The organism is Lysinibacillus sp. NPDC056220 (assembly GCF_049315265.1).
In the GTDB taxonomy this organism is placed as follows: domain Bacteria; phylum Bacillota; class Bacilli; order Bacillales_A; family Planococcaceae; genus Lysinibacillus; species Lysinibacillus pinottii.
The window spans coordinates 115,343-173,013 of the sequence record NZ_JBMOXD010000003.1 but is presented as its reverse complement, the minus strand read 5'-3'; the positions used below and the strand labels follow the sequence as shown (position 1 = coordinate 173,013).

Sequence of the window (57,671 nt, the reverse complement as noted above, 5' to 3'; positions counted from 1 at the left end):
TTTTACAAAATAGGATTTGAGCAAAAATGTTTGCACGAGGATGGCGATCAGTCCGATTACCTATAGGGTAGTCGGGCTTATTTTTGTTGATTCGAGCCGAGAAAAGTTTGTAGATACAAAAGCACTGAGGAGGAATCGGTAAATAAGAATGCCATAAGTCATGCATTTATAAACAATTCAAACATTGGCTTTTGTCTAAAATGTGCAATGCTGGTTCTGTTTTTGTTAAAAGTGAACAATGTTATTTACGTACTCATCACCTAAAATTAAATTAAGCACTACATAAGTAAAAAAAAAAGAAAAATGGGAGTGTCATATTATGGGACAAACAGTTAAGAATGACCCGAATTATTACAAAAAAATCATTTTTACTCTGTGTTTAGGTTGGGTAGCTATTTGGATTTATCGTACAATACTTACACCAATATATCCACAAATTCAAGAATCGCTTGGTAATATTAGCGATACTCAAGTAGGACTTATTGCTTCTATTTATTTCTTTGCCTATACGGGTATGCAAATTCCATCAGGAATACTCGTTGATAAATTTGGACAAAAACGAGTATTGATCCCTGCGTTTATCATATTTGCATTAGCAGCATTCGTCATTGGATCAAGCACGACAATCACTCAAGTTTATGTAGGCGCCTTAATGGCAGGTCTTTCGACTGGCTCATACTATGGTGCGGCCTTCTCTTTATCCGCTAAATATATGCCAAAAGATAAGAAAAGCTTTTCTAATGCGATCATCAACAGTGGTTCGGCATTAGGGATGGTTATTGGTCTAGTAGGCTCATCTGTATTAGTAGGTGGCCTTGAAATCCAATGGAATTACATGCTTTATATGATAGCAGTCTTAATTGTAGCTGTAACATTTGTGTTTATCTTATTTGTTAAACAAGACAAAAAAGCTACAAACGAAACATCCGAAGATAAAATAACAGCTCAAGCCACAGTATCTCAAGGCGTAGAATTATTCTCGATAAAAAAATTAGTTATTTACTTCGTCTATTTTGCAACATGTTATGGTTATTACATGATAGTGACATGGTTACCATCATTCCTTGTCGGAGAAAAAGGATTTGAACAAGGTTCAGTAGGATATGTAGCTGCTTTAGTTGCAGTCACAGCAGTACCTGGTGCATTGATATTTTCTAAGTATATTGATAAAAATGCACATATGCGTCAGAAATTAATAATCTTCTTGTTAATTGGGGCAGCCGTAACTATTAGTTTAACCGTATTTGCACCTAACCCTTCTGTCCTCTATGCAGCATTAATTTTATACGGTTTATTAGGTAAACTTGCCATTGATCCAGTTTTAATCACATATGTAACGGATTCAGTACCTTCCAACAGCATGGCCAAAGCACTAGGTATCTTTAACTTCTTTGGAATGACTTCATCAGTTATTGCACCAACTCTTACAGGTTATATTGGTGATATCACTGGTTCAAAAGTATTAGCATTCTATATTGCAGCAATACTTCTTGCAGCAGCAGCGATTTTATTCTTCCTGGTCGTGATGTTGAAAGAGAAGAAAGCAACCCATCCCCTAACTAATGAATAAAGTAAAGCTACCTATTAGCGGAGATTTAATACATCTCCCGCTGATAGGTAGTTTTGTTATTGCTGCCTAAAAGCGACGATGCTCGTGGAACCGTTGTGAAAGCAGCTTCATTTAAATGTGGATTCAATCGAATAAGCGTGTCGGTTTATTGATAATAGCTTGAGTAGGAGCTGCTACATTGAATGGTAAAATAGGTAAAAAGAATCCCGCTAAAAAGCATTCATAACAGCTTTTTAGCGGGATTTTTAAGTTTAAAAATTTACTTTCTCTGAGGCAAATAATGCTAATCGTAGATCCAATGAAATATCAGGCGATTCGATAGACTGACCTAAAATCTCTTCACATTTTTTAATACGATATTTTACTGTATTCCGATGAATAAATATATCTTCAGAGGTCTTTGTCAGATCACAATGATTCGCCAAATAGATTTTCAATGTATGCTTTAGTTCTTTTTCTTTTGTCGATTTTGGATAGGCTAATGAACCTAGTGTATACGTGATAAACGGTTTTAATTTATTGGCTGGAATGAGTTGTAACAATTCTTCTACACTTTTAGATTTATAGAGTTCAATAAATTCCACTTTACTACTTTCAGACTTATGATCAAAAGCTTCATTCGCTTCAAAATAAGAGAGTGGTAACTGTGAGAATTCAGTCACTTCATTACCAATACCGAATGACAGTGTACTATTAAAAAGTTTATGATACTCTTTTTGGATATATTTGCAGTAATCTAAATAATATTGATGTTTAGTTTGTAATAGGATCGTAAATCGATGATTACCTGGAGACCTATAAACACTGATAGAAGGATCAATGTCAGTAAATTTATGTGTTAGCCACTCAAAAGTCATTTGATAACGTTCATTCAAATAGATATTATTTTCCACATCCCTTTCTTGATCAATCGCACAAACGATTACTTGATAGAAATTGGATGGGTGAATATGGTGCTTTTTTAAAAACTCAGGGTGCTGTTTGACTGAAATAAGATTATCAGGATGCTCAGACATCAATGTTTCGAAAAATCGGTTGACATCTTGTTGTTCTGCTTCTTTGATTTTACTGTTTTTATAAATGGCGAGACTGAGTGTATTGACGGCTTGTTCTATGGCAAGCAAACTAAATGGATAGGTGAGCGTATTAACATTTGAAACCATCAAATAATACGGGAAATATTTAAATGCTGGAACTTCAAATATAATATGCTCCTCTTGGAAAGATGCTTTATTATTAGGTGAAATTTGCTTGGAATTAACACATCTTTTGAAGTAACTAAGATTTTTTTGAATTTGCTCTGATTGTTCTTGGAAGTGATGGCTCATCGTTTTAATTTGATGAAAAGGATTTAAGAGCATCACAGGGACTCTAAGAAGTCTGCTCATTCGTTCAATCATCATTTCCAAGCTCAAACCTCTCATCAGCATGGTATTTAATTCTTGTTGGATATCTAATGCAAAATATAACTTTTCAGTTTCTTCATCCAAGATATAGGATGATATATGATGTGTAATGGATCCGAGATTCCAACTATCAGGGATTCTAATAATGGGGAATTTTAACTTGTTTGCAAATTCTATTACTTCATCATCAATTTTTTCTAAAAAACGCGATAATTTAACGCCTATGCCAGCAACTTGTATATCATTTAATTCTAGAATGAGATCCTTTAATCCGGATTGGTCGTGTTGATAACACATACCCGTAGTGACGATAAATGAATGAGGTGCTGTGAAATTTTTAATATCTGGTGTTTCCGTAATATCGACCATTTCTACTTCTCTATCTAAATCTCCCTCTTCATTTAATAATGTTAAATCAGAAAATTGTTGGACAGACATGATTTCTTTTAATGTTGTCATAAGGATCATCTCCTTTATATTTGTTAGAAAAAGACCAAAATAATAAGAAATATATTTGTAAAACGCTACAAGGATAACCTATCACTCTGATTGTATACTATTTTTGAAGGTTAATATACGTATAATTCTTTATTTCGAAATAGTAAAGGAGGAATCTTACAATCGTACTTGTAATGACTTTTGCCAATCTTTCTGACTTCTCTGGGCTTAGCACTTCTCTAGCACCCGACCTGCCAAAACGGATGAATTCTTCCCATTTGTTAGTCCAGTATTTGGATGGATGGGTGTCTTTCTAACGGAATCGGTTGTAAATAATCATGCACTATTCGAAAGCTTACAGGCAGTTACTGGGACGCAGATTGGCATCTCGCGTTCATGCTAATAGCAGCTAACACTGCTGGGGGAAGCAAAGCAAAAGTGATTTCTACACAATCTATCCCGATTGCAGCAGCAGCCTTTCATCAAACCGGGGATGAGTCAGAAACCTTTCAATAGCCAATACGATATAACTGGCTTGCTCCTATTTGTAAGGTTCATGATTTATCCTTTAATCATTTTAATAGGGACTATACCACATAGATTTACTATATGGTTTTTGTTTTTTAGTAAGGATAGAATGGATGATTTACTCCACTCATACCCCGTCTTAAAGCCTTTCCATAATCGATAGCAAAAAGCGTTCTTTTTTACTCCGAGCTACTTGCTCCTTATCCATATCTATTTGTCTAAAGTGCATAAAAAGACTATCCATTATTGTTCATTGTGTCAATGAATGGTTATGGGGGAGGACCTATAATAAAAGTGTAGAAGGAAGGAGTGAAAGAGGTATGGATATTCAATCAACTTTTGAAATGTTAGATAAGAAATTTACAGGTTTTGGTGGCTTAGAACAAGGTGGAATTACACGCCTTTTATATTCTCAAGAATGGAATGATGCAGTTCGTGAACTGGAAAAAACATTCAAAGAAGAAGGATTAGAAGCAAGCTTTGACGATATCGGGAACTTAACTGGGCGTCTGGTTGGCAGTAAATATCCGGAAGAAACCATTTTAACAGGATCACATATCGACACAGTAGTTGAAGGCGGTCATCTAGATGGCCAATTCGGTATCTTAGCTGCACTAGTGGCTGTGAAATATTTAAAAGCTAAACACGGCCAACCACTACGCTCATTAGAAGTATTATCTCTTGCAGAAGAAGAAGGCAGTCGATTCCCTTACACATTCTGGGGTAGCAAAAACTTCTTTAACTTAGCTAAAAAATCGGATGTTGACACAATTGCAGATGCTGAGGGCATTAAGTTCGAAGACGCGATGCGTAAATCAGGCTTTGATTATCGTAAAACTACTGACGTTCGTAATGACATCAAAGCATTTGTTGAAATTCATATTGAACAAGGCAAAGTGCTAGAGACAGAAAACAAAACAATCGGTGTTGTTAATGGCATCGTTGGTCAAAAACGCTTCACGATCAATTTAAAAGGTGAAGCAAACCACGCTGGTACTACGCCAATGTCATTACGTCGCGATACAGTTGTTGCCTATAGTGAAATTGTCTCAAATTTAACAAAACGTGCTAGAGAAATTGGGGAACCACTTGTATTAACGTTTGGTCATATCACACTTGTACCAAACACAGTAAATGTAGTTCCTGGTGAAATTACGTTCTCAGTAGACTGTCGTCATATTGATCAGCAAATATTAAATGATTTTGCAGTAGAAATCGAAGACAAAATTAAATTAGTCGCTGAAGCAAATAGCATGACTTATGACATTAATTTATGGATGGATGAAGCACCAACATTGATGGACAAAAAAATTGTTCAAATCATTGAACAAGCAGCAAAGAACAATGTAGGGAATCAATATAAAGTGATGCCATCTGGTGCAGGACATGACTCACAAATCTTTGCACAATATGTTCCAACGGCAATGTTATTTGTACCTTCTATTGGTGGAATTAGTCACAACATTAGTGAAGAGACGAAGATAGAAGACCTTGTTAAAGGTATTGAAGTATTAAGTGATGTACTTTATGAACTAGCATACAAAGAATAAAAATAATGAAAAAGGAGCCAGATACTTATGGGTTACTTAAATCAAGTTCAAGGATACAGAGAAGGTTTATTAGAAACACGTTCTGTCATTAAAAAAGACAATTATGCGGTAATCACACCAGATGGCCTAGTTAATAATGTTGTACCTGGCTTCAAAGATTGTGACGTCACAATTTTAGGGTCCCCGCGTTTAGGTGCAAGATTTGTAGATTACTTAGTAACAGTAAAAAACCAAGGTGGAAACAAAGCGGGCTTCGCTGGTGATGGTATTCAATCTTTTGTATACGTTGTTTATGGCAAAATCAATGCTTTTGCAGATGGTAAAAAATACGAATTAACTGAAGGTGGGTATTTATATGTGCCTCCTCACTTACAGTTAACTTTTGAAAATAATAATAACGGTGAAGATAGCCGTTTATTCTTATACAAAAAACGTTATCAACCTCTTAAAGGACAACCTCTTAAAGGGTTTACGCCAGAAGTCGTTACAGGTAATGTGCACGACATCGAACAAGAGGCATATGAAGGTATGAAAGAAGTATTAATTCAAGACTTATTACCAAAAGAAATTGGCTATGATATGAACATTCATATTCTTTCATTCAAACCAGGTGCTTCACATGGTTACATTGAAACACACGTTCAAGAACACGGCGCTTATGTTTTAAGCGGGCGAGGCATGTACAACTTAGACAATGAATGGATGCCGGTTGATAAAGGTGATTATATCTTTATGGGCGCTTATGTACCACAAGCAACCTATGCAATTGGTTTAGATGAACCATTCTCATACATTTATTCTAAAGATGCAAATAGAGATATTGATTTATAAAAAGGGAGTCTATTATCTCCGATAGTGAACCAAAGATAAATTAGGCATCTTAGTTACAAAAAAATTTCTAAAATAAAATTCTGATTATTCAGAATGTGAAACAAAATATTAATTAAATGAGGAGTAAACAAGATGCGTGTATCTAAAGAAGAACTATTTAATTTAATGAAGCAAAAGTTTATAAAAGCTGGATTAAATGAAGGAGCGGCACATGATGTTGCAGACGTATTAACATACGCTGATCATAGAGGTATTCATTCACATGGTGCTGTACGTGTTGAATACTATTCTGAACGAATTGCAAAAGGCGGGATTACAAACAATCCCAACTACACATTTGAACAAACAGGACCAGCATCTGCGATCTTTAATGGGGATAATGGTCCAGGTCACCAAATAGCAAAACAAGCGATGGAAAAAGCGATTGAAATGGCTAAAAAATCAGGTGTTGCCGTTGTTGGTATGAAAAATATCTCACATAGTGGTGCTTTAGGTTACTTTGTTGAAATGGCAGCAGAACAAGATATGGTTGCTCTAAGTATGTGTCAATCAGATCCAATGGTCGTACCGTTTGGCGGAACTGAACCTTATTTTGGGACAAACCCAATTGCTTATAGTGCACCATCTGCTGATGACCGCATCATTACATTTGATATGGCGACTACTGTCCAAGCATGGGGCAAAATCTTAGATGCAAGAAGTAAAAATGCATCGATTCCAGACACATGGGCTGTGGATGCTACTGGTGCACCTACAACGAATGCAAGAGATGTTCATGCACTCCTACCAATTGCAGGTCCAAAAGGATACGGCTTGATGATGATGGTAGATATTTTATCAGGTAGTCTTCTAGGAGTCCCACATGGTATCCATGTATCTTCTATGTATCAAGACTTAACTAAAGGACGCGATTTAGGTCAAATTCATATCGTCATTAACCCTGCCTATTTCACAGATTTGGATGCTTTCAAGCTACAAATTACAACTATGCTCAATGAATTAAAAGCACAGCCTGCGGCAGAGGGCTATGGAGAAATTTATTATCCAGGTGAACGCGGTATATTAAGAAGTAAGGAATATGATAAGGAAGGTATTGAAATCGTAGACGACATTTACAACTATCTTGTGTCAGACGACGTTCATTACGATCGTTATCATGGAAAAAATAGATTTGCAGAATAATAAAATTGGAGGTTCATCATGTTATACACAATTATAAAAGAAAACACTTATAAAGACTCCATCGTGTTAATGCTTTTATCCAACAAGTTGTCTGCAATTGATGGTGTAAACAAAGTATCGATCATGATGGGAACACCAGCGAATAAGGACATTTTTAAATCTTCTGGCTTAGGCACGGATGAATTAGAAAAAGCAAAGCCAAATGATATCGTCATCGTTGTAGATACAGAGCAGGAAGAAAAAGTAGACGAAGTGAAAGAAGAAGTAGAAATCGCTTTAAAAGGTGATTCAGATTCACAAAATACGTCTAAAGGTCAAGAAGCTCATAACTGGAAACGTGCAATGGAGCTTGCGAACAATCCAAATTTAGCGTTAATTTCAATTCCTGGTCAATATGCCGCAATGGAAGCGGAAAACGCATTGAACGAAGGTTTACATGTGTTCATGTTTAGTGACAATGTTTCGAAAGAAGACGAAGTGAAACTAAAACAAAAAGCGCATGAAAAAGGGTTATTAGTGATGGGTCCAGACTGTGGTACTGCCCTTATTCACGGTGTCCCCATTGCTTTTACAAATAACGTCAACGAAGGCGATATCGGTATTGTTGGGGCATCAGGTACAGGGATTCAAGAAGTCACTACAATTATTGACCGTTATGGTAAAGGTGTTACAAATGCTCTTGGAACAGGTGGACGTGATTTATCGACGGAGGTTGGTGCTATCACGATGTTAGATAGCATCAAAGCGTTAAATCAAGATCCAAAAGTAAAAGTCATTACAGTGATCTCCAAACCACCTGCAGAGGAAGTACAACGCAAAGTATTAAACTTATTAAGAAATATTGATAAACCAGTGGTTACGCTATTTTTAGGTGACAAACCTTCCTATCAAGAAGAGAACATCTATCATGCTTATACACTTGAAGAAGCAGCAGTTGTAGCTGTCCAATTATCAAATGGTGATAAACCGAATTTTGAACCGACAACAGCTGATGTTAACGTTGTATTAAAAGAATCACAAGTTGGTATTAAAGGTTATTATTCAGGTGGTACATTAGCATCTGAAGCGGCTATGCTAGTGAGAGATGCTTTTAAAGATACAATGACTGAAGAGAAAAGCGAAAGCTATGTTTTAAAAACAAACACTCATGAAATCATTGATTTAGGTGATGATGTTTATACAAAAGGTAAACCACATCCGATGATTGACCCTGAAAAACGTATCGAAATGCTTGAAAAATCTATGAATGACCCTGATACTGCAGTCATTATGATTGATAACGTAATCGGTAACGGTGGTCATGAAGATATGGCTAGTGAGCTAGCACCAACCATCAAACGTATTTTGGATAATGCACGTCAAGAAGGTCGTCAGCTTGCAGTGCTTGCAACGGTTGTAGGTACAGCACAGGATATTCAAGGTTACGATAAACAAATTACCATTTTAAAAGAGAGTGGTGCAATTATTTGTAAAACCAATGATCAAATGGTCCGCACAGCTATCCAACTTGTAGGTGGTAAAGTGGAACAACCAATTACTGATGTACAAAAATTTGACTATACAGAAGAAAGCTTAGTAGTGGATGAGAAAATCATGTCCTTCATCAATATGAAACCTAGCGTTATCAATATTGGGCTAAAAAGCTTTACGGAAGCTGTTCAAAACAGTGGCTCAGAGTGTGTTCAATTTAACTGGCGCCCAATTGCTGGTGGCGATGAGAAGTTAATGAAAGTACTTCAATTCTTAAACTATTATGAAGGAGGCACAATCTAATGGGATACAAAACAATAAATGAAGCGAACGAAGCCGTTATCCAAAAGATCATAGCAGCAGCACCATTTTTAACGGATGTTGTACCTGCTAAATCTGTGATTCCTGAATTAGAAGAGTACGTGTTATTACATGCTGGACCTCCAATTAAATATGAAAACATGACAGACCCAATGCAAGGTTCCTGTGTTGGCGCAATCCTTTTTGAAGGATGGGCAGAAGACGAAAAGAATGCACGTGAATTACTTGAAAACGATAAAATCAAATTCATTCCATGTCATCATGTGAATGCGGTTGGACCAATGGGTGGTATTACTTCACCTAACATGCCAGTCCTTGTTGTTATTAACAAGGAGAGTGGTAACGAAGCGTATTGTCAAATGAACGAAGGGATTGGCGCAGTATTACGTTTCGGCGCTTATAATGAGCAAGTCATCAATCGTTTACACTGGATGAAAGATGTATTAGGTCCCGTATTAAGTAAAGCCTTAAAAAGAATTGATGGAGGCTTGAACGTCAACGTATTGATTGCTAAAGCTATTGCTATGGGAGATGAGTTCCACCAGCGAAATATTGCAGCTTCACTTGCATTTTTAAAAGAACTATCTCCAGTAATTGCTTCATTAGATGACGTTGAAAAAGATCAACGTACAGAAGTAATCCAATTCTTAGCTGACACAGACCAATTTTTCTTAAATATTGCTATGGCGACTGGCAAAGCGATGATGGATGCAGCACGGACAATCGAACACGGTACAGTTGTTACCGCAATGTGCCGAAACGGTGAAAACTTTGGTATTCGTATTGCTGGTATGGGAGACGAATGGTTTACTGGTCCTGTTAATACCCCGCAAGGATTATATTTCACTGGTTACTCAGCAGAAGATGCCAACACAGATATCGGTGATTCAGCGATTACAGAAACAATTGGTGTCGGAGGTATGGCGATGATTGCAGCACCTGCCGTAACACGCTTTGTTGGTTCGGGTGGATTTAATGATGCGCTTGAAACAAGTAATCAAATGACTGAAATCTGTATTAGCGAAAATCCAAACTTTGTTATCCCAACTTGGGACTTTAAAGGCGCATGCTTAGGTATCGATGCACGGAAAGTTGTTGAAACAGGGATCACACCAGTTATCAACACTGGTATTGCCCATAAAATTGCGGGGTACGGACAAATTGGTGCCGGTACAGTACATCCGCCAATCGAATGTTTTGAGAAAGCTATCACAGCATATGCTGAAAAGCTAGGATTTAAAGGATGATTTTACAAGCAAGTGCGGTTGGTTCAATCGCACTTCAATTATTGAATGAAGGAAAAACCTTTACCGTGCACAGTATGTTTGAAAAAGGTTTAAATATGGTTGATCAAGATGGAGAATTGATATTTGTTGGTACCGATGAAAATGGGACATTTCCGTTCGGGATCTTGCTTGATCCTCAAACGAGACAAACAGTAAAAACCAATATTAAGGTAGGCGATACATTAATATTTCGGAATAATCGTCTTTTTCATAACCGCTTCGAAATGGTGTTTAATATAAAAATACTACCGTTATATATGGATTTTGAACATGCAAATATAAATAAATTGAAAGAAAATTTTAAATACATTTCATTTACATCCTATGAATCATCAAATTTTGAACGAGCACGTGTATTATCCTTAATTAATCAATTACAAGATCCAACCCAAAATCTTGACGAGACATTCCGTTACTTTATTGGGCGTGGACAAGGTTTAACACCAACTGGTGATGATATACTAGTCGGCATATTGTACGGACATTTTATTAAAAATTTTATCGAACCTAAACATCTAGAAACACTAAAAGCTCTAATCAAGGAACCTTTAACAACCATTGTCAGTAAGCGTTTCTTAACCTGTGCTATAGACGGTGTATTTAGTTCGAAGATTACAGCATTGCAACATGATCCATCTTTAGAAAGCATGAACAGGCTTATAAAAGTAGGGTCATCATCTGGAATGGATACGTTATATGGCATTTACTTGTCATTAACTAAGGAGTGAAAGAAATGGGGAAAAGTGTAGTTATTGCTTTAGGTGGTAATGCTATTTTACAGCCGAAACAAGAAGCAACTTATGATAATCAATTCAAAAATGTAGTGTCGGCAACAGGCCATATGGTAGAAATTCGAGAAGCGGGTCATAACATCGTCATTACACATGGTAATGGTCCGCAAGTGGGGAATATCATTGCCCAAAATGAAGCTGCGAAAAATGTAGTCGAACCACTACCAATTCATGTTTGCAACGCAGAATCACAAGGTTTCATTGGTTATATGATGGAAACAGCTTTAAAAAACCATATGAAAGAACGTGGCATAGCTACAAATGTAGTGACATTGCTAACGATGGTTGAAGTCGACAAGGATGATCAAGCTTTTAAAAATCCGACTAAACCAATCGGTGTATTTTTTTCAGAAGAAGAAGCGCATCGTTTAGAAGAACAAGGCTTTACTATGGCAGAAGATGCTGGGCGAGGATATAGACGAGTTGTCCCTTCACCAGAACCAAAAGTGATTCATGGTATCGATGAAATTAAACGTTTACTTGATGAAACGATTGTTATTTCATCTGGTGGTGGCGGTATACCTGTATATCGTGAAGACAGTGGTCAATTACATGGTATTGAAGCAGTCATTGACAAAGACCGTTCAGGATTAAAGCTAGCACAACAAGTGAATGCAGAAGTTTTCATGATGCTAACAGATGTACCAAATGTCTATATTAATTTCGGTAAAGAAAATGAGCAAAAGCTAAGCCACATTACTGTAGCAGAAGCTGAACAGTATGTTAAAGAAGGACAATTCCCGGCAGGCAGTATGTTACCAAAAATGCAAGCAGCTATAGAATTCGCAAAATTAGGGAAAGAGTCAATCATTTGTTCAATCGATCAAGCAGTAGCTGCATTAGATGGAAAAGCAGGTACACGTATTACAAAATAAGTTTAAAGAATGGTTCAATAACCATCATCCATTAAGTTTGCAACGTCATGAAGTGAGGAATCACGGACTATTGACGTTGCAAACTTTTTTTCATTTGTGGAATTAGTGTGAAAAAGGAGTTTGAGACATTAACTGTTTAGCAAGAGGCTTAAGTAGTACAGGTACATTTTATGTCCATTACTCTAATATCTTTGCTGCCATTGAAGTGGAGGACCTGTCTTACTAAATTTTTATTAATTATTGGTTTAGTTGGTAGCCAGGAGCCATTTTTCCCCTTTCGTACTCGTCAATAACAGGAGGAAGGTAAATTCCGGAGTATCATCACATACTTTTAGGTAGTGCTGGAAAACGAGAAGGCGAAACAAGTAGTTTTGTTGAGGAAAAGATGAGGAAATTATGGCTGTTATATAGATTTTAGAATAAGACTTTAAGAGATATAGTAAATCAGTAATTTTTCGCACATTCCTTTATAAAACGAAATGGTTTTAACAGAGTTAAACTTTGAGGTCTTATTTATATACCGAAAAAAATTAACTTTTCTTAAGCTATCGTTATTTAACGATTAATCATTATTGATGAGATGGACTAGGAGTAACAACTTTCACAGAACATCTATTGTACTGTTGATTTTTTATTAAACAAAATGATTGAATCTTTTCTCCAATTTACCCCTGAATATTCTTACTTTTGTTTGGGTAATATATTTTTGAACATTAAACGTGATTATATAACTTTCAATTCTTTTTTGATTTAAAAGTAGGAGTGACGGACAAGTCCAGTTTGTTTTACTTGGTGGAGGTCTTAGAAATAAAATGGCCATTTGAAAATTTTAAAAAAGTTTTGGTAAGTAAAAATCTCGAAGCGCCAGGTACAATTTAAATTTCAGGAGGAAAAAATGATGACAAAAGATTTCTACACTACACTTAAAGAAAGACGTTCTTACTACGGAATTAGTAAAGAGGTAAAAATATCGGATGAAAGAATTAAAGAAATTGTAGAATTTGCTGTGAAATATACTCCGTCAGCATTTAATTCCCAAACAGCGCGTATTGTTGTATTATCTGGTGACGCACATAATAAATTATGGGACATCACTACTGAAACATTAAGAAAAGTAGTAGGCGATCAAGATTTTTCAGGAACTCAACAAAAAATGGATTCCTTTAAGGCAGGTTATGGCACAGTATTATTCTTTGAAGATCAGGCTGTAGTTAGATCGCTTCAGGAGCAATTTGCACCCTATGCTGAGAACTTTCCAATTTGGTCAAATCAAGCATCAGGTATGCATCAATTGGTCGTATGGGCAGGTTTGGAAGCAGAAGGATTAGGAGCTTCTTTACAACATTATAATCCACTAATTGATGATGAAGTGAAAAAAGAATGGAATATACCTGAAAATTGGAAACTTATTGCACAAATGCCCTTCGGTAACCCAACGGTAACACCAGGTGAAAAAGATTTCCGACCGCTTGAAGAGCGAATGAAATTTATCAAATAATTAATTACAATATACCCCAAATGTTTCAAACCCGTACCGTCATTCATGGTAAGGGCTATGTTGTGAAAACGAGTATGGTAAAATTACAACATCTACAATCAAATATATAAACGAATGGGAGAGCCTGTTTTGGGTTCTCCTTTTTAAGAATCTGGTGTTAAAAAAGAACGAAAGTCCCCCTGTAGGTATCTATTGGAAAGGGGAGCTTTAAAGTTCTTAATCCTTGATATAGCCGGCGGGATACTTTGCGGAAATGAAACGATATGTATACATCAACTAATCAGGTTCCATTTTTTATTTTCTCCATATAATTAATTGGAGAAGGAGAGGATGTTAAAATGTTGGAGAGTGAAAGATTAGTTTAGTTAATTAGACAGAAGATGATATTAGTGTTTCAGAGAGCTTGCTAAATAATCCTATATGGTAAGGCACATAGTAAATGGAGAAGTTCGTGATAAAGAACAAATTCATAAATTAGCATCAAAGTAAAAACGGTCCTCCACAGATAAGTTTGTGGAGGACCGCCTTTTTATTATAAACAAAGTCACCATTTATAGTCGGTTACATGTGATTCATTTAACCGACTATAAATAAAACTAAACGAAGTAATTTAGCGTACTACGCTTGACGCAATGATTTCATTATTAAGCTTACAATGAACACTAGTATAATGGCTCCAATGAGAGCAGGGAAGATGTAGAAATCAGAAATTTTAGGACCCCAACTTCCTAGAAGCATCCCACCAATCCAAGCACCGATAATCCCTGCAATAATATTACCAATAATGCCACCTGGAATATCTTTTCCTAAAATTATTCCTGCAAGCCAACCGATAATCCCGCCGATTATTAAAAACCAAATAAAACTCATACTATCCATCTCCTATTTTGTATTTTAAGTATTTCGCTACAGTGTTATATAACCCTTATGAACACCTTTCAAACTATAAGGAGAAAAAAATTAAAATTGGTCTTATGTTTAAAGAAGAACTTATGTTCAACAATCGGGCGCAATTGATGAACAACATAGATATTGCTTAATAAGACTCTCTTTTGGTGAACTTATTTTCAGAAGAGAGTCTTTTCATTTATCATGGAATATGGATTTATGAGATTTTCTAATCAAACTTTCTCCTAAAGCCACAAATTATTCTGGTGGATATTAATACGTTTTTAGGAGAGTGTGATATTTTTTACCTCAGGCCCATAAGATATTTCATTGGTCATTCGTTCCTTCTCTAGTGACGAGGGGGTACAACCAGTTTCTGCAAGTGTAATTGCTACGGAACACCTGAATGCAGAAATTCCAAGAGAGTTAACAGAAGTGAAATCTATCCACTTTAGGTGTTGTTTTGCATTTTACATATAAAAAAGCTATCCAAGGGGGATAGCTTTTTTATATGTAATTCCGAGAAGTCTAAAGCTTCCTCCTTTAATCTTAATCATACTGGTAATTGCCTCGTAATCAGAAAAATTTTCAAGCTTTATAGAAATGCCTAACAGTGAGACAGGTAGTTAGTTCCTTGAATTAGTTGTGGTAAGAGATGTACGAATCCAATCGCCTCTGCAGATGTATACTCTATTCCTGCCACACGCTCATAGGGTCCCATGGCTTAATTCGATTGCCATATTTCTCGGATAAAAAAGCTTTCATGTCTTCCAGTTTTGTAGGAACCTCGTTCCAATTTGGAAGAGATGGCAACCCGCGTTTGCTTTTTAAGAGAATATCTACCGTAACATATAAACGTTCTGGCTGAATCCAATGAAGGAAGCGAGAAATATCGATTTCCTTAGTTAGGGACAAGGAATCAATCTCGTCATTGTAATGCTTGTTGAACTCGCTTATCACGTTCAAGAGGTAGTCTCTCTGTTCCTTCACGAAATCCAGGCCGCATATGGCGCCATGCCCTGGAACAACGATTTCAGGTTGAATGTCATCAATAATGCGATCAAGTACTTTAATCCAGTTGAGGGTTCCTTCTTCACTGTATGCCGTACAACCGTTAAACACGACATCGCCGGCGAACAGCACTTTTTCTTTTGGCATCCACAACAGCAAGTCACTGTCAGAGTGGGCCGGAGCTACATTGTAAATCATAACTTCAGTATCGCCAAGCCGTATGTTAATATCGTCCTTTAACTCTATATTCGGGTGCACCCATTCTACGCCCTCCAGGTCGAATCCTTCAAATTCCGCTGCAAAAAACTGCTCTCCCTGAGTCGATTCTGGAGAATGTTTCCCTCTTTTGATGACGCTATCCATCCAGGCTATATTTTCAGAAAGACGCTCCCTGGCCGCTTCCTTGTGCATAATAATGCAGGCTTCTTCAAACACTTTGTTCCCCCAAGTATGGTCGCTGTTATAGTGCGAGTTCACCACGTAGGCGGGAGAGCCGCCATTGCTTACTTCCTTAAAAGCCTCTCGCATTTCTTGCGCATGGAACAGATCAAAGAACGTGTCATACACCAGACCTTCGCCTTTGTTGATAAACCCAGCATTGGCCCAACTGATACCACGATACGGCGAAATACCGGCAAAGACGCCATCTGCGACTTCAAAAAATTTAACCCGAGGTTTTTGGATAATACTTTTATACTGCATAACAATTCCCCTTTACATATATGTTTATTGAGGTTAGTCACCCTATATCTTTATTATAGAGAATGGAAAACAAAAAGCAAGCGAGCACTTGCGTGCATTCATTCTATTATGTAATATGATAATAACTGAACAACACCACACTACATGGATGGAGGCGCTACAAACATGAAACTGGTAACCTTTCAAATCGAAACTTCGAAAGGAGATTTTTTGGGCTTGTCATTAATGAGAAATTTGTCGTGTCTTTTGCCGCAATCATGAAAAAGCAAGGGACATTCGTTGACAGTCTGAAAAGTATGGACAGCTATCCACAACATTTGCTACTGCCGCTAAGGAGCTCATGCAATACGCTGTTAGACAGCCGCATCAATTCAATGAAAATGAAATCTGTCCAATTACAGGGGTAAAACTGCTGCCGCCGATTCCGAACCCGGCTGCACTTATTGATTTCGGGATGACGCCAAGACATCTGAGAAATGCTGGCGTAAATCTGCTGAAAAGAGAACACACATGAGCGAAAAGAGAGGAGTTTAAATAAACGTTTACGAAGATGATGAACCCCGACCCTATTGTCTATGTATAACTTGTTGTATAATGGGTTTAACATATGCAAAAGGAGTAATACAATGCATACTTCAGACAGAATCATTGAGGCCGCGACACGGCTCATAAAAAAGAATGGCTATCGGGGAGTAAGCACTAAAGCCATAGCAGCGGAAGCTACAGTCAATGAATCTACAATTTTCCGGCACTTTGGAAGCAAGCAAGGCATACTGGAAGCCATCATTGAAAGGCATTCGGATATCCCACAATTTGAGAAGCTGTTAATGGAGGAAGCGACCGATAATCCGGAAGTTGATCTGCTGAATGTAAGCCAGCAGTACCGCTTGTTTTTCCATAAAAATAAGGATATTATTTTGATTGGCATCCGCGAAAAAGGCATATTTCCTGAATTAGACAGAGTGCTGGCAGAACCACCAGTGAAGCTGCACTCTTTGCTCGTTGAATATTTTGAACGACTGCAGAAGAAAAAAATCATAGCCAGTCATGATGCGCGTCTTGCCGCCATGTCTTTTCTCTCGACGTGCTACGGCTTTCAGATGAGCGAGCTGATTCACCAGCAATATCAGTCTCACTTCGTCACCGAGGAAGAGTTCTACAAGTACATTGTCTTATCGTTCGTTAAAGCAATATTGTCTTAGTCATAAAAAGGCTGTAGCCGTTTATACGAAATCTTATGGGTATGCTTCACTTGATGAAATAAAAGAAGGTATATTCCAAAGTGTAATTAATAAAATTCAATAGATATCAAATTTTAATTATCTAGTGTATTAAAGAATTTTCTGAAGTCGAAATAAAATTACATTATAAAAACATGAGACAAATAATAACATCTTTGGTTGAAATACAGGGTAATGCATCTTATCAATTCAACGTCTATAGGTAGTTGCATTGTAGAAATAAGTTAATGTATTAAGGAACAATAAAGTCATAAAAATTATTAAAGAAAGCTGCTGTCTGTATTTTACAGTCGGCAGCTTTTTCAAAATCTGTTTTTTGAAGAAATTAAGGCGACAGTCACCAATAATAAATCTATTAAATAAAACTCCACAACAAGCTTCCCCCAAAAAAATGAAATTATTAGCAGTAAAATCAATTAAAGTATAGCTTTTTTAATCAATTTTTTTATTAAACTAACAAAAATACTTGCAATACGCATTGTAGTACTGTACAGTACTAATTATGACAAAGGTAAAATTAATGAATCAAAAACGTGTGATTGAAGTCGCTGCAACATTATTTTTAGAAAAAGGGTTTGCTTATACTAGCATGGATGAATTAGTTCGTGTAAGCAAAGTTTCAAAGTCTAATGTGTATTATCACTTTTCTAATAAGGAAGAATTGTTGGAAGGGGTCGTGGATTATTGGATTGAAATGTATCAATCTGCAATTGATGACTTACTATCTCAAAACCAATTATTAGTTGAAGATCGTATCCAACTGTTTTTAAAGCAATTATCACAAGGAGTTCAGACGAGGGAATATAAGGGGAGCTGTCCGTTTATTACGCTCTATATTCAAAGTCCAACAAATGCCACTAAAGTAAAAGAGAAAATAGGTCTTTTTTTTCAAGGATTACAAACGAAAGTTTCTCTATTACTTAAACAAGGGGTAGAGAATGGTGAATTTAGAAAGACAATTAATATTGACGAGGTTGCATCTCTTTTTATTACAAATCTTGAAGGAGCGCTATTTATTTCAGAAACACTGGAGGATGCAACTGTAATTATGAAAACAGCAGATCATTTTTTTAACTTGCTTCGATAAAAGAAGCATTTTTTTTACATCAAATTAGTACTGATTAGTACTACAAGGAGGATTTTTATGAAAACAGTATTTTTAACGGGTGGAACAGGTTTTATAGGAAAGCAATTAGTGAAGGAATTAGTCAAAGAGCATGTTAAAATTCTTCTATTAGTGAGATCGAAAAGTAAAGCAACACGCATTTATCAAGAAAGAGGCATCTTAAAAGAGGCAGTTATGCACTTTATTGAAGGTGATTTGACAAAAATAGACTTAGGTCTAAGTGCTGAAGATAAGGAGTTGGTATTGAAAACGGATGTAATTATTCACGCAGGAGGCCCTATGGATATTCAATCGACAAGCAAAGAGGCATCTTCCGTCTTTTTAAATGGCGCCAAACATATTAGTGAATTCGCTAAAAACATTCATCAATTGAAGGGCTTGCAACAATTTATTCATGTTGTAGGCTATATGAGTCCCTTTGATGATAAAAATAGCAAGATTGCAATTGATGTGTTTAAAGAAGGAAACAATTATTTAAAAATAAAAAATCCATATGAGAAAACAAAATTTTTAGCAGATCTTTATATCCGTCAGCAGGCATCAGCAGTAGGTTACCCGCTGTCTGTCATTAATCCGCCAACTGTGGTCGGTAGTAGTAAAACAGGGAGTACAGAGCAGATAGCAGGATTAGGTTTGCTTGTGACAAGTATGCGAAGAGGGCTCATGCCAGTGATTCCTGGTGGTAAGGGATATAGGTTGCCACTGATTTCAAACGATGAGTTTGCGAAGTTTATTGTGCAGGTTTTCAAATTGGAGCAGCCGGCTATTCAAACATATACACTTGTTGAAGACAAAGAGAACGATCCGAACATTGCTGAATTATTAAGTGTTATGTCGGAAAGTATGAATATGAGGGCACCAAAAATCTCTGTTCCCATGCCGCTTATGAAAACAATAATGAATAGTGGCGTAAGCAAAATAACCCAAATTCCTGCTGATGGGCTGAACTTTATTACAAATCGAACATTTTCAAATGGTTCAGCGAAAAAGATTATGGGAGAAGATTGGTTTAAGGAGACTAATGTAATGAAATTTTTCCCAGCCGTAGTAGCTGATCTGGATTATCGATTGATGTATCAAAATGGTGAGCATCATCATTTATTTGAGCGAACATTATGCGACAACAATACCCTTTACCAATTACAAGGAGAGGGTAAACCGTTTATTTTATTACATGGTTTATTAAGTGATGGAGAGGATTTATTTCCTTTAGGGAAAGAGCTTCATGAAAAAACGGGTCGACCTGTATGGATTATGGACCTTCCAGGTTTGGGACGTTCTCCTTTTAAACGAGAGAAAAATCTTTTAAATATCTATTTGAATGTATTGAGAAAGTTATTGGAGAAAGCTACTAGTGGTGCCCATCTAATTGGCCATTCGTTTGGTGCGTATATGCTGCTGAAAGCATTAGAACAAAAGTACATAGATAAGAAGTATACAATTACTTTACTTCAGCCACCTGTTGCTAAAAAAAATACTAAATCGATAAATGTTCCTCAATTTATGAACAAATGGACATTGAAATTGGCAACTACTAATTTGATAGAGCGTTATTTATTAAGTAATGGTTTATTTGAAAGTACGGAGAGCATCCCTGAACATTATATTGAGAAACTAAGTAACAGTTTTACTTCTCCTAGAATATTAAATACTACGGTTCAGCTTAATAGTTTACTATTGAAAAACGTTCAAGGTGATTTCAATGAAGTAACAAAGGTTAATCTTCACATTATTTGGGGGGATTATGACAGAGGCTATTCGGCTCCTTCACATCTTGGTAAGATTGATTTTGTTCCATATGGTCATCATTTTCCTCTTAACCATCCAAGTGAAACGGCTAATCTGATAATAAAATAGGAATACTAGTAGATGAACGAGTGGGATTAATGAAATAAAGTCGTCCTGTTGAAAACTAATGTTTAGTATCCTTTACAGGTAGAAGTGAAAATTGCTGATAGAATACAGTCGAAAAGTATACACCTAACCAGTTGTCGGAATTTATTTGACGACTGGTTATTTAGTATTGTTCTGCAGAAGAATTGTACTTTTTCTTTTTGGGGGATTTTATAGTGTATGAAGTCTATCATTTATCAGTGTATATTTTGGAAAAATCTGATAAAATAATGTTCATAAGAAGGAGGCGGTATATTATGAAAATCGCGAACAAATTTAACGGGGTGCATCTTTTTTAAGGGATGAGCGTATAAATCATCTTTAAACACTGAAGGGAAATTAGTGATTATTAGAGACTATGAGTTAATGATAAGACTGGTTGGGTTAGATGCCGAACACTTGCGTTTTTACGATAATTGGTACTAATCAATAGATTAATTAATGGAAAAATATTCAATAGAAAAAAATTTAATACATATAGGAGGGTCGCTCATGGATAAAAATGAATTAATATCACTATTCCACAAAGAACTTCGACAAGAGGCTCACGTACAAGGTTACATAAGAGAGGAAACAGAGCATGTCGTGCGCCACATTTCACAGTTTGGTGAAAAAGGGTTCATTATCTCATCTAATGTAACCGAAGGCAATGTAAGAGAAATTATTAAGAACGAGTTAAACTATTTTAGTAACTTTGAGCAGGATTTTGAGTGGAAAGTGTATAGCTACGACAAGCCTGATAGTTTAAAAGATATTCTTAAACAAGAAGGATTCACAATAGAGGATCCTGAAGCACTAATGGTCCTGAAGTTAGATAATCAGCATCCCTTGCTTATTCATGACCAACACATCGACATTAAGGAAATAACGGATGAACAAGGTATTCAAGACATTATTGTTCTAGAAGATACCATCTGGAATGCATCGCACGCTGAGCTGGGAGAAAGACTTTGGAGAGATAAACAGAATAATCCTGACTCCCTATACCTTTATGGAATTTATGAAGATGGTCTGCTTGTAAGTGCTGCTTGGATGTACTTAGAGAAAAACTCCTCCTTTGCTAGCTTATGGGGAGGTTCAACGCTACCGTTGTCCCGAGGAAAAGGTTATTATACAGCACTTTTAGCTACTCGAGCAAAAAAGGCTTATGAAAATGGGCATCCTTTCCTTACTGTTGACGCCAGTCCAATGAGTAGACCTATCCTAGAAAAGTGCGGTTTTCTATGTCTTGCATACTCTTATGGCTGCCAATCACCTTCTACTAAGTAGTAGAGCCAAATAGAAGCCCATGTTTTATTCCGTTAAAGGGCGCTATTATTGAACAACATAGCTGGAAAATAATCAAACTTTTTTATAAAAATCTTATACTTATATAAAAGGAGTAACTCCATTTTGAACAAACTTTATTCAAAATGGAGTTTTTGAAGTTGCTATTAGATAAGGATTGAGGGATATTTTTAATCAATCTTTATTCCAAAACTACAGTAATATCGATAAAAGGATAAACAAATCCTCATTCCGATGGATTGTTTATCGGAGTTGAAAAAAGAAATTTTCAAATATTGTCACGATAAAGACGGGCGCAGAACTTACACGCTTATAAATTATGCTACGTTCGTGGAGCTCGCTGGAGAAATCAAATAGATAGCTAATCGACAGCTTGTTGATATGAAAAGAAATCACTAAAATGGTTTCTTTTTTCTATAGCGAGATAATCCTTATGCTTCTTCACTAAACATGAAGATAAAAAACCAAATGGCTTTCATAATCCTGATTATTGACATTTATCCAAATAAATTATTGCGTTTTTTTCATTGTTTCGCCCTTTCATAACATCTATAATAACCCTGTAAATGATAATCACTTTCAATTAAGGGTAAATCGGAAAGGGGTAACAAATATGAAGCAGTATATAGAAAAACGAATTATGCTATGGGGGAGTTTCCTCCTGTTGCTAGTGGTATTAGTGGCATGTAGTTCTAGTAGCAAAACATCTGATGCGAAGGAAAAGGAAAACGAGAAAACAGCTCAATCTGATGTGCAAGCAGAGAAAAGTGAGACAACTGTTCCATATACAACGATTACAGGTGAACAGATTGAAATACCTGCAGATCCAAAACGAGTTGTTTATATTGGTCAGACAGTTGGTGATTTCTTGGCGATGGATATTCCGGTTGTTGGTAATAATCTTCCCAAAGATTCTCCAAGTTACTATGAAGGCAAACTTGAAGGAATCATTGATATTGGAAACCCTGCTGACTTAGAGACGATTCTGACTTTAAAACCTGATCTTATTATTAATGGCTATTACAAGGCGGATCCAAATCTTAACGAAGAATTGTCAAAAATTGCTACTACGATTCCCTTTAACCCTGCTCTTCCTTATACAGAACGAGTAAAAGAGATGGGGAATATCCTAGGTAAGCAGGAAGAAGTAGCTCAATTGCTTGCTACGTATGAAACAAAATCTAATGAAATGTTTGATAAGTTTCATTTAACAAAAAGAGAGACCGCAACAGTTTTCTATCAGCTAGGTAAGACGCTTTATGTTATGGGGGATCGTAGCCTAGGTGCTATTATTTATGGAAAAAATGGCTTTGCCGTCCCATCAGCAGTACAAAAAAATATTATTGATGTAGAAGGGGTATCTTTCCTTGAGGTTTCCGAAGAGGTGCTTCCTGAGTTTGCTGGTGATCATTTGTTTGTAATTGTACAAGAGGATAGTGAAAGTGAAGCAGAAGCTGATCGGCTGCTACAAAGCCCGATATGGGGAACTTTGCCTGCGGTCAAAAAGGGAACAGTTTATGTTGTTCCTAATGAATGGAATACAGATAATTTATTAGCTTTGGAGCAATTATTCCAAAAGCTACCAGAGTGGATACGCAAACAGTAAAAATTGTATCCGTCCAATCAATTTTTAAACGGCTAGTATGCTAAATAGCACATATTCGAACAATAGTTGATAGTGGGTCATTCTATGTTACAATAACGATAATGATAATCATTTTCAATAGTTGGAGAGTTGCTTATGAATCTGGCATCCTTATATATTAGACTACAACACTTTGACCGATTTCAAGTTGATCGAATCATGTCAGCTAATAGCCATAAAGAGGGAATAAATAATTATGAAACAAATGTATGCACATTATTGATAGCTCTCAGTCATGACATACGACTGTATGTAGACAAAATGGCAATCGATCTACGACAAGGAAGCTGCGCTCTCATTTTACCTGTACAAAGCTACACGGTAGAGTCAAGTAATAAAGAGGCACAGCTTGCTCGCTTTACCTTTGAAACCTTTGAAGTAGAAGGAATCACTTTGAACCGAATTGCTCATCCACCCTTGCTTTATGGTTATCCCTATCATCTGTTATTTTCTCAAGTCAAGCAGGTATTAGGAAATGAAGCAATGATAAATAATCGATTTAGTTCCATGGCCATGCTGCAAGGTAAACTTCAGCAATTACTAGCTATGATGGTTCAGTTAGATGAACAAGCTAACCAGCTACAGAACGAAGAAAAGACACAATTGGTTCAACAAACTGTACAGTACATAGAACAGCATTATGATGAGGATTTGACAGTTGAACAATTAGCTACCATGGCTGGAATGGTAAGATGGCAATATAGTCAAAAGTTTAAAATATTGACCGGTAAAAAACCGACTGACTATTTGACTCAGGTACGTATAAATCAGGCAAAAAAACTTCTAAGTAATTCCACAGAGCCATTGAGAAAAATAGCTCGACAAATTGGGTTTAAGGATGAATATTATTTTAGTCGATGCTTTCATAAATTAACTGGAAACACCCCACGTGAATATACAAACAGTCATCTTTATACTCCAGAAAGAACAGTTATTGATTCATTTGGTAGAAAGATTCATGTTCCTAAAGATGTAACACGTATTGTGACTGATGGCAAATTTACACTTGGGGAATTGCTTGTTCTAGGTATACCCCCTATAGGAGCGGCCATCTCAATAATGAAAGATAACGTGGTTTATCACAATCAATTAAGGAACATTCATAGTATCGGGCATTGGGTAGATCCGGATAAAATAGCACAGCTGCAGCCAGAGTTATTATTGCTTAGCTATTTTCATCCTGAACATGACTTGCAGAAACTAGATGCGATTGCTCCTACTATTATACTGAATAGCAAGTTTAGTCTATTTGAGCGGTTACGATATATCGCTAAACTATTTGGACGGTGTAAAGCGGCGGAGAAGTGGATTACAACATATGAGAACAAAGTAAGATTAGTACGTAGGCAATTAGCGGATGTTTATGTTGCTGGGGAGACGGCTACTGTTTATCTCAAGTTAGAAACTAAATATTATGTTATGTGTCAGACTGGATTGGCTGCCAGCTTGTATGAATCTCTTGGCTTTCGTCCTACTCTCAAGGTAATGCAGCTAATCGAGCAAGGTCAAGCATGGATAGAAATTCAGCAGCATCAAATAAATCACTATGCTGGAGAGCGTAATTTTATCTTGGCTTCCCCCCAAGAATTACTAACCATTACTCACTGTCCACAAATCGCCACGTTAATCGAGCTAGCCCCTGGTAAGACTCATTTTATAGATTTTACATGGAATCATTGTGATCCCATTACACGTGAACGGTTGTTAGAGGTAATACCGTCTATTTTTAAGAAGAAAGTTATTCAATAATCAAAAAGTAAAACTCGATCCATTAGCTGGATCGAGTTATTACCATTAATCGTATTTCTGTTGAGACTGTTAGGGTGACGTCCAAGCTCTCCTCCTCGTATAAATACCTTGGTCACTACTTTCTTATTATTAAAAGCTTCCTATAATTTATCGTTCAAAAGGGAATTATTCGTTCAAATAATACTAATTATCGTTTAAGCTGGATTCTCCTTAAGACGAATAAAATATTCATCGTCACAATTAATTGCACTTCCAATTGTCAGACAATAATCTAATCTAAGCCAACAGATGTAGCAGAGAAGCGCTAGAAGAGTTAGGTGTAAAGGTAATAAGGGTCAAGGATTGTAACGCAGAAGTTAAATTTAATGGCAATCAGTATTTTTTCATATCGGAAATAATTGAAGTGGATTTTGGAACTGGGTCTTTATTCTTTATCTGAGAATAGAAATTATAAAAGGGGTCACTGAGTTAAACTGACCCTGAATGAGGGAAGATATGACGGTCAACCAAAATCTGATTGACGAGATTTCTAATAGGGAGCTTGCTACTAAGGATTTGTGCTTGCCTTTTTTTGAATTAAAAAATAATAAGTTAGATTTTTTTTGTGACATTCGTGTAACAAACCGATATTACACTAGGTATGGAGGTGTGTTACATGAAAAAAATTCTATCAATCATGTTAATTGCTGCACTATTAACAAGCGTTCTTACGGGATGTAAGAAAGAAAAAATGAATACAGGTATAGAGAGTAAGCCACAAATAAATAATTTAGACTTTAACTTTAGTGTGAATCCTGAGACATTTGCGCTTGAGGTGGAATCCAATGGAATTACTGAGAAATTATCTGAACCATTGGAGAAAATGAAAGTGTCAAATTTAAAAGACAGTGGAGATAACATTAGCTGGACCTATTCAGAACAGGGAATTAAGGTTGATATCGAAAAAAAAGATAAGTATGTTGATGTAACCATAAAATCCAGCAAGGATGAAGACAACATGTTTGCATGGCCAAAAGTGAAAGGTGACGGATATATGCTCCCATTAAATCAAGGGAAGTATATTCCAAGCGATGATTCAATTTGGAAAAATTACTTAAGTGAAGAAAAAATGAAGGTAATTGAGGCTTTATCTATGCAATTTTTTGCAGTTGATAAAAGTGGGTATTCACTAGTATATATAATTAAAAACCCTTATAATAGTGAAATTGTTTATCATACAGAAAACGATATTGAGTTTACTTTTAATCATGAGTTTCCAACTATAAATAAAGAGAAGGAATATGGTTTCAGAATATATTTAACGAAAAAAAATCCAGTAGATGTTGCAAAAACCTATAAAAATTATTTGATTGAACAGGGGGACTTCAAAAGCTTGGCGGATAAGGCTAAAGAAAATAGTAATATTGAAAAGCTTTATGGAGCACCTCATGCTTATTTTTGGGACAGAACTGTGATTTCAGAAGAAAATATTAAATGGGCAAAGCTGAGAGACATTTTTCCCGAAAAACTGAAATTATGGATTCAGAGGCTATTAACTACTAATGTTGAGGATGGATCAGAGCTTTCATCAGCTTTTGAAGAGTTAAAAAGCTTAGATTATGTAGATAAATACAATAAGAAAAGAATAATAAAATCCTTAAGTGCAGTAATGCAACTAAATGAATTCTATAATCCGGAAGTATTTACTGAAATAGATAAAGATACTCAGAGGCTGTTAAACAAAGGAATAGAAAAATTAAATCCCGTTGAATTAATTGACCTAAATAAGAGATTATTAAAAAGCATACTTGGAGATGTAGTTGACCCAATAAAGAAGTGGGCAGATGCTAATACTGTAGATGTGATAAAGGACATGAAGGATTCTGGGCTAGAACATATGTGGATCGGCTTGGATGATTGGCAGGAAGGCTTCATTAAACCTGAGTTAGTAAAAGATGCAGAAGAATTCGGCTATCTATTTGGTACCTATGATTCATATCATTCAATCCATGAACCAGGTAAAGAGAAGTGGGAAACTGCTAAGTTTAAGAATGCTTTACTTTACGAGAATGCAACTGTAACAAATAAAAATGGAGAAAAGATTGAAGGATTCCAAGGTGCAGGTAGAAAGTTGAATCCAACGCTTGCAATGCCTAGTGTAAAAGAAAGAGTAACTTCGATTTTAAATACCGGCTTAGCATTTAACTCATGGTTTTTAGACACAGATGGCACTGGAGAAATCTTCGATGACTATTCTCCAGAACATATTACTACTGAAAAGGAAGATATCCAGGCTAGGATTAAGAGAATGGAGTATCTGCAAAAAGAATGGGATATGGTAGTAGGAACTGAGGGCGGAAATGATTTTGCTAGCAAATCGATTGCCTTTGCACATGGAATAGAAACGCCATCATTTTCTTGGATGGACGAGGATATGGCAAAAAACAAACTAAGTGAGTATTACGTAGGGAGATACTATTCGAGCAATGGTGGAGTTCCCGAAATGTTTTCTAAACATATACCACTAAAGGATAAGTACAAGAAGTTATTTTTGGATTCAAACTACACGATCCCATTGTATAAGTTGGTTTACAACGATTCAGTGATCACAACCCATTGGTGGGGGTGGGGAACCTTAAAATTTAAAGACGAAATAACAAATAGAATGTTGTATGAGATACTTTATAATGTTCCTCCTTTATATCATATAGATAAACACGAGTGGGAAAAACATAAAGAAACAATTGTAAGGCATTCAAAGGTATGGTCAAATTTTAGCAAAAAAGCAATAACGAAAGAAATGACAGATTTTAAAATTATATCAGATGATAGACTCGTTCAAATGACTGAATATGGTGAAGCATTAAGAGTAGTCGCAAATTTTTCAGAAGATGAATTTAACTATCAAGGCAAGACAATACCAGGAAAATCGGTGTTAATTATTGATGGAAATAGTAATACTATCTATTCACCGGAAAAATAAGCGTGAAATTCGCAATAGTATAACTGCTAATAATTTTCCTTGAGATAATCTTCATAGAGGCTAAATCTGAACGCTAAGGAATAAGTTTACAAGAAGAATAGAAGTAGCTTATCCATTGTGGGGGTTCATTGAAAAAAGGATTAAAAAAGTAATTATTACGTATGCTGCAGTTAGCGTAAAAATATTAGAGAAAACGTGAAGTTTACGTTTTAAAATGTACTCTATAAGATAGACACTTTCAAAGAGGTCATCTTATAGGGTACATTTTGTTTATGTTGTAGAAGAAACGCTGAAGTATGAACTTTCTCACAGCAAGAGCTTCGTTGGCTATTTGAACGACTATCGATTCATCAGCCAAAGGCAATTGTGAAATCTGCATAAGGTGTCTTTAAACAGGTCTATTATTAATGATGCCATTATCCATATATGAAACTGAAAGGAATTGTGGTAATCGATTTGACGAATGTTAATCCGAAGTAAGAAGAGGTGGAGTCAGATTTATGCGGATACAACGATAAGGACAACATATCCAAACCACGCTTTTTGATGTATTTTTACTTCACTTACGTGGCAGAATAATGAAAAATTAGTTAATATTAAAAATAAATATTTTTGTAAAGAAAAGGGGAAAAATTTATGTTTTCTAATGAAGAAAGAGAGTCTATTTATAAAGTTATTTATAATAGGAGAGATATTCGAAGTTTTTTATCAACTCCTATCCCTGAAAACATTATACATAGAATATTAAATGCAGCTCATCATGCACCTTCAGTAGGATTTATGCAACCTTGGAACTTTATTTTGATTTCCACTGACGAAATTAAAGAAAAATTGGCCTGGGCAGCAGAAAAAGAAAGCAGAGCATTAGCTGTTCATTATGATGGGGAGAAAAAAATGAAATTCCTTGATTTAAAAATTGAGGGTTTAAAAGAAGCTCCTATAACTATTTGTGTTACATGTGACCCTACAAGAGGAGGTTCCCATGTATTAGGACGAAATTCAATTCCTGAAACAGATATATTATCAACAGCTTGTGCTATTCAAAATATGTGGTTAGCTGCTTGTGCTGAAGGACTTGGAATGGGGTGGGTAAGTTTTTATAAAAAAAATGATATTAGAGACATTTTAGAAATACCACCACACATCGATCCCATTGCTCTTATATCAATCGGTTATACTGAAAATTACCCAGAAAAGCCCATTTTAGAGTTAGCTAATTGGGAAAAAAGGCGTTCTTTAGAACATCTTATTTTTGAAAATAAATGGGGACAAAACTAAAAACTTCTTAATCTATCAGGGTGCGTTATGGGTAGTTTTGAAACACAAGGAAAGCTAAAGCTTCCTTAAAGATTGTAAAGCAATGTACTTAAAGTAACGGAGGCTTTATTGAAACAAGGATTTATAACTTATACATAAATAACCCTAATAACGTTTATCGAATTTTTATTAATTGAAAATAATTATTGTTTACATAATATAAATACCTGAGTCACAACTTTAAAATTATCGGATGTTTCTCATAATTTATCGTTCAAAAGGGGATTACTCGTTTAAATAATGTTAATGATCGTTTAATGTAGATTTGGCCAATATTCATAAAAATGATTCTAAGAGAGATGAACTTAGCTTGTTGTTAAAGAATCACGATTAAAGTTCATAAGAAAATATATATTGAGATTCTAAAGCGGAGTCGAACATACAAATTTGTATGTTCGACTCTTTTTACACATTATATAAAACCTATGGATAATTTTTTTTATATTGTTGAATTGCCTGATCAAAGATTACTAAAGGATTGAAAGTAGCGACAAGTAATAAATTTGATACTCTGAATTTTTAAAAAGTATTTAAAAAAGGTGTTGATTATGATCTTGCAAAATCTAATAAAAGACAAAAGTGAAGCAGCCTAGATTCATGTAAATAAATTTAAACAAGTGTTAATGAACACTTTAAAGAAAAAATAAAAAGGTCACTTGGGATAGGAGTGACCCTAAGTAACAAAATTCTGAGGTGTAAGGCTAAAATAGCTATACTTTACTATCAATATGCGGTGATAGCGTAGTTTGTATAGTTCATAGCCTGATAGAAGTGGCAGTGGTGAAAGTACGATATTGAGGATTTAGCAGGGTTAGAATATGCTAGAAAAGGCTCTTTCTGTATAAATGAGTGATATTCGACAGTAAAACATTTGTTAAACCAGAAAACCGTGATATCGGGATGGTGTTTCAAAACTATGCATTGTTTTCGCATATGACAGTCGATAAGAATATATTATTCGGTTTTACAGATCTAACAGAAGAAGATTGCCGTAAAAGATTAAAGGAAGTGTTAGAGCTGGTGAAATGAAGGAATATGAAAATAGATGCCTCATCAGTTAAGTGGCGGTCAGCAACAACATATCGCAATTGCAAGAGCGCCTGCCACTAACCCTCGTTTACTATTATTAGACGAGCCTTTAGTAAGTTAGATACCGAGCTTCAAGTGAAAATTAGAAATAGGTGGGCAAAATGAAGCTGATTGGACCTGTAGCACGAGAACTGATAATGGACCGATTGAAGCGTTTTGGGGCACATTAAAAATAGAGAAGTATTATTTACATAAATTCGATTCATTAGAAGCGTTAAAACATGCCATCGATACGTACATCTTGTTCTATAATAACGAACGTTACCAAGAAATATTAAACGGTTTGAGCCCCTTAGGGTACAGGGTTCAAACCGCTTAAATCATTTTTCTTATTTCCACTTTCTACTTGACAGGGAGCAGTTCAAATGTTGAAAAATTGGATTTTTTTATTTAGAATAACATCTAAAACAATGTTCCTAATAAAGCCTTTGCTAATCTTAATTATTATTTTCTAAGTAAATCTTTTAAAAGCTGTATCATTTCAGCCTGTTGTTCTATTTTTTTACGACCATTTCGATTAATTGCAACAAGCTCTAAGCCAATTGCAGCAGCAAAGAAGAATAATAAACTTTCATACATATAAAAACCTCCAAACATTTAAATCAAACAACTCTACTCAACTGTTCCTTTAATAAATTCTTTTGATGCTCGCTTTGTTCTTTACGTTGATACATATTGTTTCGTATGAGGGCGAGAATAACAAGTAGTGTCCCTGCAACATCAAAAATTGTTATTTCATATCCTTGGATCATCATAATGACTAATGTTGTAATTGGGACGAAGTTAATGAATAAAATTGCATTTACGGACGATAAAATTTTTACGCCATAATTCCAACTAAGTAATGCCACAAGACCTGGTAAAACTATCATGAATAATAAATCATACTTAACTGCAGAAATTGTTCCTATGTGTGGCATAGACACATACCCATTGATTGTAAATAACACTGTTAAAATACCTGTTACAATCGTTCCGAAAACACATGTCAATGTTGAATAGCGAAGTGTAGACCAATCACTAAAAGATGATCCCCCCATCGTATAAATCACCCATCCAACAACACCAATTAGGATAAATGAGAGTGATAACAGATTATACTTAAGTGTAAGAAAGAAGTTTATATCACCTTTTGTAATGACAAAAATGGCCCCAATAAACGCCATAACCATACTGATCAACATATATTTTTTCGGTTTCACATGCTTAAATCCCCATAAAACGCCAATTGTAATCATGGGCATGAGCGCCTCCATAATAGAAGCTACCATAACTCCTGATTTTCCCATTAACATTTGGCCAAAGAAAATTAGAACATTATATACAGTAAACGCCATCGTCCCATAGAACACGAGCAGCTTTCCTTTTCCTTCAAAACGAAATGCTTGCCTTCCTTCTTTTAGCCATAAGAAAATGACAAGTATAATAGCTACTGCTCCATATCGTATAGTTGAGAAATAGAATGGATCTATATAAGCCAAAGCATGATCTGCGACTGGAAACATTGCTCCCCATGACATACTTGCTATTAAACACGCCACCGCGCCTTTTAATAATTGAATATTTTTCATATTTATCACTCCATGTATCTCTATTCTTTTTTAATTCCGCAATTGCCATTATAAAAAAGAATATTCATCACGTATAATGATTGAAAATGAATACTAACATCATTTAAAATGATACTTTATAGGAGGAACACTTAATGGAACTACGAGACTTGTTGATTTTTAAAAGCGTTGCAAATCATGGAAGTGTGAGTCATGCAGCAAAGGAATTAAATTATGTTCAATCTAATGTAACAGCGCGTATAAAGCTATTAGAAAAGGAGCTTAAAACATCGCTTTTTTACCGACATAAAAAGGGGATGACATTAAATGCAGAAGGAAGAAAAATGCTTGTGTATGTCAATAAAATTTTGCAGGATGTCGAAGAATTGAAACAAGTATTTTTAGATAGTGATTCACCAGCGGGTACTTTAAAAATTGGCACAGTTGAAACGGTGAATATATTACCAGATATTCTTGCTTCTTATTATAAAGAGTGTCCCAATGTCGATTTAATACTGCAAGCTGGTTTAACGGAAGAACTCATTAAAGAAGTAACAGAACACCATTTAGACGGGGCTTTTATCACCGGGCCAATTAAACACCCTCTTTTAGAACAATATGATGTATGTAATGAAGAACTCGTTCTGATAACCCCCAAAAAAACTTTTCATATAGAGGAGTTTATGACTACACCAATTCTTATGTCTAATCAAGGATGCGGTTATCGAGCGAAGCTAGAGCAATGGCTCAAAGATGAGGGATTACTCCCTAAAAGGATTATTGAATTTAACATATTAGAAACGATTTTAAAAAGTGTTGCAATTGGTTTAGGAGCTACGATTGTTCCGCGATCAGCTGTTGAACATCTTACTACTACTGGCAAGGTATATTGTCATCCAATTCCTGATAAATACGGCATTATTTCAACCGTCTTTATACGCCGAAAAGATGCATATATGACTAAATCGATGGACTATTTTTTGAAAATTGTTGAGCATCAATAACTTTCTCGGTTTGTTTTGACGTTCCGAATGAGTTATAAAGCACTTAATAAAAAGATAACACAATTCACACAATCGACTACTGGGAAAGAAAATTAACTAGTGTTACTCCCTACTGTCCCGTGTGCAATGAAGGAACAGAAAAATTAACAGTATTACTAGCGTTATTAACTGCATCTATTTCGTTTGGATTAGATAAAAGGAGAAAAGGAAACTTTGTGAATAGTTAATTTATAAATACCTATAATAGTGTTAATTAACAATAACCTTTTCTGATTCAACAACGAGTGCGAGAGTTAAATAAGTACAATCCAGCTTCAACATCTGGAGGAATTTCAGCAGGAATTAATATGTCGTTTCATCTGATATCTCGACTGCATGGAAAAGATGTAGCTGTAGAGACAGTAAAACGAATGGAGTATGAAATTAAGTTGTAATTTTCCACTAACTAATAAAAAAAGGATGATACTAATGATATTAGTGAGTTCTTGTTTAGCAGGATTACAGGTAAGATATAACGGTACGCATAGTTTAGATCTTAAGATCAGTAAACTAATAGTAGAGAATAAGGCAATACCTGTATGCCCGGAATTGCTTGGTGGATTTTCAACCCCCAGAGAACCTGCTGAAATAATAGGTGGTAACGGGGATGATGTATTGGATGGGAAACCAAATGAGTCATTCATTTTGGCATTTAAAGGAGGAGTTTTTTAGTATGTTGGTTGAACGCTTTTTATTATTAAAAGTGTCCGGAAGTTCTTGTCTAAAATGAAAATAAATCAAGATAATTGAGAGGGTGTCCGGAAGTTCTTGTCCAAAGTGTATGTAAGTTCTTGTCCATGTACATGTACAGATATTATGGGTAGTTGACGAATCCAAGCCCTCCTCCACGCCAAATAATTTTAGTTTACATAATATAAATTATAGGAAGTTATGTATCAATTAAGAGTATACTAATAATAGTGAGATGAAATTTGTACATAGACATCAAAGTCTAAACTTAACGATTATTTTAATATCGAATTATTATAATTAACTTTTGTATATTTTAGGCTTTCATTCACGATTTTCTAATTGGAATAAAGTTTGGTTAAAAGTTTGTTGCAAACGTTGATTTTATAAAAATAGAAGAAACCCATTCATTTTGATCAAACTTTTATCAAAATGAATGGGTTTTATTTAAATGCGAAATCCATCATTGGGATATTAATTTATTTAAGAAACAATTTTTCTCTCTTTACGAACAAATTCACATGTCCAAAAACCTAAAAATGAATTTAAGCTTCTGTATATTGTCCAATCTTTCTGAATTTCTCATAGCGATCTTCAATTAATTGTTCGCCATTTAGGGAATTCAATGCTTTTAGTGTGACGCTTATACATTCTTTTATATAAAATGCTTGCTTCACAACATTGTGGTGTGCTCCACCCGTTATTTCAGGGATTATTCCATCAATAACGTCAAGCTCTTTTAAGTCAGGTGCTGTTATCCGCATTGCTTCTGCAGCTTGCTTCCCTAGGCTACCATCTCGCCATAAGATCGATGCAGCCCCTTCAGGCGAGATAACCGAATACGTTGAGTTCTCTAACATAAAGACGCGATTAGCTACCCCTAATGCAATTGCACCCCCACTTCCGCCTTCCCCAATAACAATGCTAATAACTGGTACTGTTAGAATCGCCATTTCTGAGAGAGTTCTAGCAATGGCTTCACTTGGGCCGCGTTCCTCGGCTGCCTTACCCGGATAGGCTCCTTTTGTATCAATAAAACAAATAATTGGGCGCTTAAATTTCTCAGCTTGCTTCATTAAGCGTAATGCTTTACGATATCCTTCAGGGTGTGGCATACCAAAATTTCGTCGAATATTTTCTTTAGTTGATTTTCCGCGCTGATGTCCAACAATTGTTACGGGCTGTCCTTCAAAGAGAGCAATTCCTCCAAGAATAGCTGCATCATCACCAAATTTACGATCTCCATGTAACTCAATAAAGTTTTCACACATAGCTTCTATATATTGTAAAGTTGTTGGCCGTTCTGGATGTCTAGCAACCTGTACACGATCCCATGGCTTCATATTGGCATAAATAGATTGTTCTAGCTGTGTTAGACGTGTTTCAAGCCTTTCGATTTCGCCTGTCATGTCTACATTTGCCTCTGTAGCAATCGTTTTTAATTCATCAATTTTTTCTCGTAATTTTACTACTGGTTCTTCAAAAGCAAAATTTTTAGACATGTTGCACACCGCCTTTTGTATGCATTTTTACAAGCATTGCTACTTGGTTTCGTAAATCCTTCCTATGGAAAACTGCATCAAGCTGACCATGCGCTAGTAAGAACTCTGACTTTTGGAAATCATTTGGTAATTTTTCTCTTAATGTTTCTTCGATTACACGGCGACCAGCAAAGCCAATTAATGCTTGCGGTTCTGCAATATTAATATCTCCAACAGAAGCAAAGCTTGCTGAAACGCCACCGTATGTAGGGTGCGTCATGATCGAAATAAATAATAGTCCTTCTTCACTATGACGTTTTAATGCCACACTCGTTTTTACCATTTGCATTAATGATAGAATACCTTCTTGCATGCGCGCTCCACCACTAGCAGTAAAGATAATAACAGGTACACGTAATTCAATAGCTTTTTCAACGGCACGTGTGATTTTTTCTCCTACAACGGAGCCCATTGAGCCCATACGGAAATGAGAATCCATAATTGCTACAACAATTTCTTCTCCATCAAGAGTACCTACCCCAGTCAGTACAGCTTCGCTTAATCCCGTTTGTTGTTTAGCCACTGAAATTTTTTCTACATAATCAGGGAAATTAAGTGGATTACTTGTTTGTAAATGATCATCCATTGAAACAAATGAACCTTCATCTATGAAATATGCTACGCGCTCCTGTGCAGTCATTTTGAAATGATGGTCGCATTTTGTACACACTTTATGATTTTTTTCTAATTCCTTTGTTAACTGAATGTGACGGCATTCTGGACATTTTGTCATAAGTCCTTCTGGAAATCCCTTTTCCTGTCCGTCCTCATTCTTTTTACTAAATAAGCTACGTATTGCCATGTTTTACTCCTCCTATGTTTGTCTAAATGCCTTGTTCAGCATTTATGTTCGTAAGCTTTTAATGCTTCTTTTTCATAGCCAAGCTGCATCGATTTCAACATAGTTTGAATGATTAATTTCTCTTCTTCTGTTGAGTTTCGATTTAAACGTCACCGGCATTAACTGCTAATTGAAACCAGACTTTTAGTAAAAAACGATTTCTGACGTGATGACTATTTCTCGTAAAACATGCAGACAATTAATCGTACCTCTATCTCTAGCTTACAAAAAACTGTCCCACATAGGTAGTGTTCGCAGAGTCATTGTACAACTTATAACGCGAATGGCTTCCATTTCATGAATTTGTCGCGTTAATTCGACATCCTTTTTTGATTTTTCATCTTCTAATATAAACATCGACCATTTTTCTACGAGCGGATGCTTTTGTGTAGAAGCTAGAAACGTACCTACCCCATGTCTCGTTTCAATAAGACCTAACAACTCTAAACTTCGCAATGCCTCTCTCACAGAGGATTGCCCGACACCCAGACGTTCTGAAAGGACTCATTCGGAAGGTTCCTTTTCACCAACCTGTGTTTTTTTCATTTTAATAAGTTGTCGTAATTGTTGGACGATATCTAAAAACACTTTCTTTTGTTCGTTTTTTTTATCCATACGATCAACTCCTGGGTCAATCTATTCGCCTTGGAATAATTATCGCTGTCGCTTTCCTTTCGCGCAGGTAAACAATGCATCCTAAGGCTTTATCTTATTTCTACGAGGGGATGCTTTTGTGTAAAAGCTAGATGTCTCGTTTCAATAAGACCTAACAACTCTAAACTTCGCAATGCCTCTCTCACAGAGGATTGCTCGACACCAAGACGTTCTGAAAGGACTCATTCGGAAGGTTACTTTTCACCAACCTGTGTTTTTTTCATTTTAATAAGTTGTCGTAATTGTTGGACGATATCTAAAAACACTTTCTTTTGTTCGTTTTTTTATACACACGATCAACTCCTGGGTCAATCTATTCGCCTTGGAATAATTATCGCTGTCGCTTTCCTTTCGCGCAGATAAACAATACATCCTAAGGCTTTATCTTCATTCAATAGGTGTTTGGATACCTACTATAAAGAAACAAAATCCACCACCTCCAGATGGTGGCGTCTCTTACTGAATGAATTCAAAAGTGGTCTGGCCACTTTTGAATTGGCTTTATCTTACAAAATAATTATTTAAAAGTAAAGAAGAAACTGTATAAAAATTTATGTAATTTCTAAAATTACTTCAATTTCATATTCTTTTCGTCGTTTGTGCATGTACTTTCACTTGAGGTCTACCAAAGCGCTTTTCAAGCGTTCTCTCACTGTAAAGCAATTCATCTTCTAATAACAGCTCTTGAACAAGATGAGAAACTTTCTGGAATAAGGTTGCAGATACTCTTCCAAACTCATCCTGAAGCTAATAAAGGCCATTTGTAAACGGCGACTTACAAGGAAAGCACGTACCTGGCATCGTTCGGACGTGGCCCACTTAGCCAATATCCAGGGTTATTAATCGTAACTTTTTTATAATTGTCGCCACTTTACTAAATCAAGAGTTTCAGTATAGGTGTATATATCGTGAAAAAAACCAATAAATATGCACAAACTATCCGTATTAAAAAACAAGCAGGGTTAAAAACCTAGCTTGTTTGAAAATAATTTTCATATAAAAAATCCATATAATATTTAAACTGTCAGTTTCGTGTTACCATTTTCACTGTTTTACACACTTACCACCTTTATCAAATGAATATCTGGAAGTTCTTTGTCCCTGTAATTCTTGTTAGAACTTCTTCAAAACCATTTGTTCTACTGAAAAATAAAGGTAGAGAAAATTTTAGCGTTTAACTAAATCTCTTAATGTCTTATCGTATAATCGATAAATAAGAGACGTAATTTCCTCGACTATTTCATCAACAAATTCAACTACTTGTTCGTCCTTAATGTTTTCCACATTCTTATCTTCTTCTATCGAAAACACCATCTTTACTTTAAGTGAAAAGGCATAACTCTTGGGTATTACAGCTAAAAATTTTCATCTTTTTTTAGGGTAATCACAAATAAATTTAATTTTTTTCACTGTACCTTCCTTTTCTGTAATAATAAACACACATGGATTAATTAAGATATTATGCTCAGAATAATCATTATAAAGTTCTAGAAAACTTGCAAAAAGATAACTAAATAACAATTTACTAAAAATATTCGTTAATAAACTATAAGAATGCACCTTTCTATAAAAATATTGAAAATCGGATTGAAATTTATCTTCATAGTGGAAATAAGGAGATATTTGAGAATAATAATCGTAACTCTTAAAGTTGAAAGAAGGGTAAGTTCGACCTAATTTAACATTAAACAGCCAATCCCCATAACAATTATTTTCCATTCATAAATTGACCTGTGATGTTCTGAGAAGAATCAAAACCATAATTATTGTATGCTTTTTTGATTTCAACGCGAGTCTTTTTATCTAGCTGTTTCAATATAAATCTTTCAACAGATTTCATAATTGCTTTAGATTGCTTAAATAGTTTTAAATTTAACCTCACTTTTATAAAATGCTCCCTTAGGTATCTAGGTGATCCAAGGTCAAGTTCTTTATCTTTAGCAATTAGCATGCGTAAATAATAGCTATTGTTCCTATGTCCTCTTTGAGGATATTGTAAATGAAAACAGCTTTGATTATTATATATTGTGGCTCATCCTCTTTCACCTCATCCCTCTGTAATTGCTTTTCAATATCCAACTTATATTGTTGTAGAATTGGACTTAGAACAAGAGACTCAATCATTTCATCTTTAGCAAGTGAGAAACCTTGTGATAAAATACCATCATATTTTTATCTTTTAAAGCCTTTACCAGTGTAATTCCGCATAAAAACCTGTTTTAGCAAATGGCTGCATAGTTCCATTTAATTGATTTAGTTGTGAACCATCCAAATAAAAAGGAAAAGGTTCACAACTAGAAACACCAAATAATTGGTCATATTGAATCGCAAATGTCGCATTAGAAAAAAATGTCGAAACTTGTGAATAAACCAAAAGTAATAGCAACTTTCGAACAATTTATATACAAGCATATGCCAGATTTGCTAGCTATTATTGCTGCAAAAAAACAGCCTGATCTCCCTACAGAGAAATCAGGCTGTTTTTATAAACATTTTATTTTACTCAATTTAATTTTGGTACTCAATCTATTTAGATTTAAAGACTTCCTTTGATATTAAATATATTGTAAACAGTAATAAAGTTACTATGCCAATTTCATATACTATTCTCACAATATCAAGCTCATAAATTAGATAATAATCATCAACTTGGTGTTCCTTAGATTGTAATTGCCATAAAGGAACATACCTTTTATCATAAAATTCAAGTTGAGGGCCCCACTTTAATGATACAGGAACGTACAATATGCAAATGCAGGAAATTATTACGAAATAGACAGAGAGCAGAATTTTTTTCATCAATACCAAACCCTTCCTAATAAATGTATTATTTCATATATTACATTAAAAATGTAAATATGTGTGTTATAATATGAGTGAAATACAAAAAGGAGGTAATAAAATGTTTAAAAAAGCTTTTGGCTCATTATTTTTAGCGTCAATTTTTTGTTTTTCGATCGTCCCAACATCTTTTGCGAGTACCTCTTCATCAGATTGTAAGTTAGATGGTATGAAGATTGAAAGTGAAGATACTATGACTTCTAAAGTACCCTCTAGCCTAGTGATGCAAACGCAATTACGATCCCCTGAAGGTGCATCTGTAATCATTACAGATAAGTCAGAATTGGAAAAAATTGCAGTAGAACAAGGTTTAGAAGAAGTTCCTGTTAGAATTGAATATGAATATATACCTTCAGAAACAGATTTTAGTAAACCAGACCAAGTAGTTACTCCGTATGCAAAGGGTGACATATGCTATGTGAACGACTTAGGGTCTGGCTGGTATAACGAAAATTACCCATATAAAACCTTCATGATAGATGGTCCAGATACCTTTAAAATATCAGAAACTAAAAATTTCAAATCAACTTTTGATGGAACTTTTGGTGCCTCTAAAGCTGGTCTCGAAGCTAAAATCGGATTTAAGTTGGAGGAAAATTACACTGTTAATTTCACAAGTAACACACCAGTCGCATCAAACGAAAGAGTTTACTTTGAACTTTTCACAACTCACCACAAAGTTCAGTATGCTGTAGATACTGGTCCTACATGTAATTTCGGACATGCTTATAAACCAAATGGTACTTACATTAAAAAAACTATTTATAAAAAATAAGTCGTACAACTCAGAATCCCACGAAAAGCAGAAAATTTGCTTTTTCGTGGGATTCTTTATCGTTGTTTGACCAAACTTACTAATATATAGGTTAACGTATATAGGTTAACGCTCTCTTTTCATATTCGGTATGGAATTTACGATATCTACTTTCAGCTGCATACCTGAATCAAAAAAGCTTAGGAGTTGACCAGAAAAATAATAGTAGATATTTGTGGAAAATCAACCTATTTTTAGACCCAATATTGAAACTTTTCTATTTGTTAATTCGTACAAGCTATTAAGTAATATTTAGTACCTAAATGAACATTCAAAGGAGATGTTTTGATTTTAAAGCTACAAAAATCCGAATGAAGGCTGGGAAAGAGCGATCTAATTCTGTATAAGAAATCGATTCAATTTTTCTATCAGGAGTTAAAGATGAACGTTTTTATTCAAAAGAAGTTCTCCATGGCTATGTTAAAAATGAACAAAACTCAGCAATTCACGTTGATATTTCCCCTTATCCAAAGTTAATTGCTGCAACAAATGGAAATCAAAAATATGTTCGTTCAGCTCCTAACGATACACCTGCAGATAATCTAATAAAATTACCACAGGAAAAATAGCAAGAGACAATTTGCGCTTCTAAAAAAACGACTACTTAAATGCAGTCGTTTTTTTATTTTATTTTGAGAATAACTTCTTCCAAAAACTTTTCTTCCTTTCTTCTAATTGTTGGCTTTTTTGTTCCTATAATTCATTGTGGGGCAGTATGAGTTGGTTCTTCACCATTACGACAACCTCGTGTTGTAAACGTTGTATCGTTACTCGATAAAGTTGTAACAGTGGGATTTGTAACGTTATCCATAATTTTAGTGAAATCAAAGTCTGATGATAAAACTAAGCTTGCAGCGTCTTCTAAGCTCACTAACTTTTCTTTGTTTAGGAAAATTAGAGCTTTTATAATTTTTATATTTTCTTCTGAATACTCTCGATGGCCGCGTTTGTTCCTGGATATATTCATGCCATTCTTTTCAAAAGTAATGAGTATTTTTAAAGTCTCAGCGCTTAATTCCAATTGCTCAACAATTTTTATTTTGGTGAATATATATTTATAGGATTAAGTTTATTTAATCTTACAAATATAGTTGAATTTTTACACCTATATAATGACCTGAGCTAAAATTGCTTCTATTAAAAATTTTTAAGTTGATTTAAAACAATGAAAACAAAAAAAGCAAGGTATGTATCCCTGCTAGTTGTATTTTTATTTTTCTTATAATCACCTATTACGTGTGATACGTTTGAATGACTTTTCTATACTCCATTCAAAAAATGCAGTCTTATTAGGGCACAAACCCAGCCTGGCTCACATAAACTTGATTTTCGGGAAAGACTTCAATAAATCTTTTATATACTTTTCTAAGAACATCCGATCCGTACCATTCCTCTAAACCAAGCTGGGCGTATTTGCTGTCAATACCGAGTTTTCGTGTGCGTTTACCACCACTACCATCGCCCATGAAGTAGTCATCTATACATATCCGATCGACATAAGACTTTAGCTTTAACGGAAAATCATCCCCACTTGGCAATATGGGAGCTATAGCCACTTGGATGGGTATGCCCGCGGCTGCTAATTTTTCCAATGTTTTAAAGCGTGCCTGAATGGGAGGGGCCTTCGGAGTAAAGTGTTTTCGTATCGTTTCCGAATCGGTCTCAATCGTCATACTTACTCGAACTTTGTCCTTCAATTGTTGCAGCAAATCGATATCTCGACTTACAAGTGGACTTCTAGTCTGTACTAATAGAAAATCAGGTGGATCTTCTACCATTACTTCTAGTAAAGATCGCGTGACCTTTTCCTTTTGCTCTATAGGTTGATATGGGTCTGTACTTGATGACATAAAAATAGTTACATTCCCTTTAGCTTTGGCTCGATAAAGTTCTTTTTTTAATAAATTTGCAGCTCCATTTTTAACATCCACCCAATTTCCCCATTCACCCTCCCGAAACAGAGATACAGGCATTTCACGGACATAACAATAGGAGCACCCAAAAGAACAGCCTGTATAGGGATTAAGTGAATGCGTATAGCCAGAGAGGAAGCCTGTCCCTTTATTCAGAATGGTTTTCGGATTTTTATAGAATAATTCACTACTCATGACGGTACCTCCATTTGTTGTACAGCAATAACTAGATTACATAATGCTTGATAAAGCTCGCTTTTCCAGATCAAGGAGCAATGTCTTCATTTCTAATCCACCTCGATAGCCAGTTAATGAGCCGTTCTTTCCTATTACGCGATGGCATGGCACAGTAATCAATACCGGATTAGCCCCGATCGCTGCGCCTACTGCCCGCACAGCTGCTGGATTATTGATAGCATTGGCAATATCAGAATAGGATTTCGTCTCGCCATAAGGGATATCACAAAGTGCCTGCCAGACTGCTAGCTGGAATGGTGTACCTACATACTCAAATGGAATCGTAAAGGTTTTCCGCGTTCCTTCTAGATACTGAGTGATTTCATCGACAAAGGGCTCAAGCTTTTCAGCATCTTCCACAAGCGGACTTCCTGGAAAGTGTTTCGAAGCCCATTCTAATAATTCCTCGAATGGATTGTTCTGTGACCCAACAAACACAAGCCCCTTTGATGTTGAAGCTACATAGAATTTCCACTCTTTAAACTTTAGTAAAGACCAATAAAGGCTTGGTTTATTCATTTTTTCCATTGCACTGTTCCTCCATCTTCCTCATTTGACGAAATTGCGCTGGTGTCTGGCCCGTTTTCTTTTTAAATAAAGTAATAAAATAAGGCGTGTTAGCCATACCCACACATATGGCGATATCACCAATTGATTTATTCGTCTGAATCAAATACCTTTTAGCTGCGTGAACTCTAACTTGCTGTATATACTCTACTGGCGTAATGCCTTTAATCTTTTTAAATGTCCGCTGCATATGATACGGACTTCCATGACAAATATATGCTAACGATTCTAGCGTTAATTTTTCTGTGAAATTTTTATCAATGTATTCCGTAATTAAATTGACCCACTCACTATCAGGTAGATTTTCATTTGTCGGCTTACATCGTTTACATGGGCGAAAATTAGCACGGAGAGCTTGTTCTGCATTTAGAAAAATACATACATTTTCTTTTTTGGGGACGCGTGATTTACAAGAAGGCTTACAAAATATCCCTGTTGACTTGACAGCGTAGAAAAATTGATTATTGTATGCAATATCATTATTTATAATGGCTTGCCACTTCTCATCAGTTATCATTTCTCCATCATTCAAATGACTTTGAGCATAGCTCTCTTTGTAGCCGTGATCCATTCTATCTGACATTTTCTCACCTCACCTTATAATATACTCCCTATCCATTCGAATGGATATCTCAAAGAATGGAATAGCAAAATATTGAAACGTAATATTATTGAGAATCATGAAAAATGATACCAAGTCCGTATCGTTCTCCAGAAGTAACGGTGCTTACACCGTGACGAATTGTATTTTTATAATAGCCTTTTTTACCGAGAACAGGTCTGTGGTTAGTGGGGAAAATAAGGGCACTACCTTGTTCTAACGTAATGACATGACCCCTGCTTTGCGCACGTGGAATTTGCTCTACTAATAGAGATTCCCCACCGCAATAGTCTTGATCTCGCTGATTTAATACAAACACTACTTGAAACGGAAAAAATAGATCGCCATATAAATCTTGATGCAGACAATTAAACCCGCCTGCTTCATACTTTAATAGTAAAGGTGTCGGTCTCGTTTGATTAAACTCCTCACAGGTGTTTAAAAAATCTTGAAGATGTTGTGGATACAGTTCTGTTTTCTTCAAATAGCCCAGCCATCGATTAGCAGTTTTCGCTAATTCCGAATAAAAGGACTCTCTTAAATGTTGGATGATATCAGGAAATGGATAAGAAAAATATTTGTACTCCCCATTCCCAAAACGATATCTTGTCATATTGATTGTCGTCCTGTATAGCTCTTCCTCCCCATACATTTCCATGAAAGATTCACATTCCTCTTTTGTTAAAATTGTTGGAAGCTTTGCGAAACCCTGCTCATCTAATTCATTTTGAATGCACTCCCAATCTAAGCCTTCGACACGTGTCTTTATGTCTTGCACCATGTTATCCCTCCTATTTAGCATTGTTGATAACTAACACTATAACCTCATCAATCAAAAAAAATAAGGTATTTAGAATGTAAGAGCAAGATAACAAAATTAGTAAAGATGATGATGTGATAAAGTAAAAATGACATCAGTGTATTTTGTAAAGGAGAATGAAAAAATGAAATGGCATGAAGTCAATAATGATATTGTCATTACCCTACCTAAACATTTCAACATGAATGCCAATCTAGACTATCTAACAAGAGTAAAGAATGAATGCATGTATGAAATAGAGAACGATAGTATTACAAAAGTGATTGCTATTGGAGAAATTCGGTCTCTGGTACAGGTAAACGTCATGAAGAATAAACAAATGATTGTTCAATTCTTAAATGAATCAAGACCTATTGAAAGCTGGCAACGAGAACAGGTTGTAAAATATATTCATGAGTGGTTTGATCTTCATAACGATTTAACACCCTTTTATGAAATGGCAAAGGCAGATCCTTTATTAAAAATACCTGCTGAAAGCTTCTATGGATTGCGAGTTATTGGCATTCCTGATTTATTTGAAGCTTTATGCTGGGGAGTTTTAGGCCAACAAATTAACTTAGCCTTCGCGTACACCTTAAAGAGGCAATTTGTTGAAAAATTTGGCGATTTCATCGAATGGAATGGTAAGCAATTTTGGGTGTTTCCATCGTACGAAAGAATTGCACAGTTAACACCCTCTGACCTTGCAGATATTAAAATGACGGTAAGAAAAAGTGAATATATCATTGGCATTGCGAAATTAATGGCAAGTGGAGAATTATCGAGGGAAAAATTAATGAAGATGAACTTTAAAGATGCTGAAAAAAGCTTAATTAAAATACGAGGAATCGGTCCTTGGACAGCCAATTATGTGCTAATGCGCTGCCTCAGGTTCCGAACCGCCTTTCCAATTGATGATGTGGGTCTTATCAATTCAATCAAAATATTACTGAACATGAATCAAAAGCCGACGAAAGATGAGATTCTAGAATTATCGATACCATGGAAAAACTGGGAATCCTACGCTACCTTTTATCTATGGCGTGTCCTTTACTAAAAAAAGTTTAAGATGAGAACAATTATAAAGAGCATGCTTTGAAACAAATGAATCAAAAACATGCTCTTTTTCAACTATTCTTTGCGAGCTATCTAATCACAGGCTCTATTATAAATGTAAATCTATCCTACAATCCATCAATAATGTTATTATGGTAAACTTTCCACGATTTCCTCGTTGGAAGCCCCATCATGCTTCATGAAAAATTTTCTTGTAAACGCACTAACTGTTAAACTCACTACAATATTAACACCTAATCTGGTATAAAGGAGAACAAAGAAAGAGCGTGTTTTGGAAAAAGATAAATCCAAATACGCTCTTCTTATTTCCAATAATTCAGGTAAGCTATTGCCATTCGCCCTATCTAGAGCGTCTCATCCAACTTCTTAATTTTTGACTGGGAAATTACATATACATTACCTAAAATGTCGATGCTGTCTCCCTTTACACGTACTGCACAATCTTTGTTCGACGCATAAATATTTAGTTCTTCCGATAAGGGAGACAACTCGTCTTGCACCAACTCTATGTTATTTTCAAGATCAAAATGCGAGAGGACGGAAAAATTGTCAAGACCGATTCCATCGTATAAAGAGCTTTTTTCAACTGGATAGCCAAAGTTTTTTGAGCATAACCATTTAGCGGACATATTGATTGCTCCTGCGCTTGCTCCCATCACAACCGCTGTGCTTTTTTTGATTAAATCCGACAATTCATAGTCTAGTAAAAACTCATTTTGTTTCAGCGTATCTCCACCTAACAAAAAAATGGCTGACGCATTTCGAATAAAGGTTTGGGCATCTTCCTTCTGTACGTGATAATTAATTAAATGATAGTCATCGAATAGGATACCTGCTTGGTCAAGCCATGAGCGTTCAGTAGCACCCCCATCTTCATACAAAAGTGGATTCGAGCTAATCATAGCAAGCGATTTTCTATCAGTTATATCCTCCTGTAACACCCTGCCTAGATTCTCTGGAAAAAAATCATTAAACCACCCTAAATAATAGTGTGTTTTCATGTGTACCTCCGTCATTATTACCTGCTTTTATAAGTTCTGTTTGTAGTACGAAATAAAAGGCTTTTTACTTTTTGCAATTTATATTTCATCGCGATAAATATCAATATCGTATTCTGAGTCGGTGTCATAAGCAAATTTAATAAGTTTTTGATTTATAAAAAGACCGGAAGTTTCAGGAAAAACAAGGATCACTGCTATTTTACATTGTAACTTATATTTCTTTTTAAAGTGATTGATAATGTTTACCTTATTCGTGAAAATATCTATTAGTTCATTTATTTGTAAAGTAGGATCACTTGTTCGTTGATAATCTATTTCGTAAGTCCACGATGAAGTATAACTTTCGTGTTGTGTTTTTCCGATTGTATAGAGTGCACCTTTTGTACGTGTTTCTGTTGGTGTTATTGCTATTTTTTGTGTGAATTCATCTAGTGGAAAATTATCTCCAAATACACAAAAATAAGACCTTATATTAGTTGTTGGCTTTTCCATTCTTTCTCCCTTCTTGAGGAATTAATTAAACGCCATCATGAATAAAATTTAAAATACAATTACAGTACTCTCTCAACCATGGGCTACTGTTTGTTATTTAGCAATGCTCATGCTCAAACCTGAGCCACTTGTAATTTGCAAAGACACGCGATTAAAGTAACGACTATTTATATAAAAAGTAAACCTTCTAAACTTTGAATGTTTAAAAGGTTTTTTTCATGTTTTGCTATCAATATTTGGAGATAGCCATTTTATATATACCGTGCATGTGCTCGAAGATATTTTTCTACGTCATTATACAACCCTGATTGATTTGCGTATTTAACATAATTTTTTGCTGTACGAAGCCAATCTAATGTAGAAGGCTGAAGTTCATGTAGTGCCCTTACTAAGTCATCGGTAGTAATGGGTCTTTCATTACCTGAAAGTAATATTTCTTCTAGCACATACTCAGTAGCTAATTCCACTACATTAGCTATATCAGCACCTGAGAAAAATGGCGTTTTGGCTGCTAATACGGCTGTATCAACATTTTCAACAAATCTTCCCTTTAATTTCAAATTAAAAATTTGCTCTCTTGCTTTTTCATCTGGTGGCGCTACAAAGATGAGCCGGTCAAATCTACCAGGTCTTTTTAGAGCGCTATCAACATCCCATGGTGTATTGGTAGCAGCCATCACAAGAACCTCATCATTGTTTGTATCCACACCTTCCATCTCGGTTAGAAACGTATCGATTATGCCACGAACATGGGAGGACGTTTGTGAACGACTCATGCCAATAGTATCTACTTCATCAAAAAACATAATGCTAGGCTTTTGGAAGCGAGCCTTATCGAATATGGCTTTTAAATTCTGTTCACTTACTCCTATATAAGGGTCTAAGATATCTGTGATATGAACAGGATAAAAATTAGCCTTACATTCTCCCGCTGTCGCTTTAGCAATATAGGTTTTCCCACAGCCAGGTGGTCCATAAAGAAGAACGCCACCCCCAACTTTTTTACGGAACTTTGCAAACAATCCCTTGTTATAAAACGGACTAATAATACGTAAGTTGATCGTTTTCTTTAAATCCTCAAGACCAGCAACATCCGCAAAAGTCACTATTTCCTCGATTTTTTTTATAGCCTTTTTAGGTGCATCCCCATCAATCACCCTAAACTTCGGTTCAAGGTTTTTTACTTTTCTATCGTCTAACTGTATGTCAGGAATGTTATCTTGATTATCCAGTTCCACCTCTGCTACTGTGTCTAGACAACGATCTACGATAGCTAATTCAGCCTTATCTTCATCGTCAATTTCAACGGAGCTAGCAACCTTTGGAGAGTGTTGAATTTGTAAACTAGCCTTTGTTAATTCCTGAATGATGTTATTTCGTAGCTCATCGTCCGAGCAAAAAGAAAGACCCAATGAATAAGTTTGAACCGCTTCAAGCCAACGATGCTGATCAGCTAGTTCTTTGCCAAGCCATAAGTAACCTTGTGGATCATTAGCATTTTGATCTACCATTTGTTGTAACCATTTTATTTTATCCATACTTGTAGCCCCTTAATTTTTTTAATCCCTTTACAAGAGGAATTGATATCCATGTATATAGAGCTAATGCAATATAGCATTTTATAAATAGAACCGCTGCCGTATTAAAATCTAAACCTATTAATGAAAAGTAAATGACCACCCCTATCAGCCAAATGCCAGCAGTACCACCTACAACTTCAACGAGGTGATTAGGTATTAATAGCGGGTGTCCTGACAGTTCAAACTCCTCTAATAATTCATACAATTCTTTATCCTCAGGGTTAAGTAGAAAGGCCTGTCTAAAATATTCTTGTGCTTCTTTTTCTTTGTTATGAAAGGCAGCATGGATTCCCAAGTGTAATAGTTTAGATAATTCACTATCACTTGAATTCATATATTGCTCTAATGCAAGGACTCGTTGTTTTTTAGGGCTATTAATCTCCTCTAATATAAAATAGTTACGTAATACAAAACTATTTTCAGGAGCCATCTCACGTGCTTTAGTAATTAATTGCTTTGCTTTTTTTCGATGCCCCATTTTTTTCATTAGAACTGCATAAGCAGCGTGGTTTTCAGCATCATCTGGATTGGCTCGTAATGCTTCTAGAAAAGCTTCCTCAGCCTCCTTCCAACGCTCCTTTTTCATATAAATAAATCCAAGAAAATAGAAAATTATTTCTTCACTATACCCCAAATGCAAGGCTTCCTTTAATTGCAATTCAGCTCTATTGTAATCTCCCATAAGATAATAACTGTAGCCTAAAATAAACCATAGTCGACTGTTTTCAAGGTGATCAGCTATCACCTCATGAATAAGTTCAATCGTTTGTGCATATTTCCCTATTTGAAAATAGTGTTCTATTACTTCAAATGTTGCCCCTTCATAGTTTTCATTCATTTCAATATCTTCACGTTCAATCATTCTGTAGTAAAGCTCCTTTTTAAAGCGCTAATAGGAATGCTATAGCGATAAATTCGATAAATCCAGAAACAATACATGCTAGAAAGCCTGGCATCCATAAGGACTCAGTTTGTCCACCAACAACTAGATGTTCTTTATAGGGCCTATTTAAAAAGGCGAAAAAAATAAAATATCCCGCCACTGCAATAATTCGTCCAAAAACCTTTATGTAGTCTTCATCAATCGCTAAGATTCCTTGTCCAATGGCATAAACCATGATTAGTTTTCCTATAATTAGTAAACCACTAAGAATCGTTAGTATTCGGATATATTTTTTTTCAAGCTTTAACCACTTAGCATTTTGCATACCTAATACTACAATGGCAAAAATTCCACCAAAAAAAGCGACGAAAAATAAATTGTTTACAACATAACTTCGTGTTCGATCCTCATTTTCGTTTAGTATACTAGGTTGATAAATATGTTCCATTATTCCTTAGTTGTCTCCTTTTCAATTTGTTCCTTCCTTATTTAGGGCTCTTCCATTTTCTTAAGCCTTTTACAATGGGAATAGATATAAAATAATAAAGTGTGAAAAAAATAGAAAAGCGAAGAAGGTGATTGACAAAGTTATCATTGGAAATAAGCTTGTCAAGAAGCAGGAAAAGTATAAGCCACATCATGAATACAAATCCAATGCCGCCTATTCGCTCTACTATACGGTAAGGAAGCAAAAGCGGGTGAGTTTTAATTTCCAATTCCTCTAAGTTCGATAAAATTCTTTTATCCTCAGGTTTTATAAGAAAAGCTTGTCGATAATATTCTTTAGCTTCCTTAAATCGATTATTAAAGGCAGCACTCCAGCCCAGATGAATTAACTTTGCAAACTCACTATCCGCTGAATTCATATAAAGAGCTAGTGCAGTATTGTGCTTTTCCTTTTTTGCAGCCATTTCAGTAAGGGTATAGTGGTATAAAACGGCTGTGTTGTTAGGATCTAATGCTAGAGCTTTTTCTACTAATAAACTGCCTTTTTTTCTATGACCTGTCATTTTCATCAAAATTGCATACGCTGAATAAACATATGCATCATTTGGATTATTATGTAATGCTTCCAAAAAAGATTCTTCTGCTTTTTGCCACTGTTCCGTTGCCATATAGATGCCGCCTAAAAAATAGTAAATGACGCCTTTATCATATCCTAGCTGAAATGCTTTAAGAAATGGCTCAAATGCTTCTTCATATTGACCTATGGAATAATGACTGACAGCTAGCATATACCATAATTCCTTATTTTCCATATCTTCAGCCATCCGTTGCTTCACTAAGGAAATAACATTTGTGTATCTTCCAATCGCAAAATAGTGTTCAATAAGAGCCATAGGTGTATTTTCTTTTTCACTGTTCATGCACATAAATTCCTTCCCTAATTAGCTAGGACACTATTTCTAAGAAAACCATCTATAAAGATGGAAATTAAACAATAGATAATCCCTATCCAGTACAGGGATTTTGTTTCCCCCACAAATACTAAATGTTCTTTATAAGGTCTTTTCAAAATCACCAAAAAGATAAAATAACTTACTCCAGCCAGTAACCGATTGATTAGCAAATCCATTTCAGCGGAAAAAGGAAGGAAAACATAAAAGATTATAGTAGCCGTATGGAGAAATACACTGCTTACTATTAGTAGTCTGATGTAATGCTTCTCTAGTTTAAGGGCGTTGGCATTTATAAACCCAACGATCGTAATGGCAAGTAGACCTCCAATAAAGGCAACGATGACTAAATTATGTATGCTAAAGCTTTTTGTCCTTCTTACTTTCTTACCAGTTAAGCTTGGTGTATAAAGTGAATGCAACTAACCATAAGCCTCCTTCTATTTAGTACCTATCCCATTGACATTTCGTATTATACATTTATTTATCAATAATGGAAACTATTTCTTTAAATGTATAAGCAGATCATTTATTGAAATGCTTTCTGTTAAAATTACTGTTTTCATCGTTGAATGTTAGAAACATCTTCATAATCATTAAATATTCGTGTTTAATCCAAAATGGACGGTCTCCAGTCGATGGAGAAAGCGCATTTCATAGGTTAAAATACGAATATTTTAAATATGTATTTGATTAATAGTTCGTTTTTATACTTTTTTTGCTTTAAACCTTTTTGGTTATACGTATTTTTCCCATTTATTAGTTCCGTTAAAAAAGTAGTGAAATTTAAAAAACATAACTCCTAATACTGGTATGACAAACAACGTATAAATAACATAACGTACTCCCCATTTTTCATTAAGAATTGCCTCACAAAATAATCAAATAAGCGACATCTTTAGCTTAATAAAAAACGGTCCCATACCTTTTCATCCACCCAGAAAAAACCTTCGTGCGAACAAGCTGCTAATAAACATTGTTCATCTTCATAAAACATTAAATCCTCTGGTAATTCTGCCGTAATCCAACCAAAAAGTGAATCGCTATGCTCCTTCAAGAATTGAGCAGTCGTATCATTTAATAGAAAGTAAAAAACAAAGGCTGTATGCTCGCCAAGCGTTGTTGTCTCCCATTCATTTTGAACCTTTCTTTCGATAAGCAGGTTTTCAATAGGTGCTATTAGCTCATCGACAGCGGCTAAGCGTAATTGTTCATTTTCCATCAATTGTCTGTTCTCAACAAAGGCAAAGCGGCTACATCGTTTCGCTAGTATATCAATAAGCTGATAATAGCGTTGCCCCCTTATATTTTCAGTAATCATCATCAATTTTCTGTTTCCTCCTCGTCCATACTCAAGAGATAGCGCATAATTTCCATTAAACGGCCTTGTAAGCCCTATAAAAAAAGAGCTGCTGGTGCAACTCCATGATTTTGAATGAAATATTTTTCCTACCCATTGCTTGTCATAACGAAATGGATGCAAAAGCATAAAAGCTTATGTTGATTAATTCCTGCATCTATTCATTCCATTGAGAATGTGTAACGCTGTCATCTCATTTGCAATTATCTATCCAGTTCCTAAATTTTAGACCTACAGGTTTTATCGTTTCTTTATTCGTCGCGATGACCTCACAACCTCTATCATCATAAATAAAAAAGATAACATTTTTCGTCAAATTAATAAAAAATACATCTGGATAGCTATAGCCTGTACCAAATTTGGGCTTCAAACGAAAATCCTCATTACAGGCTGCTTGCATAAGTAATACATAGTGAATATCTTGTTTGCGGCACTTTAAGGAAAATCGTGAAATATAAACATCCTCATCATCCAATACATACGGCAAGGTTTGTTGTTTTAAATGGTATTTTAACTCTTTATTTTTTATATAACGATCATATACCTTTATGCGCTTTTTCTTACTTTCAGCAGGCTTATACTGATAAACATTTGTCACAAGTAAAATCTCATCTGAATACGAAAAAATTTCGTTGAAAATGGCCAAAGCTTGATGGTATACATCATTAAACATGGCTAGATTTAGACGACCATTATTTTTCCATTGATAAAATCCAGCCCCAAATTCAACGTGAATACCAATATCCCATTGCTGAAAAAGGCTAGGTGTTAACGTGAGTCCAGGAAAAGTCTTATTTAAATATTGTTCTACATCTATCGTCATTCACTCAAATCTTCCTTTAATATAATCTAGCATAAAATTCAAAAAAACTAGGTCACATTTTTATACTCATGATAATACATAGAATACAAATCATTTAATGTCACTTTTCCAAATGCAAAATCCACTACATTTCTCTCCACTAAAAAAGATGTAAGCGAACTTAATAAAGCGGCTTCAGAGCTTGGTAAATGAATTAATGTGATTCCATTTGTAAGAGTTTGAAGTTTGATGTTTGGAAACAGCTCAGACAGTTGTTTTTCAGTTGCACTCTCCATATTGTTCACGCGAATTGTTTTAATATGTGCTTGACTGAAACCTTCTATTATTTCATTGGTATCCACTAGTTTTCCTTCGTTAAACAAGAAAATTCGATCTGCATATTTCTCTAAATTATCGAGTAAATGTGAGGCAATAATAATAACCTTTCCCTCCGCCTTTTTCTCTACTAATATCTTCGAAATAATTTCTACATTATTTGGATCAAGTCCGTTCATCACCTCGTCCATCATCATAATGTCCGTATCCGTCACTATTTGCATAGCAAAGCAAAGGCGCTGGCGCATACCCAGAGAATACGTGCCTGTTTTTTTATTCACATAATGCCCCATATTTAACATTTCAATGGTTTCATCTATAAGTTTTAAATCGGATTGCCACATGGTTGCAAATATTTTTAAATGTTCGCGCCCGCTTAAGTGATTATACAAGTCACTTTGGTCTGGCATCATCGACACAAAACTATGAATTTTTACTTCATTTGATTTATTCGAGTAGCATAGACCATCTTTAAATACTACTTTCCCTTTCATAGGCTTTACATAATTCATCAACACATTCATAAATGTGGATTTTCCTGTTCCATTTGGTGCAACAAGTCCAATCATTTCACCTTGCTCAAATGTCATTGAGATATCATTTAACACTTTATTTTCCGCAAATTGCACAGTAATATTTTGAATGTCAATCACCTGTGTCCCTCCTATTTTATTAGCTTATACCGTCTATTCATAACAATAAGCAGCATGAATAAAATGACGACTACAGCTAAGACTAGTAACAACTGTAATCCTAAATTGAAATCTAAATAATCGTTCATATAATAAAAATTTCGTTGTTTTGATACAATTTGTCCGACTTGAATGTACGAGGTTGGATAAATTTGAATATCCCAAAAGTAGCCAACATATCGGCTGAAATAAAACTTCTCCCCAAAAATAAGGAGTAAGCCGATGGCGACATTCATCATCTCGTTACGGAATAGGATACTGAACAATAATACAACGTTGATGATGACCATAAACCAAGTTAAAAGCAGAATGAGGGTTTGTCCTAAAAACATCCCTAAAGTCATCGGTTCAAATTTACCCTCCTGACGCCAATCGAGATGAGGAGCATACATGGGTGATGGTAAATTGAAATTTCCAAAGCCGGATTGTAAGCCTATAATAATGAACCCAGCAAAAAGTGGTACAAATAATACGAAGCTACCTAGTAGTGCAACGATCATTTTCATCAATAGCTTTTTCCAATCGCTAATAGGAAATCCTTTGATAATAGATGGATGACGGCGATCTTTTGTCACGATATCAATAGCTAAAAGTAGTACACACACAATTAAAATAACAGGTAGTAATCCCTTTAATAAACGCTCTAACGTTTGAAGGGCTGTCCGCTGTTCGAATATGTCCATGGATAATTCATACTTTGCTTCCGCGTAAGTATCATAACGGGCTGCCTGCTCTAAATAAGCATAAAAGGCATCATCTTCTGCATAATCATTATTTTTTATAAAATACTTTGAGTTATAGGAGAATGAATCACTTTTGTATGTAATCGCATTCGTAAAGTAGTACCAATCACGAGTTACCTCGGCATATTTTTTTAGGTCCCCCTCCTCTAATGCTTCTAATCTTGCTTTATCTAGTGGATTAATTTGCCCAAATATCTCAACAGCATAAATGATGGCAGGATGTAGACTATATAAGTTGCGACCTTCCATCGAATTTAAAAACTCTTGCCGTGTTAAATAGCGAGCCTCAATTTCTTCATATTCGACTTGCTCAATCGGATCGTATGCGGGTGCTAATTTAAATACATAAAAAAAGGTTGCAAAAGCAAGCAAAAAATAGATGGCTAAGTTTTTCTTATTCGTAAAAAATTGTTTGAATTCAAATTTGAAATAACTCCACATGCTTATGAGTACCTCCCCTATGCCCTTTTGATTTTCCCTGTTGAGAAAAACGTTTTAATAGTGAACAACATTAAAATAATACAGATAAACAAAATAAGTAAGCCAAGATTCATCGTAATCTCAACAGGCTGTGCTAAATCAACTGGTACGCCTCGTAAAATATCATTGAAGTTCATGAAATTAAAAGGATTATAGGGAAATACACTAATTAGTGATGGAAAAATCATCGGTAAAAAGAACAAAATAAAGTGTATAAATAATGTTAAATACATATTTTTCAGTAACACATTTAATATAATCGACAATAGCATGACGAAAATGGAAATGACGAACATATAGCCAAGGCTCATCGCGATATATTGGATGGAAGAGATTAATACAGCATCTCCTACGTATATGCCTACTGGATCTTGTGGGTTGCCAAGTCCATTTAATACCCACAATGGACTAGCGCAAATAAAAATGAGTAAAAAGCTTGTGATGATGGTGAACAAAGAAATCATACATTTGGATAAAATATAAGAATCAAAACGAACAGGAAAGCCTTGAATTAAACTAGAATGCTCAAAATCATCTAGCAAAATAGAACTTGTTTGGAAGCTAATAAATATGTACCAGCCTGCACCTACGTAACTAAAGAAAAATAATAAGAAAGGTATGTATTGAAATAAGTCAGTTATTTTATCCCTTCCCGCATCATTCATCCATTTAAAATAAAGATAGTCCATCGAATTTTGTAATTTAGAGGGTAATAATTCTGCGATATCATGGTATCCTTCTAATTGGAATGCCTCTTGTCTTAATTCAGCAAGCTGAAGTGACGCCTCATAATACATGGATTGTCTGTCCATCGTTAATGTGGCTATTTGCAATGCAATCTTACTTTTTTGCTTCGTTAAATTTTTAAATATATCGCTGCCATCACCTGTTTCCGAGGCATCCTTCACCTGAAACTTTGATAGTATGGCCTGTGTTGAATAATAATCACCCTTTTTTTCAATAAGCTGATTACCAACGGCTTGCGCCTTTATATAAAACATAAAGCCAAAAACGATCATGACAACAGCTATTAGTGCAACTAAATTTCGTCGATTCGCTCGCTCTATCACTAGACCTACTTTTAATGCTTTTAACACGGTCATCCTCCTAGCTTCTTCAATGTGAAAGTCTTTAGATTACTATGATAATGCTTTGTGGATATTTTTTCAATTTTTTGTATATTAAAGGTTTAGAATATTACGAATAAAAAGACTAACGATTTTGGAGGAATAGCAAAATAATAATAAGATACTATATAATTTAGTTCCTTTTTAATAACTAAACTATTAAACCATTCAAATTTTCATGTTGCGTATTATTAGCTTTCAATTTTGTATAGTCATTATCAATGCACCGCTTTAAAAATAGTTTTTTCGTTACAGGTACATTCATCACGACAAAAGTAAAAGGACTGCTTTTGACAGTCCTTAAATGATCTACTATTAAAATGGCTTGAATGCCTAGTACCACATATATTTCTGGAACCCTATCTTTTCTACAATAGCCACAGCAGGCTTGTTCATAGCCCTACAATGCGAATAGGCCATCCAATTCTTCTTTAAACATTCTTGAACATCATGGTATGCGAGTTTGAGCAGGTTTTTCTTGGTGAAACTCTATTATTTCGATATCTATGCCATGTTTATTAGCAGCAACAAAGCCTGAAATACACGTTCTACAATGTTATTTATCTCCCACCACTAACATTTATAATTTCACCAAGAATATAATTGGAGGCATCAGAAGTGAGGAAGGCAATTACTTCTGCTATTTCCTCAGGGGTTGCAGGCCGTTTAATAGGTACAGTTGAAGTCATACGCTCGAGACGATTATCGCCAGGAGCAAATTTATTGTGAAAAGGTGTTTCTACCATTCCTGGCGCTACCCCATTTACAATAATCCCATAGTCAATTAGCTCTCGTGACATACCAATCGTCATTGTATTTATCGCTCCTTTAGCAGATGCATAATGAATACTTTCTCCCGCTTCTCCAATTCGTGCAGCCGCCGAAGAGATATTGATAATTTTTCCGGATTTTTTAGGAATCATATACTTTAATACAGCTTGGGAACATAAGAGA

53 protein-coding genes and 2 pseudogenes (1 of these 55 cut by a window edge) are annotated in these 57,671 nt (G+C 35.3%); 27 read left to right on the top strand and 28 right to left on the bottom strand.

Annotation, left to right across the window (positions count from 1 at the left end; translation table 11 throughout):
• Positions 1–319 precede the first annotated feature (319 nt).
• Positions 320–1,570, top strand: coding sequence for an MFS transporter (locus tag ACOZBY_RS10910; RefSeq protein ID WP_012294508.1), 1,251 nt, complete (start codon positions 320–322; stop codon positions 1,568–1,570).
• A gap of 251 nt (positions 1,571–1,821) precedes the next feature.
• On the opposite strand, the gene ACOZBY_RS10905 is transcribed toward ACOZBY_RS10910, so the two are convergent.
• Complete coding sequence (locus tag ACOZBY_RS10905) at positions 1,822–3,435, bottom strand: PucR family transcriptional regulator (RefSeq protein WP_422762318.1); 1,614 nt, start codon at positions 3,433–3,435, stop codon at positions 1,822–1,824.
• Positions 3,436–3,715: 280 nt separating this feature from the next.
• On the opposite strand from ACOZBY_RS10905, the gene ACOZBY_RS10900 reads away from it, so the two are divergent.
• From ACOZBY_RS10900 to ACOZBY_RS10855, 10 genes are all read left to right on the top strand, one after another.
• Positions 3,716–3,817 carry a hypothetical protein gene (locus tag ACOZBY_RS10900; protein ID WP_422762316.1) on the top strand — a complete coding sequence of 34 codons (102 nt, stop codon included), beginning with the start codon at positions 3,716–3,718 and terminating at the stop codon, positions 3,815–3,817.
• Positions 3,811–3,930: an L-lactate permease gene (locus tag ACOZBY_RS10895; protein ID WP_422762314.1), complete on the top strand. Its 120-nt coding sequence runs from the start codon at positions 3,811–3,813 to the stop codon at positions 3,928–3,930. Before ACOZBY_RS10900 ends, ACOZBY_RS10895 begins: the two co-directional genes overlap by 7 nt.
• A gap of 332 nt (positions 3,931–4,262) precedes the next feature.
• Positions 4,263–5,492 carry an allantoate deiminase gene (gene allC, locus ACOZBY_RS10890; RefSeq protein ID WP_012294511.1) on the top strand — a complete coding sequence of 410 codons (1,230 nt, stop codon included), beginning with the start codon at positions 4,263–4,265 and terminating at the stop codon, positions 5,490–5,492.
• 27 nt (positions 5,493–5,519) lie between these two features.
• Entirely contained in the window at positions 5,520–6,323 is an 804-nt protein-coding gene (gene allE / locus ACOZBY_RS10885) for a (S)-ureidoglycine aminohydrolase (RefSeq protein ID WP_012294512.1), read from the top strand.
• Positions 6,324–6,455: 132 nt separating this feature from the next.
• On the top strand, positions 6,456–7,505 hold the full coding sequence (gene allD / locus ACOZBY_RS10880) for an ureidoglycolate dehydrogenase (protein WP_012294513.1): 1,050 nt from the start codon (positions 6,456–6,458) through the stop codon (positions 7,503–7,505).
• 18 nt (positions 7,506–7,523) lie between these two features.
• A complete protein-coding gene (locus ACOZBY_RS10875) occupies positions 7,524–9,278 on the top strand; it encodes an acyl-CoA synthetase FdrA (RefSeq protein WP_422762311.1) in 1,755 nt (584 codons plus the stop codon).
• On the top strand, positions 9,278–10,543 hold the full coding sequence (locus tag ACOZBY_RS10870) for a DUF1116 domain-containing protein (protein ID WP_012294515.1): 1,266 nt from the start codon (positions 9,278–9,280) through the stop codon (positions 10,541–10,543). Before ACOZBY_RS10875 ends, ACOZBY_RS10870 begins: the two co-directional genes overlap by 1 nt.
• Positions 10,540–11,310: a DUF2877 domain-containing protein gene (locus ACOZBY_RS10865; RefSeq protein WP_422762309.1), complete on the top strand. Its 771-nt coding sequence runs from the start codon at positions 10,540–10,542 to the stop codon at positions 11,308–11,310. Before ACOZBY_RS10870 ends, ACOZBY_RS10865 begins: the two co-directional genes overlap by 4 nt.
• Before the next feature lie 5 nt (positions 11,311–11,315).
• Positions 11,316–12,248 (top strand): carbamate kinase, encoded by a 933-nt coding sequence (arcC, locus tag ACOZBY_RS10860; protein WP_036161696.1) that lies wholly within the window; start codon positions 11,316–11,318, stop codon positions 12,246–12,248.
• A gap of 898 nt (positions 12,249–13,146) precedes the next feature.
• Positions 13,147–13,746, top strand: coding sequence for a nitroreductase family protein (locus ACOZBY_RS10855; protein ID WP_325881808.1), 600 nt, complete (start codon positions 13,147–13,149; stop codon positions 13,744–13,746).
• 618 nt (positions 13,747–14,364) lie between these two features.
• Here the strand turns inward: ACOZBY_RS10855 and ACOZBY_RS10850 are convergent.
• Positions 14,365–14,616 (bottom strand): GlsB/YeaQ/YmgE family stress response membrane protein, encoded by a 252-nt coding sequence (locus tag ACOZBY_RS10850; RefSeq protein ID WP_036161700.1) that lies wholly within the window; start codon positions 14,614–14,616, stop codon positions 14,365–14,367.
• Positions 14,617–15,324: 708 nt separating this feature from the next.
• A complete protein-coding gene (locus tag ACOZBY_RS10845) occupies positions 15,325–16,347 on the bottom strand; it encodes an MBL fold metallo-hydrolase (protein WP_036168332.1) in 1,023 nt (340 codons plus the stop codon).
• Positions 16,348–16,973: 626 nt separating this feature from the next.
• Between ACOZBY_RS10845 and ACOZBY_RS10840 the strand changes: the two genes are divergently transcribed.
• The 10 genes from ACOZBY_RS10840 to ACOZBY_RS10795 all read left to right on the top strand — a co-directional run bounded on the left by ACOZBY_RS10840 (position 16,974) and on the right by ACOZBY_RS10795 (position 30,975).
• Positions 16,974–17,549 carry a TetR/AcrR family transcriptional regulator gene (locus ACOZBY_RS10840; protein WP_422762306.1) on the top strand — a complete coding sequence of 192 codons (576 nt, stop codon included), beginning with the start codon at positions 16,974–16,976 and terminating at the stop codon, positions 17,547–17,549.
• Between the two features lie 559 nt (positions 17,550–18,108).
• On the top strand, positions 18,109–18,675 hold the full coding sequence (locus ACOZBY_RS10835; protein WP_036161706.1) for a TetR/AcrR family transcriptional regulator: 567 nt from the start codon (positions 18,109–18,111) through the stop codon (positions 18,673–18,675).
• Between the two features lie 57 nt (positions 18,676–18,732).
• Complete coding sequence (locus tag ACOZBY_RS10830; protein ID WP_422762303.1) at positions 18,733–20,571, top strand: alpha/beta fold hydrolase; 1,839 nt, start codon at positions 18,733–18,735, stop codon at positions 20,569–20,571.
• A gap of 528 nt (positions 20,572–21,099) precedes the next feature.
• Positions 21,100–21,876 (top strand): GNAT family N-acetyltransferase, encoded by a 777-nt coding sequence (locus ACOZBY_RS10825; RefSeq protein ID WP_031415939.1) that lies wholly within the window; start codon positions 21,100–21,102, stop codon positions 21,874–21,876.
• 631 nt (positions 21,877–22,507) lie between these two features.
• Positions 22,508–23,500, top strand: coding sequence for an ABC transporter substrate-binding protein (locus ACOZBY_RS10820; RefSeq protein ID WP_422762301.1), 993 nt, complete (start codon positions 22,508–22,510; stop codon positions 23,498–23,500).
• Between the two features lie 135 nt (positions 23,501–23,635).
• Entirely contained in the window at positions 23,636–25,288 is a 1,653-nt protein-coding gene (locus tag ACOZBY_RS10815; RefSeq protein WP_289448986.1) for a helix-turn-helix domain-containing protein, read from the top strand.
• 655 nt (positions 25,289–25,943) lie between these two features.
• The gene (locus tag ACOZBY_RS10810) at positions 25,944–28,250 is read left to right on the top strand and encodes a glycoside hydrolase (protein WP_422762298.1); all 2,307 of its coding nucleotides are present in this window, start codon (positions 25,944–25,946) and stop codon (positions 28,248–28,250) included.
• Positions 28,251–28,886: 636 nt separating this feature from the next.
• Positions 28,887–29,528, top strand: a complete 642-nt coding sequence (bluB, locus tag ACOZBY_RS10805; protein ID WP_012294531.1) for a 5,6-dimethylbenzimidazole synthase — start codon at positions 28,887–28,889, stop codon at positions 29,526–29,528.
• Between the two features lie 1,084 nt (positions 29,529–30,612).
• Entirely contained in the window at positions 30,613–30,717 is a 105-nt protein-coding gene (locus ACOZBY_RS10800) for an ATP-binding cassette domain-containing protein (protein WP_422762296.1), read from the top strand.
• 27 nt (positions 30,718–30,744) lie between these two features.
• Positions 30,745–30,975 carry an IS3 family transposase gene (locus tag ACOZBY_RS10795; RefSeq protein ID WP_207890068.1) on the top strand — a complete coding sequence of 77 codons (231 nt, stop codon included), beginning with the start codon at positions 30,745–30,747 and terminating at the stop codon, positions 30,973–30,975.
• Between the two features lie 125 nt (positions 30,976–31,100).
• Here the strand turns inward: ACOZBY_RS10795 and ACOZBY_RS10790 are convergent, their stop codons facing one another.
• On the bottom strand, positions 31,101–31,235 hold the full coding sequence (locus tag ACOZBY_RS10790; RefSeq protein WP_080709367.1) for a YrzO family protein: 135 nt from the start codon (positions 31,233–31,235) through the stop codon (positions 31,101–31,103).
• A 23-nt stretch (positions 31,236–31,258) separates the two neighbouring features.
• Entirely contained in the window at positions 31,259–32,227 is a 969-nt protein-coding gene (locus ACOZBY_RS10785; RefSeq protein WP_207889097.1) for a DMT family transporter, read from the bottom strand.
• Between the two features lie 134 nt (positions 32,228–32,361).
• Between ACOZBY_RS10785 and ACOZBY_RS10780 the strand changes: the two genes are divergently transcribed.
• The 3 genes and pseudogenes from ACOZBY_RS10780 to ACOZBY_RS10770 form a co-directional block, all read left to right on the top strand.
• Positions 32,362–33,210 (top strand): LysR family transcriptional regulator, encoded by an 849-nt coding sequence (locus ACOZBY_RS10780; RefSeq protein ID WP_422762293.1) that lies wholly within the window; start codon positions 32,362–32,364, stop codon positions 33,208–33,210.
• Between the two features lie 317 nt (positions 33,211–33,527).
• A pseudogene (locus ACOZBY_RS10775) lies at positions 33,528–33,644 on the top strand (DJ-1/PfpI family protein); the annotation flags it as partial.
• Positions 33,645–33,678: 34 nt separating this feature from the next.
• A pseudogene (locus ACOZBY_RS10770) lies at positions 33,679–33,876 on the top strand (2-thiouracil desulfurase family protein); the annotation flags it as partial.
• A gap of 608 nt (positions 33,877–34,484) precedes the next feature.
• Here the strand turns inward: ACOZBY_RS10770 and ACOZBY_RS10765 are convergent.
• From ACOZBY_RS10765 to ACOZBY_RS10745, 5 genes are all read right to left on the bottom strand, one after another.
• Positions 34,485–35,441, bottom strand: a complete 957-nt coding sequence (locus ACOZBY_RS10765; RefSeq protein ID WP_422762291.1) for an acetyl-CoA carboxylase carboxyltransferase subunit alpha — start codon at positions 35,439–35,441, stop codon at positions 34,485–34,487.
• Complete coding sequence (gene accD, locus ACOZBY_RS10760) at positions 35,434–36,282, bottom strand: acetyl-CoA carboxylase, carboxyltransferase subunit beta (protein WP_031418221.1); 849 nt, start codon at positions 36,280–36,282, stop codon at positions 35,434–35,436. Before accD ends, ACOZBY_RS10765 begins: the two co-directional genes overlap by 8 nt.
• A 261-nt stretch (positions 36,283–36,543) precedes the next feature.
• Positions 36,544–36,777 carry a hypothetical protein gene (locus ACOZBY_RS10755; protein ID WP_422762289.1) on the bottom strand — a complete coding sequence of 78 codons (234 nt, stop codon included), beginning with the start codon at positions 36,775–36,777 and terminating at the stop codon, positions 36,544–36,546.
• Positions 36,778–38,683: 1,906 nt separating this feature from the next.
• Positions 38,684–38,926: a hypothetical protein gene (locus tag ACOZBY_RS10750; RefSeq protein WP_422762288.1), complete on the bottom strand. Its 243-nt coding sequence runs from the start codon at positions 38,924–38,926 to the stop codon at positions 38,684–38,686.
• A 237-nt stretch (positions 38,927–39,163) separates the two neighbouring features.
• The gene (locus ACOZBY_RS10745) at positions 39,164–39,349 is read right to left on the bottom strand and encodes a hypothetical protein (protein WP_198695683.1); all 186 of its coding nucleotides are present in this window, start codon (positions 39,347–39,349) and stop codon (positions 39,164–39,166) included.
• A 528-nt stretch (positions 39,350–39,877) separates the two neighbouring features.
• Here ACOZBY_RS10745 and ACOZBY_RS10740 point away from each other — a divergent pair.
• Both ACOZBY_RS10740 and ACOZBY_RS10735 read left to right on the top strand, forming a co-directional pair.
• A complete protein-coding gene (locus ACOZBY_RS10740; RefSeq protein ID WP_198695681.1) occupies positions 39,878–40,591 on the top strand; it encodes a hypothetical protein in 714 nt (237 codons plus the stop codon).
• A 389-nt stretch (positions 40,592–40,980) separates the two neighbouring features.
• The gene (locus ACOZBY_RS10735; protein ID WP_422762513.1) at positions 40,981–41,199 is read left to right on the top strand and encodes a DUF3892 domain-containing protein; all 219 of its coding nucleotides are present in this window, start codon (positions 40,981–40,983) and stop codon (positions 41,197–41,199) included.
• Positions 41,200–41,330: 131 nt separating this feature from the next.
• On the opposite strand, the gene ACOZBY_RS10730 is transcribed toward ACOZBY_RS10735, so the two are convergent.
• The 5 genes from ACOZBY_RS10730 to ACOZBY_RS10710 all read right to left on the bottom strand — a co-directional run bounded on the left by ACOZBY_RS10730 (position 41,331) and on the right by ACOZBY_RS10710 (position 44,729).
• On the bottom strand, positions 41,331–41,501 hold the full coding sequence (locus tag ACOZBY_RS10730) for a hypothetical protein (protein WP_422762285.1): 171 nt from the start codon (positions 41,499–41,501) through the stop codon (positions 41,331–41,333).
• Between the two features lie 418 nt (positions 41,502–41,919).
• Positions 41,920–42,738, bottom strand: coding sequence for an SPL family radical SAM protein (locus ACOZBY_RS10725; RefSeq protein WP_012294542.1), 819 nt, complete (start codon positions 42,736–42,738; stop codon positions 41,920–41,922).
• A gap of 36 nt (positions 42,739–42,774) precedes the next feature.
• Positions 42,775–43,308, bottom strand: coding sequence for a methylated-DNA--[protein]-cysteine S-methyltransferase (gene adaB / locus ACOZBY_RS10720; protein WP_422762282.1), 534 nt, complete (start codon positions 43,306–43,308; stop codon positions 42,775–42,777).
• A complete protein-coding gene (locus tag ACOZBY_RS10715) occupies positions 43,292–43,930 on the bottom strand; it encodes a bifunctional transcriptional activator/DNA repair enzyme AdaA (protein ID WP_099805854.1) in 639 nt (212 codons plus the stop codon). The genes adaB and ACOZBY_RS10715 overlap by 17 nt, the downstream gene beginning before the upstream one ends.
• An 85-nt stretch (positions 43,931–44,015) precedes the next feature.
• Complete coding sequence (locus ACOZBY_RS10710; protein WP_422762280.1) at positions 44,016–44,729, bottom strand: 2OG-Fe(II) oxygenase; 714 nt, start codon at positions 44,727–44,729, stop codon at positions 44,016–44,018.
• Between the two features lie 163 nt (positions 44,730–44,892).
• On the opposite strand from ACOZBY_RS10710, the gene ACOZBY_RS10705 reads away from it, so the two are divergent.
• Complete coding sequence (locus tag ACOZBY_RS10705; RefSeq protein WP_422762278.1) at positions 44,893–45,804, top strand: DNA-3-methyladenine glycosylase family protein; 912 nt, start codon at positions 44,893–44,895, stop codon at positions 45,802–45,804.
• Between the two features lie 364 nt (positions 45,805–46,168).
• Here the strand turns inward: ACOZBY_RS10705 and ACOZBY_RS10700 are convergent, their stop codons facing one another.
• The 13 genes from ACOZBY_RS10700 to ACOZBY_RS10640 form a co-directional block, all read right to left on the bottom strand.
• On the bottom strand, positions 46,169–46,825 hold the full coding sequence (locus ACOZBY_RS10700) for a Type 1 glutamine amidotransferase-like domain-containing protein (protein WP_422762276.1): 657 nt from the start codon (positions 46,823–46,825) through the stop codon (positions 46,169–46,171).
• Positions 46,826–46,903: 78 nt separating this feature from the next.
• Positions 46,904–47,317 (bottom strand): DUF4279 domain-containing protein, encoded by a 414-nt coding sequence (locus tag ACOZBY_RS10695; protein ID WP_197148411.1) that lies wholly within the window; start codon positions 47,315–47,317, stop codon positions 46,904–46,906.
• Between the two features lie 251 nt (positions 47,318–47,568).
• Entirely contained in the window at positions 47,569–48,855 is a 1,287-nt protein-coding gene (locus tag ACOZBY_RS10690; protein WP_422762274.1) for an AAA family ATPase, read from the bottom strand.
• The gene (locus tag ACOZBY_RS10685) at positions 48,848–49,759 is read right to left on the bottom strand and encodes a tetratricopeptide repeat protein (RefSeq protein WP_051563246.1); all 912 of its coding nucleotides are present in this window, start codon (positions 49,757–49,759) and stop codon (positions 48,848–48,850) included. The genes ACOZBY_RS10690 and ACOZBY_RS10685 overlap by 8 nt, the downstream gene beginning before the upstream one ends.
• 19 nt (positions 49,760–49,778) lie before the next feature.
• On the bottom strand, positions 49,779–50,228 hold the full coding sequence (locus ACOZBY_RS10680; RefSeq protein ID WP_200990345.1) for a hypothetical protein: 450 nt from the start codon (positions 50,226–50,228) through the stop codon (positions 49,779–49,781).
• 37 nt (positions 50,229–50,265) lie between these two features.
• The gene (locus ACOZBY_RS10675; protein WP_422762271.1) at positions 50,266–51,051 is read right to left on the bottom strand and encodes a tetratricopeptide repeat protein; all 786 of its coding nucleotides are present in this window, start codon (positions 51,049–51,051) and stop codon (positions 50,266–50,268) included.
• A gap of 113 nt (positions 51,052–51,164) precedes the next feature.
• Positions 51,165–51,599, bottom strand: a complete 435-nt coding sequence (locus tag ACOZBY_RS10670) for a hypothetical protein (protein WP_031415973.1) — start codon at positions 51,597–51,599, stop codon at positions 51,165–51,167.
• Positions 51,600–52,075: 476 nt separating this feature from the next.
• Positions 52,076–52,501, bottom strand: a complete 426-nt coding sequence (locus tag ACOZBY_RS10665; protein WP_422762512.1) for a stage III sporulation protein AH — start codon at positions 52,499–52,501, stop codon at positions 52,076–52,078.
• A gap of 229 nt (positions 52,502–52,730) precedes the next feature.
• Complete coding sequence (locus tag ACOZBY_RS10660) at positions 52,731–53,360, bottom strand: DUF3885 domain-containing protein (protein ID WP_422762269.1); 630 nt, start codon at positions 53,358–53,360, stop codon at positions 52,731–52,733.
• Between the two features lie 47 nt (positions 53,361–53,407).
• The gene (locus ACOZBY_RS10655) at positions 53,408–54,328 is read right to left on the bottom strand and encodes an ABC transporter ATP-binding protein (protein WP_207974169.1); all 921 of its coding nucleotides are present in this window, start codon (positions 54,326–54,328) and stop codon (positions 53,408–53,410) included.
• Between the two features lie 11 nt (positions 54,329–54,339).
• Positions 54,340–55,551 carry an ABC transporter permease gene (locus tag ACOZBY_RS10650; RefSeq protein WP_012294557.1) on the bottom strand — a complete coding sequence of 404 codons (1,212 nt, stop codon included), beginning with the start codon at positions 55,549–55,551 and terminating at the stop codon, positions 54,340–54,342.
• A 17-nt stretch (positions 55,552–55,568) separates the two neighbouring features.
• Complete coding sequence (locus ACOZBY_RS10645) at positions 55,569–56,693, bottom strand: ABC transporter (RefSeq protein WP_031415978.1); 1,125 nt, start codon at positions 56,691–56,693, stop codon at positions 55,569–55,571.
• Positions 56,694–57,277: 584 nt separating this feature from the next.
• Positions 57,278–57,671, bottom strand: the 3' portion of a protein-coding gene (locus ACOZBY_RS10640) for an SDR family NAD(P)-dependent oxidoreductase (protein ID WP_422762266.1). It continues 359 nt past the right edge of the window; 394 of the gene's 753 nt are visible here — the last part of the coding sequence; its start codon lies off the right edge, out of view; the stop codon is at positions 57,278–57,280.

Excerpts from the sequence above, each read along its gene's own strand:
- ACOZBY_RS10870 (WP_012294515.1), top strand. The coding sequence starts at position 9,278 with ATGGGATACAAAACAATAAATGAAGCGAACGAAGCCGTTATCCAAAAG.
- ACOZBY_RS10715 (WP_099805854.1), bottom strand. The coding sequence starts at position 43,930 with ATGTCAGATAGAATGGATCACGGCTACAAAGAGAGCTATGCTCAAAGT.
- ACOZBY_RS10825 (WP_031415939.1), top strand. The coding sequence starts at position 21,100 with ATGGATAAAAATGAATTAATATCACTATTCCACAAAGAACTTCGACAA.
- ACOZBY_RS10780 (WP_422762293.1), top strand. The coding sequence starts at position 32,362 with ATGGAACTACGAGACTTGTTGATTTTTAAAAGCGTTGCAAATCATGGA.
- ACOZBY_RS10875 (WP_422762311.1), top strand. The coding sequence starts at position 7,524 with ATGTTATACACAATTATAAAAGAAAACACTTATAAAGACTCCATCGTG.
- ACOZBY_RS10910 (WP_012294508.1), top strand. The coding sequence starts at position 320 with ATGGGACAAACAGTTAAGAATGACCCGAATTATTACAAAAAAATCATT.
- bluB (WP_012294531.1), top strand. The coding sequence starts at position 28,887 with ATGTTTTCTAATGAAGAAAGAGAGTCTATTTATAAAGTTATTTATAAT.
- ACOZBY_RS10815 (WP_289448986.1), top strand. The coding sequence starts at position 23,636 with ATGAATCTGGCATCCTTATATATTAGACTACAACACTTTGACCGATTT.
- ACOZBY_RS10650 (WP_012294557.1), bottom strand. The coding sequence starts at position 55,551 with ATGTGGAGTTATTTCAAATTTGAATTCAAACAATTTTTTACGAATAAG.
- ACOZBY_RS10725 (WP_012294542.1), bottom strand. The coding sequence starts at position 42,738 with ATGAGTAGTGAATTATTCTATAAAAATCCGAAAACCATTCTGAATAAA.
- ACOZBY_RS10895 (WP_422762314.1), top strand. The coding sequence starts at position 3,811 with ATGCTAATAGCAGCTAACACTGCTGGGGGAAGCAAAGCAAAAGTGATT.
- accD (WP_031418221.1), bottom strand. The coding sequence starts at position 36,282 with ATGGCAATACGTAGCTTATTTAGTAAAAAGAATGAGGACGGACAGGAA.
- ACOZBY_RS10905 (WP_422762318.1), bottom strand. The coding sequence starts at position 3,435 with ATGACAACATTAAAAGAAATCATGTCTGTCCAACAATTTTCTGATTTA.
- ACOZBY_RS10830 (WP_422762303.1), top strand. The coding sequence starts at position 18,733 with ATGAAAACAGTATTTTTAACGGGTGGAACAGGTTTTATAGGAAAGCAA.
- arcC (WP_036161696.1), top strand. The coding sequence starts at position 11,316 with ATGGGGAAAAGTGTAGTTATTGCTTTAGGTGGTAATGCTATTTTACAG.
- ACOZBY_RS10810 (WP_422762298.1), top strand. The coding sequence starts at position 25,944 with ATGAAAAAAATTCTATCAATCATGTTAATTGCTGCACTATTAACAAGC.
- ACOZBY_RS10785 (WP_207889097.1), bottom strand. The coding sequence starts at position 32,227 with ATGAAAAATATTCAATTATTAAAAGGCGCGGTGGCGTGTTTAATAGCA.
- ACOZBY_RS10865 (WP_422762309.1), top strand. The coding sequence starts at position 10,540 with ATGATTTTACAAGCAAGTGCGGTTGGTTCAATCGCACTTCAATTATTG.
- ACOZBY_RS10840 (WP_422762306.1), top strand. The coding sequence starts at position 16,974 with ATGCATACTTCAGACAGAATCATTGAGGCCGCGACACGGCTCATAAAA.
- ACOZBY_RS10900 (WP_422762316.1), top strand. The coding sequence starts at position 3,716 with ATGGGTGTCTTTCTAACGGAATCGGTTGTAAATAATCATGCACTATTC.
- ACOZBY_RS10665 (WP_422762512.1), bottom strand. The coding sequence starts at position 52,501 with ATGATGATTACTGAAAATATAAGGGGGCAACGCTATTATCAGCTTATT.
- ACOZBY_RS10710 (WP_422762280.1), bottom strand. The coding sequence starts at position 44,729 with ATGGTGCAAGACATAAAGACACGTGTCGAAGGCTTAGATTGGGAGTGC.
- ACOZBY_RS10740 (WP_198695681.1), top strand. The coding sequence starts at position 39,878 with ATGTTTAAAAAAGCTTTTGGCTCATTATTTTTAGCGTCAATTTTTTGT.
- ACOZBY_RS10690 (WP_422762274.1), bottom strand. The coding sequence starts at position 48,855 with ATGGATAAAATAAAATGGTTACAACAAATGGTAGATCAAAATGCTAAT.
- adaB (WP_422762282.1), bottom strand. The coding sequence starts at position 43,308 with ATGGAAAAAATGAATAAACCAAGCCTTTATTGGTCTTTACTAAAGTTT.
- allC (WP_012294511.1), top strand. The coding sequence starts at position 4,263 with ATGGATATTCAATCAACTTTTGAAATGTTAGATAAGAAATTTACAGGT.
- ACOZBY_RS10820 (WP_422762301.1), top strand. The coding sequence starts at position 22,508 with ATGAAGCAGTATATAGAAAAACGAATTATGCTATGGGGGAGTTTCCTC.
- ACOZBY_RS10855 (WP_325881808.1), top strand. The coding sequence starts at position 13,147 with ATGACAAAAGATTTCTACACTACACTTAAAGAAAGACGTTCTTACTAC.
- ACOZBY_RS10750 (WP_422762288.1), bottom strand. The coding sequence starts at position 38,926 with ATGCTAATTGCTAAAGATAAAGAACTTGACCTTGGATCACCTAGATAC.
- allE (WP_012294512.1), top strand. The coding sequence starts at position 5,520 with ATGGGTTACTTAAATCAAGTTCAAGGATACAGAGAAGGTTTATTAGAA.
- ACOZBY_RS10685 (WP_051563246.1), bottom strand. The coding sequence starts at position 49,759 with ATGATTGAACGTGAAGATATTGAAATGAATGAAAACTATGAAGGGGCA.
- ACOZBY_RS10705 (WP_422762278.1), top strand. The coding sequence starts at position 44,893 with ATGAAATGGCATGAAGTCAATAATGATATTGTCATTACCCTACCTAAA.
- ACOZBY_RS10790 (WP_080709367.1), bottom strand. The coding sequence starts at position 31,235 with ATGTATGAAAGTTTATTATTCTTCTTTGCTGCTGCAATTGGCTTAGAG.
- ACOZBY_RS10695 (WP_197148411.1), bottom strand. The coding sequence starts at position 47,317 with ATGGAAAAGCCAACAACTAATATAAGGTCTTATTTTTGTGTATTTGGA.
- ACOZBY_RS10660 (WP_422762269.1), bottom strand. The coding sequence starts at position 53,360 with ATGACGATAGATGTAGAACAATATTTAAATAAGACTTTTCCTGGACTC.
- ACOZBY_RS10645 (WP_031415978.1), bottom strand. The coding sequence starts at position 56,693 with ATGACCGTGTTAAAAGCATTAAAAGTAGGTCTAGTGATAGAGCGAGCG.
- ACOZBY_RS10680 (WP_200990345.1), bottom strand. The coding sequence starts at position 50,228 with ATGGAACATATTTATCAACCTAGTATACTAAACGAAAATGAGGATCGA.
- ACOZBY_RS10835 (WP_036161706.1), top strand. The coding sequence starts at position 18,109 with ATGAATCAAAAACGTGTGATTGAAGTCGCTGCAACATTATTTTTAGAA.
- ACOZBY_RS10800 (WP_422762296.1), top strand. The coding sequence starts at position 30,613 with ATGCCTCATCAGTTAAGTGGCGGTCAGCAACAACATATCGCAATTGCA.
- ACOZBY_RS10700 (WP_422762276.1), bottom strand. The coding sequence starts at position 46,825 with ATGAAAACACACTATTATTTAGGGTGGTTTAATGATTTTTTTCCAGAG.
- ACOZBY_RS10765 (WP_422762291.1), bottom strand. The coding sequence starts at position 35,441 with ATGTCTAAAAATTTTGCTTTTGAAGAACCAGTAGTAAAATTACGAGAA.
- ACOZBY_RS10850 (WP_036161700.1), bottom strand. The coding sequence starts at position 14,616 with ATGAGTTTTATTTGGTTTTTAATAATCGGCGGGATTATCGGTTGGCTT.
- ACOZBY_RS10845 (WP_036168332.1), bottom strand. The coding sequence starts at position 16,347 with ATGCAGTATAAAAGTATTATCCAAAAACCTCGGGTTAAATTTTTTGAA.
- ACOZBY_RS10675 (WP_422762271.1), bottom strand. The coding sequence starts at position 51,051 with ATGGCTGAAGATATGGAAAATAAGGAATTATGGTATATGCTAGCTGTC.
- allD (WP_012294513.1), top strand. The coding sequence starts at position 6,456 with ATGCGTGTATCTAAAGAAGAACTATTTAATTTAATGAAGCAAAAGTTT.